Genomic DNA, 43,844 nt, shown 5'->3' on the forward strand with positions numbered 1-43,844 from the left:
GTTGAACCAATCGGGCTTTTAGGGACAGTTGATCTCCCACTTAGCTGTCTCATTTCTTTTGCCATCTGGAAGTGGGATTCTTACTGTCCCTTAATGCGGGATAAATAAGCCAGACAGTTAGAAGCATCCTGCAAAGGTAAGGAAAGTGCTAACCCCAACTAGTTTTGTCCACATTACAAAAAAGGCTGAAAGAAAACAATTCCTATCCCTAGAATATAAAAAAAGCATTAGGAGCTCCTAATGCTTTTAAGGGTTAGTTCTCTTTATGTTCTTCTTCACTTTTTAGCTTGTCTGTGTCTTTTTCTTTCTTATTGTCTGCATACCCGTTGTTGCCTTCTGTTTCAAAGTCATCTGGGTTTAGATGAGAATCACGTTGGAAAGATCTTTCGTCAATTTGCTCGGATTTCTTTTTATCTGTCATATTCCATTCTCTCCTTCACTATTTTGTTTGTTTATCAGTGCGATTATTTTTCTTATTAATAGCCGCACGGATATATTCTTTGAAAAATTGTTGCGATTTTTTATCACCGTCTAAAGCAAACTCCTCAGGATGCCATTGGAATCCCATCACAAATGTATGCTGCGTACTTTCAGCTGCCTCAACTATTCCATCGGGAGCAGTCGCCACTACCCTTAACCCTTCCCCAACTCTGTTTACTCCTTGATGATGAAAGGAGTTAACCTTGAAATGTTCCTCTTGAAAAATTTCAAATAGCTTACTCTCCCTGGAGAGTGTAATTGGATGGGACCGGTGTGTTCTGATTGAATTTTGCCTATGCTGCATAGCTGGTTCATCCCTTTGAGAATGAATGGATTGAAATAGTGAGCCTCCCATTACAATGTTAAGCATATGTAATCCTCTGCACATGCCTACGAATGGTTTGTCTAGCTCTAACATTTTTTTTACTAAATCATATTCCATCTTATCAAGTCTCGGGGTTGTCCTTTGCAAATCAAGATGAGGATACTCATTATAATAAGCAGGATCTATATCCTCTCCACCGGTAATAATCAAACCATCAATTTGCTCACAGAGCTCCTCTATATTTCCTTCTGATACTAGAGGAATTAATAGTGGTATTCCTCCCGCCTGAATAATGACATCCGAATACACTGGTGATAAATAATAATTCTTTTCTTCATCTACCTCTGCTGTTATGCCTATAATTGGCTTCATTAGTTTTCACCTTCTCCACCATTTTTATACCCACCATTCGTTCATTAAAAACTTGTTTGTTTTTAGTCACCAAGGGAATAAAAAAGGTAGATATCAAACAGAGGAGGTATTATCTCATGAGTGATAAATATGAAAAACTAGACGAACAAATTTCTGGACAAACACAAGATCGTCAGCCAGGTATTGAGCAAAAAATGCATCCACAGCCTATTTTTGATGATGAGAATTATAAAGGCTCGGAGAAATTAAAAGGGAAAACGGCTCTTATAACTGGAGGAGATAGTGGAATAGGCCGAGCGGTTGCCATCGCTTTTGCTAAAGAGGGAGCAGACGTTGCTATTGCCTATTATGATGAACATGAAGATGCGAAAGAGACTGTTCAGCTTATAGAAAAGTATGGTGTAAAAGCTCATCGGATTGCCACTGATTTAAGTGACGATGAAAATTGTGAGAAGGTAATTGCAGAGGTTATGGAAAATTTTGGAAAGCTAAATATTTTAGTTAACAATGCCGGAAAGCAATTTCCTCAAGAAAATTTCTTAGATATCTCGAAGGACCAACTATTCGAGACATTCGAAACGAATATTTTTTCCATGTTCTATCTAACACAAGCTGCACTTCCGCATATGACTAAAGGAGATACAATCGTAAATACTTCTTCCGTCACTGCCTATCGTGGCTCTAAAAGCCTGATAGATTATTCATCTACAAAAGGAGCAATTACCTCCTTTACTCGATCGTTGGCTTTAAATTTAGTGGATAAAGGAATTCGAGTAAACGCTGTGGCACCAGGTCCAATATGGACACCACTGATCCCAGCTACCTTTGATGAAGAAAAAGTGGAAACACATGGGGATAACAACCCTACTGGACGTCGAGGTCAGCCAGCAGAAAATGCTCCTGCATATGTTTTTTTAGCTTCGAATGATTCTACCTATATAACTGGTCAAACCATCCACGTGGATGGCGGAGATTTTGTAAACTCGTAGAAAGTAAAAATACTCATATGTAAATAGCACTTACGATTCTAATCAATCGTAAGTGCTTCTTACTTTTTAAGAGTAATTATCTGCTACTTTAGACGAGCTATCCATACGCACCAAACCCTTTGTTACTAGTTTTTTATCCTACGGTTTTATTTGTTTTTATTCCATCAAATGTATAGAGCACATATTTATTTTCGATTACCGTATCCACATGAACCGTTCTTCCCCAAAGTTGATAGATATAGGGCATTACATTCTCTAAATAACGAGTATCTAACTCTTTTCCTTCGTAGCAATGCTTAATATAAAGCTCGCCATTGCGACCATAATCCCCATTCTCTACAACTAAGTAGGGAAATCCACCATTCGTTCGCATTGCAACTAGTTCATTTCGAATTTGTTCATAATTTTTATCTGTGATTTCATAATTCCCATTTTTCTTCTCAAATAAATATAAATCTTCTCGCTTAACTAGTTCCTTTGTAAGATAGTTTCTTATAAAGGAGGTATCGGATTCTATTTCTCTTACTTCAAATATTTTTTCTCTTCCACCACCAGGAGAAATTCCCATCCGTTTCATCTCTTCTGATGGATGGTCATAGCGATGTTCAATATCTTCAAATATCTTTAATCCTAAATAATAGGGATTGATAGACGTCTTGGATGGCTGCACAACGTTCGCATTCAATTTAGCGAATTCAATGGTTTCTTCTGTGGAAAGATCCATTTCTCTTAAGATTCGTTGGTGCCAGTAAGATGCCCAGCCCTCGTTCATAATTTTGGTTTCTAGCTGTGGCCAAAAGTAAAGCATTTCTTCTCTCATCATAGTTAGTATATCTCTTTGCCATTCCTCTAATTCCTTGCTAAATTGCTCAATAAACAATAACAAATCCTTCTCAGGAGCAGGCGGAAACTTATTCCTATACGGAACAAATAGCCGGCTGGTCTTTTTCGTTTCGTCTAGGCTCCATAAATCATCAAATTCGCTTTTTCTCCTTACCTCTTCTTCCTCTTCTTCATACTCAGGAAGCTTTGGCCTAATGATGGATGGATCAATATGCTCCTGAATGGCGAGGACCGCATCCAAAAATCTTTCTACCTCCTCCTTTCCATAAAGCATTTCGTATTGTGCTATGCGCTCAGCAGTAGCTGTCATACTTTCCACCATATCTCTTCTAGTATTCGAGAACCTTACATTATTTTTGAAGAAATCACAGTGAGCAAGCACATGTGCGATAATCAGCTTATTTTGAATTAAGCTATTCGTATCTAGCAGAAATGCATAGCAAGGGTTGGAATTGATCACTAGCTCATAAATTTGGCTAAGGCCCAGGTCATACTGGAGCTTCATTTTTTGAAATTGCTTTCCAAAGCTCCAATGTGAAAATCTTGTCGGCATTCCGTATGCCCCTATTGTATAAATGATATCTGCTGGACATATCTCATATCTCATCGGATACGTATCTAAACCAAAGCCGGTTGCGATTTCCGTAATTTCGTTAATAGCACGCTCAAGTGTCCCGCTCATACACTGGAAGCTCCTTTAGCAAAGATACTTTTTAATGCTTTATAAATATCCTTATTCTCTTTTAAAATAAAATACCGAAATTTCGGATTATCTATTTCTTTGTAGGCGTTCATTAGAGTGGAATACCTGCTCCTCTCATTTACTTCAGCATAACCAAACATACGAGAGACCTTCATTAAATCATTTACTAGTTCCACACATTTAACATTGTCACTGGATATATTTTCACCATCTGAGAAGTGCACTGGATAGATGTTGTACTGGGAAGGAGGATATTTTTCTGCTATCAGCTCTAATGCTTTTTTATAGGCAGAAGAGCAAATAGTGCCCCCACTTTCTCCTTTCGTAAAAAATGCTTCCTCCTCCACTACTTTTGCCTCCGTGTGATGAGCAATAAATTCTATGTCCACCGACTCATACCTCGAACGCAGAAATCGTAGCATCCAAAAGAAAAAGCTTCTAGCACAATACTTTTCAAATACCCCCATAGAGCCACTTGTATCCATCATGGCAAGGACAACTGCCTTGGATTCTCTTTTTTTTACTTCATCCCACGTTTTAAAACGTAAATCATCTTGATGAATGGGAGCGATTTCTGCCTTCCCCTTTAAAGCATTCCGCTTAATAGCGGAAATAATAGTTCTCTTCTTATCAATGTTTCCCATAAGGCCTTTCTTTCTTATATCATGAAACTCAATATGTTCCGTTATAATCTCTGCGTATTGCTTATTTTCGAGGTGAGGGAGTTCCATATCTTGAAATAAGGCATCTTGTATTTCTTCCATTGAAATCTCTGCCTCGTAATAATCCTGCCCGGCACCGGTACTAGCTTTCTTACCTTTTCCAGCTTCATTTCCTTGCCCTGGCCCTCTCGCTACAATATCTCCAACCTCACTAGATCCATTTCCTTGCCCAACACGCTTGCCTGTATCATAGTTGTATCTGATTTTATATTCATCTAACGACCGGATGGGTATTTTAACCACATCTCGTCCGTTTGACATGATGATACTTTCTTCACTTATTAAATCAGGTAAATTATCGCGTATAGCCTCTTTGACTTTATCCATATGTCTTTGCTGATCCTGATGTCCTTTTCGATGTAGTGTCCAATTTTCCTGAGATATTAGAAATTTCCCTTTCTCTTCTTCCATCCTTAACACCTACCTATCTTGTTACCCGATTGGGTAAGAGTGTAAAAAAACAAGACTAATAAATATATCAGTCTTGTTTTCTTTCTCATTGGCTGTATGTTACCTATTAAGCAAACTTCCCACATACCTTAACAATTCATTTGCAGAGGTAGAATTATATCCATGTTCGTCTATCAATCTTGCGATTACTTCATTAACTTTCTTTAATTGTGTCTCGTCTGGAGTTGATGCAGAAGTAGTTATTTTCACTACATCCTTTAAGTCTGCAAATAGTTTTTTCTGAATGGCCTCTCTCAGCCTTTCGTGAGAGCTATAGTCAAATTTCTTTCCTTTTCTTGCATACGCAGATAGTCGGATTAATATTTCTTCTCTAAAGCCTCTTTTTGCATTTTCTGAGATGCCAATTTGCTCTTCTATGGAGCGCATTAGCTTTTCATCAGGACTCATCTCTTCTCCTGTCAAAGGATCCCTTAATTTATTTTTATTACAAAAAGCCTCCACATTATCGAGATAATTGTTCATTAAGGTAATAGCAGATTCTTCATAGGAATAAACAAAGGCCTTCTGCACTTCTTTTTTCGCAATTTCATCAAATTCCTTACGAGCAATGGAAATAAAATTCATGTATCTCTCTTTGTCTTCTTTGGAAATAGAAGCATGCTGGTCGAGACCTTCCTTTAGAGAACGCAATACATCTAATGCATTGATAGAAGGGATTTCTTTACGAATGATTGCAGAGGAGATTCTGTTAATTACATAACGAGGGTCAATCCCATGCATTCCTTCCGTGGTAGATTCTTTTTTTAGCTCCTCTATATCGATGTCATTATAACCCTCGATTGTCTCCCCGTCGTATAGCCGCATTTTCTTAACGAGATCCATTCCTTGCTTTTTAGAATCCTCTAGTCTAGTTAGAATGGAGAAAATAGCTGCTACTCTCAGCGCATGGGGAGCGATATGAACATTTCTCATATCACTTTCCCGTATCATCTTCTCATAAATCTTTTCTTCCTGACTGACCTGCAGATTATACGGGATCGGCATTACGATGATTCGAGAATGTAGCGCTTCATTCTTTTTATTAGCAATAAAAGAACGGTATTCTGTTTCGTTTGTGTGTGCAATAATCAATTCATCTGCACTAATTAAAGCAAATCGGCCAGCCTTGAAATTGCCTTCCTGTGTAAGGGAAAGCAAGTGCCATAGAAATTTCTCATCCAGCTTCAGCATCTCTTGAAATTCCATCATTCCTCGATTTGCTTTGTTAAGCTCTCCATCAAATCGATAGGCCCTTGGATCTGATTCCGATCCATACTCTGCAATGGTAGAAAAGTCTATACTGCCAGTTAAGTCGGCTATGTCCTGAGATTTGGGATCAGAAGGAGTAAATGTTCCAATACCTACACGTTTATCCTCCGAAAAGAAGATTCTTTCAATCATGACATCTTCAATATCGCCGCCGTACTCCTTCTCAAGCCTTAACGTATTAAGAGGAGAAAGTGCCCCCTCAATTCTTATTCCAAACTCTTTATAAAAGTCATCACGCAAATGAGACGGTATTAAATGTAATGGTTCTTCATGCATCGGGCAGCCCTTAATGGCATAAACGGCTCCTTTGTCTGTCTTCGAATATTCTTCAAAGCCTCGCTTCAAGAGAGTTACGATAGTTGACTTCCCTCCACTTACTGGACCCATAAGTAATAAAATTCTCTTTCGAACATCCAGTCTCTTTGCGGCTGGATGGAAATATTCTTCTACTAGCCGTTCGATTGCCTCTTCTAGACCGAATATGTCCTTCTCAAAAAAGTTGAATCTTTTTTTGCCATTCTCCTCCACAGCGCCTGCATCCTTAATCATGCTATATACACGCGCGTGCGCTGTTTGTGCCACTTCAGGCCTTTCCTTTACTATCTCTAGATACTCCCGGAAAGTACCTTCCCACTTCAGCTTATTTTCCAATTGGCGAGAATCTTTTATCTTCTCAAAGATGTCCATATTCCCCTCCATCCCTTTTCTAGAAATAATTTTGATGATTTTCAAATGACGTTTCCGTAGACATCTTGTTTAGAATATCTTCAATAGGCCTTCCTGATGAAATGCTAGCTCATCAACCGATTGCAAGTGAGTCCAGCTTCTCCTCTATTCTCCTTTTGTTTTTCCTATCATATGCAAATATTCCACGTTCGTTAAAAGAAACAGGAAAAAATATAAAGAAAAAGGATGAGCAAACGTTTAGAACCTTAACGAGCAACCTAGTGATTTGAACGAGAACAGCACGAACCAGACTTAAAAAGCCTCTATGATTCATCATAAGGGCTTCTTTATATTTGAACCTTAGGTTCTCCGCTGCGTCGGACGCTTTCCGCAGGAGTCGCCGACGCTGCTCCGAACCATTTGTTATTCCTATTAATACTAAGTTTTGACTAGTAAATCCTAATAAGAATAATACCTACTACGAAAAGAACCTGATTGTCCAAACTTTTTCTTTTTTTAACCTTTCATATACAGGTTCCCCGCTGCGCGTCTCATCTTTCGTTGCTGTTAGTTAGGGATTTTTATAAATAAATTCTGTTTTATCGTTCACTGAAATAGTTTTTATAATATCACCACATTCTTTTTTGATGGATATTATCCTTCTGGGGATATCTATTGAAGAAGGAAGTGTACCGGGAATATGGCAGCGACAGGCGGCGACTCCTGCGGGAGGAGGGAGTCAGGTGAGACACGCAGCGGCACGCGTTAGCGTCCGGCTGTGGCTCACCGCTCCCCCCGCGGAAAGCGTCCGCCGAAAGCACCCATTAGTCCTACTATGTAGCATTGCTCTTGTGACAGTCTTATTAAAACATCACACCTTTTTCAGATGTCCCATTTCATCTTTTTCTAATTCATTACACTGATATACTAACGCGACAACTAATTAGCGCGTGAGAAATTTTTCCTTTTTATACGAAAAATGCTTAAAGCGTGGAGAAAATTCGTTAAAATAAAAGGAAGTGGTTAATTCATAAAACAAAATTATTATTAAAAGGATAGTGATTGAATGATATATCTTAATGGAAAAGATTTGACACTTAAGGATATGAGATCGATTTTATACTTTAATGAAAAAATTGCTATAGACCCTCAATCGCTTGTAGCCGTACAAAATAGTAGGGACGCAGTAGAATCCATTGTCCAAACAGGAAAAACGGTATATGGTATTAACACTGGCTTTGGAAAATTCAGTGATGTTCCTATTGATTCAGCAGATACGCATACATTACAGCTACACCTCATCCGCTCCCATGCATGTGGGATAGGAGAACCTTTTGAAGAAATTGTTTCGAGAGCGATGATCGTACTTCGTCTAAATGCATTATTAAAGGGCTTCTCAGGAATTCGTATAGAGGTGTTAGAACGTCTTGTGTATATGGTAAACAACCACATACATCCAGTTATTCCTTCTCAAGGGTCATTAGGCGCATCTGGGGATTTAGCTCCTCTGTCTCACTTAGCCCTTGTATTAATTGGAGAAGGTGAAGTATGGGAAGGCGATTCTCGAATTTCCTCCAAGGAAATTTGGAAGCGTTATCATGTGAATCCTATTACCCTTGAAGCAAAAGAAGGCTTAGCCTTGATTAATGGTACGCAGGCGATGACTGCCCAAGGAGTGATAAATTGGCTGGAGGCAGAAGTACTTGCTTACCAAAGTGAATGGATTAGCGCAATGACATGTGAGGCATTAAGAGCAATCACTGATGCATTCCACCCAGCGATTCATACTGCAAGGGGATATCCTGAGCAAGTAGCGGTTGCTGAAAGAATGCGAGGCTGGTTGGCTGGAAGCAAACTCGTGACAAAGCAAGGAGAAATTCGTGTCCAAGATGCCTATTCATTGAGATGCATCCCCCAAATTCACGGTGCAAGCTGGCAGGTATTAGGTTATGTGAAAGAAAAACTAGAAATTGAGATGAATGCAGCCACAGATAATCCTTTAATTTTTGAAGATGAAGGGCTTGTAATATCGGGTGGGAACTTTCATGGACAGCCGATTGCTTTTGCCATGGACTTTTTAAAGCTAGGGATAGCGGAGCTAGCAAATGTATCCGAGAGACGAATAGAACGTCTTGTTAATCCACAGCTTAATGAAGGACTACCACCTTTTTTAAGCTCCCTTCCAGGCCTACAATCAGGGGCAATGATCATGCAATATGCAGCAGCAAGTCTTGTATCGGAAAATAAGACGCTTGCCCATCCGGCCTCTGTGGATTCTATTCCATCCTCTGCAAACCAAGAGGACCATGTAAGCATGGGAACTATAGGAGCAAGACATGCTCAACAGATTCTCCAAAACACTAGACATGTTTTGGCCATTGAAGCCATCTGTGCAGCCCAAGGACTTGAATATCGTGGAGCAGAGCTTGCTTCCCCCCTACTGTATAATAAATGGCAAGAAATTAGAAAAACCATCCCTCCTATCTTAGAGGATAGAGCATTCTATGTAGATATTGAAAATATGAAAAATCAGCTGAAAAACGAAATTTCTCTTAAAGAGAAGGAACCTCAAATATAACAAAAAAGCGCAAATGTCTATGCCTCCCCCGCCAAGCTAAGAATTGGGGGGAGGTGACTTTTTCAATTAATACGTGATACAGCTAATAAAAGGCACTCATTCCTATTGAAGGAAAAGCGCCATTATTAGTCTAGCTTATAGTTTTAGGAGACGATGAATTTCTTCTTCTACTTTTTCTGATCTTTGTTGATTTTCTAGAAGCAATACTTCAAGTTGTTTTGCAATTTCCTCTAGCTTATTAATAATATCTTCTACACGATTTATTGCTGTATCTATCTCTGAATGAATCGTCCATGCAGAGAAAATATCATCAAAAAAGTAATCGGCAAAAGTTAAGAACCCCTCTTTTTCTATCACTATGCTGTCTACCTCTATTTCATTTAGATCCATCAACTCTGTTTGAAAGCGCTGAAGAGATAGCTGTGCACGGTGAATGGCTTCCTCTGAGGCATCTAACTCACTATGCTTCAGTGCAGTAGCCATTAAGCCTCCCCCAAAGAAAGTATCCCAACTAGAATAACCATGTGCGTCATTTAGCGATTTCAACGCTTCTTCCAGTGCTTGCATAGCATCTTTATTTGCCGAGATAGCCTCCTCAATTTCTCTAATATAGGCATTTAAAGCAGTCTTTTCTTCATAACTTTCTTCTATCTTTTTTGCTGTGATGAAATCATTCTTCCTAATCCATTGCTGTTTTTCTTCTTTTAGTCTTGCCATTTCCTCGTCCAGAATCTGCCATTCTACCTTTTTAAGCTCCACATGAATCTGAAACTTATCATTTTCTAAATCAATGATCATTTTCTCCACTTCACGATATTTCGCTTCAATAGCTGCAAGCTCAAGCAGTTCCTTTTCTCTCTTTTCATCTATTTTCCCTGTTAATCCAAGCAACAAGTTCATGATAGAAAACCGGTCTAAACGATCTACATCCCTTTGTTCCTTTTTAAGCTCTTTCTGATAAAGCCCCTTCCGTTCCAAAGCTTGGCCAATCTGGTGCTCTATTATTTCTTGCTTTCGCAATAACTTATCTCTTTTCAACATTTCATCTTGTAGCCAATTCTGTTTAGTTTGTAATGAATCCCACATAAAATTCCCCTCCCTGATAGTTATACGGGCATTCTCAAGAAGAGTTTCAACGAGCGAAATGTTTAGAGTAATGATAGCTGGGTAATTTACTAATAATGAATTTAGGAGGAAATATAGATGTTTGACAATAAATCTCGTTCAAAAATCGGAGCAGCCTCCCTTATCTCTTTAGGCTATTTAGGATTAGAAGAGACAGACACGGAAGAAACTTGTGAAGAGCTAGTGGACGGTGTGAATGAAATAGAGACGGACAATTAAAGTAAAAAAAAATCTGTGGATATATTTATTCACAGGTTTAAATATTGATTTTCCAGGGTATTAGTAAAAAAATCTGATAAGTTATCCACTTATACCTGTGCATAACTAGGATAACTTACAAAAAAATCAAGAAAATGTAGGTATTATATGTATAAGTTACCCTGATTATTCGATTTTAATCAACAATCCTCAAAAAACATTTCGACAAAATTTGCACTTTTCTCTCTTGTGGATAAAGTTACTCACAATATACACATTAGATATATAAGACTTCTTAAATTATATAAACAAGTTATTAACAATTTATCCCCTTCTAGCTGTGGATAAAAGAACGATTGTTCTATATAAAGAAATTTGTTAAATTGGATATACACAAATATATGGTAGCTATGTCATTTGTTCTTAAAGATATTCATTTATTTTTAACATAATAATTGGAGGTATAATTTATGAGTAAAATGTCTGATGATCTTTTAATTGAGTCATATCTAAAAGCAAAAGAATTAAAATTGTGCCCTGATTTTTTAGCATTATTAGAAAATGAGATATTACGAAGATCTCTTCATGTAAATTTATAGTTCTAAAAGTGAAACTTTTTTACATTTAATACGTAATACAAATAGACAAGAAAACATTCGTCTATTAAAAATCGTGGAGGGTTTAGATTGAAGAAATTAATGGTTTTACTGCTTACAGCTACGCTTGTTTTTAGTTCTGTTGGAAGCTTTGTTTTTCAAGATACAATGATTGCAGAAGCGAAAAAATATAAATCTGGAAAAAAAAGCTTTAACACGAACAACAATAACAATAATACGAACTCTAATATACAAAAGGATAAGGAAGACTCAACTCCTGCAGCAAGCAAAACGAATAACACTACTAATACAAAAGGTGGTTTCTTTTCAGGTGGTCTAATGAAAGGACTTTTCGTTGGTGGATTAGCTGGCCTGTTATTTGGTAGCTTGTTTGCTGATATGGGTATGTTAGGTTCATTACTTGGTTTATTAATTAACGCTGGTGCTATTATCTTAATCGTTGTACTAATTAAGAAAATTTTCGATATGATGAAGAGAAAGCAAAAAGAGGATAAGCAAGTATGGAAAAACTAATCATCCCCGAGCAAAATATTATTAACGCACTCTGTGTATATCTAGGAAGAAAATATAGCATAAGTCCAGAAGAGGTAGAAATTGAACTTATGTTTAATGATGACACAGGTTTTACTGCTGAGGCTTTCATAAATCAGCAAACATATGAGTTATCAACACTAAATATTATTGAAGCACTTAGACAGTCTATGCGCGAGTTTCTTAACCTTGATCCTAATTCCTCAGCAATTGAGTTAATATTGGATGATGAAGAAGGAATTATTGCAGCTGTTAGTTAAAAGGAAAGGGTCGGATATTACTCCGACCCTTTTGTAATTCTATAGAACCCAGACTATATTTAGTCATCAGTTCATTTTTATTTTATTAACGTTGTTGACCGCTCATTTGACTTTGGGCTTGAGCAACTAAACGCTTCGTAATTTCTCCGCCAACGGAACCGTTAGCACGCGCTGTTGCTTCTCCTCCAAGTTGAACACCAAATTCTTGAGCGATTTCATATTTCATTTGATCAAGAGCTTGTTTAACACCAGGTACAAGTAGTTGGTTGCTGTTATTGTTTTTTGACATTTCTCTCACCTCCTTGTGAGATTAGATTGTGCGCTTTTAATTTGTTTATACAAGGAGGTATTAAAAATTTTTAAAGTCACGTGAGAAAAGCTCAAGCAAGTATAGAAACAGCATAAATTTCTTCCTACTTGGAAAGCTAATTTTGAATAACTAAATCTGCTTTATGTAATGGATTTATTGTATCTAGATAGAAGTCCTCCGCTTTCCAATAGCGGTTCTCGAATTTTTCTATCTGCTTTTTCGTTGTATTCTCTTCTCGGCTAAATCGTTGATCTTTTGTAGCCTCCATATATACGACAAAATCAAAGTAATTTCTCCAATCTTCTCTTTGAAGGAATACACCTTCTATTAGAATGACACAAGTCGGCGGGAGAATAACCTTCTTTATATGCTGATGGTCTATTTCATTTTCGTAAAATGACAGCTTTAAAAAAGGAGCAGTCTTACATTTTTCAAAAAAGCTTTCTTTTAATTCATCCACATCCCACTGTAAATAATAATATTCTTCCCATTGTTCACGTCCGGTATTATATCGCTTTTCTCTCGTTTCAATTAAATCATCGAGATGAATGATGACATGAGGAATATTCTTCTCCAACAAAAGATGTTTTAGTTGCCTGGTAATTGTCGTCTTCCCTGCTCGACTAAGACCGTCTATTCCTAGGAGGAACCTTTCCCCATCTTTTAAATTGGGTATGGACCTTTCTATTTGTTTTAACCCATTCCTCATCATAAACACCTTCCAAACAACAGAATTTAATTTTTCTAATTTTACATCTTGAACGAAGAAAGAATTGCTAACTCTATTCTAATGTATCATTTACATACAGCTATATCCAATTGGTTTTACTGATTAGTCTATAGCCACGTCATTAGCTCGTTTCGGTAAGTTTTCCTCTTCCTATTCATCAAACGCCGGCTTTTTTCACGTTATCCCGATTATTTACATAAGTTGATAAAAGAAAAGGAGAGTGACGTATTTTATGATTCATATGGAGCCCATTATATTGGAAGGAACGACGTTTCTAGCGGTGACTGTTAAATTACCTAAAACCACATTATTAACAGTCTCAAATGATAAAGGCTATATAATGTGCGGAGCTTTAGATGTTGGATTACTCAACGATAAGCTAAAGGACAGACAAATAATAGCTGGTAGAGCTGTTGGTGTAAAAACGATTGAAGAATTATTGAATGCACCACTTGAATCTGTAACAGTGGAAGCAGAGCGTTATGGCATAAATAAGGGGACAATCGGTAGAGAAGCCTTGCTCAAAATGGTATAACTACATGAATTTATTTCACACAGAATGAGAAGCCAAGGACAATCCCTGGCTTCTCTGATTTTGCATGTTATTTCATAACAGCTGGGGCATTTGTGTTTGTCACATTGACAAACAGCTTACCAGCAGCTCGTTGACGAGTTTCATTACCAAATTGGTCTTTTGCGATAACTTCGATTACTGCTCCGTTTGCTACAGTATCTGCAGGTACTGTCCAATATCCAACATAGTGCCCGCTAGACATCTCCATAAATGGAAGCTCCGTTGCGTTACTTACTTCACCACCTACATTTGTAAGAGGCATATGAATAACAAATGTTGGTTTTAATCCTGACTCACTGTCAAATTCGATTTTCACAGTTCTACCAGTCGTTATATGAACGTCTGTAGCAGGCGTTAAGTTAGAAATCTCTGGAGCATAATAATCTGCAGTAATTGTTACAGATTTTGTTTCCATGTTTCCAGCCTGATCACTTGCTTCCACGGTAATTACATTTACCCCTTCATCTAGTAGAAGACGTTTTGAATACCTACCATTTGAAACAGTAGCTCGCTCTCCATTTACAAGAACAGTTTCAAGATTATCATCTGAAATAGTTCCTTCTACAGTTACTGTTTCACGGTTTGTTTTCTCTCCATCAGCCGGCTTGTCGATTGTAAGCTCTGGCTTCTGACTATCTTGAATTACAGTAATTGCTTCTGATTCACCAGTCTCTCTTCCATCTAGAATAGAAGTTACGGTAAATTCATTTACTCCCTCAGTTAATGTCGCTTCAAACGTGAATTTGCCATCGTTTCCTACCGTTGTAGAATCTACTACTTCACCATTTTGGTTCAATTCAATAGTAGTAGTAGGAGAAGCAGCACCTTCAATCGTAACCGTTTCTTCATTTGTAACCAATCCGCTTTTTGGAGTAGTGATAACTGGACCATCCACTTCATAGCTAACGCGTGCACGGATCATATAGTTACCCTCTGCAGTAGGTGCTGGTGACCATGCTCCAGAAACGCTTTGATAGCTTCTTGCCGCATTGGTTCCATTTTCATCTGTTGCAAGTCCTGGTGTGTTAGGATTCGCAGCTGTTTGACGGTATACCATAAAGAAGTCTCCGTTTACAACGATATTATGCTCTGATAGATCTACTACTGTCCATTCTCCATTACGTAGCGCAGTTCCGTCGATTGGTCCTGCAATCTTTTTACCTGGAGTACCCTCTGCACCAGTAGCATCCCAAACCTCTACTGCGAATGAGGTACCACCTGGAACAGGCCATTCAGTATCCCAGAAACGGAATACTCCGTCTGTAACGATTCCACTTTCTTTTCCTTCAGGTAGGGACATTTTTACTGCCCAAGCATTTCCTGCAGCATTCCATGCACGTGCATTTTCTGCTGTTCCATCATCATAGCCAATTTCTCCACCTGGATATGTGTAGTAAGGCTCTAATGTAATGTTTTGTACAGTTGCTTCCTCACCAACAGTGACAGTAACCTCTGTACCATGGTAACCACGAGCTAGTACCTTTAACGTGTATTCACCTTCATATGCAGTAATAGAATATTGACCATTCTCATCTGTTGTCACCGGAGAAATATTTGCATCCTCTACTAATAGTAATGTAGCGTTTGGAATTCCTTCTCCTGTGGATTGATCAGTTACAGTTCCACTTACTGTATTTTGAGTGATTTCTTCCAGTGTAAAGTTCGCAGTAGTTGTTTCATCCGCTGCGATGACAACTGCTTGCTCCTCAGAAGCAAATCCATAAGCCTCTGCCTTTACTGTAAATTCTCCAGCAGCATGAGTCAGAGAGTAAGATCCATTTGCAGGGTTAGAATATACAGAGCGCCCTGATTCTAATACACTTACCTGTGCACCAAGTGGTAACAATGTTGGACTTGGTGTAGCATCAATTACTGGTGGCTCTTCTTTAGCAATAGGCATTTCAGGTTTGATGGTTTTAGGATCAATTGCTTCTTTGAAAGAATCTTTATCGTTTCCTTTGCCATTGTTTCCATTGTTGCCATTTACCGCATTTTTCCCGTTACCATTATTACCGTTATTTTTCCCTTTTGAAACTTTTCCAGTCTGTGACTCATTCGCAAGTGTTACATCATCGATATACCAGCCATCTTTTTGAACACTGCTATCAGAGAAAGCATTAAATCCAATATAAACTCGTTGTCCAGCATAGCTAGAAAGGTCTACTTCACCATCAACCCAGCCGTTAGACTGACCTTGAACCATTAATAACTGCTCCCAGTTTTCACGATCTGTAGAGATGAACACATGGCCATAATCCCATGCTCTTCCAGAAGTCGACATTTCAAAGTTATGCCATTGTTTGAATTGTAAATAAGCGCTGCCCTCAGGAAGATCAACCGGAGGCATTACTAGAGTAGCGTTCATGCTATTTGCATATAGCGCATCTAGATCTGTTGCATATACTTTTTCACCAGAAGCTGCAGCACCAGGTCCGGTTGTTGGTACTCCCCACTCCCAGCTATCGTTTGTTCCAAAGGATGTCCAACCAGTTGGTGTAGACTCAAAATCCTCTGAATATCCAACTGTAATTCCCGGTTTCACTTCCACTGTATATTCGTCACTTGAAACTTCATTATTGCCAAAATCATTGATAGTCCAAGAGTAAGTGAAAGATTCTCCAGTTATTAAAGCTCCAGGTACTACTACGTTATATTCCCCAGCTTTATAGTCACCAGACTTGCGCCCAGCTTCAATTGTTTGCCATGCACCATCAGCATCTTGGTAGTTTAATACTACAGAAGCAATGCTGATGTTATCTGTAACATTCACAGATAATGGTAGATCCATTCCTGCATATGTTTCTGCAGGAGCAGCGTGTTCAAATACAGGAGCTTCTGTGTCCTCTCCTTGCTTTGTTACTTGACCTTTTAAAGATCCTAGACCAGAAATAATAGAAGAAACTGCATCATAAGCATTAACTAAGCCATAACCATATCCATGGTTTGGAGATTCTGGATACTGAGCATCTGTTAATGGAATAGCAGTATTTAGTAAAATCTCTTCTATCTCATCTACTGTTAAATTTGCATTTACTTGCTTAAGAAGAGCTACTACACCAACTACAGCAGGACCTGCCATTGATGTACCATCCCAGCCTCCTTCATATCCACTACCTGGGACAGAAGAACGGATATTAACACCTGGTGCAGAGATATCCGGTTTAATTTCATCATACGGTGATGGTCCTCTTAAAGAGAAACCAGCTACCTGGTTATTAATATCTATAGCACCAGTTGCAAAGGATTCAGGATAGTTAGATGGAGCAGCTACAGACCCAGGACCACCAGGGTTTGTAAAAGTAGTGTTACCAGCAGAGAATTCAGGGAAAATTTCCGCTGCACGCCAGTTAATAACTACGTCTCTGTACCATTCATCTAATCCAGCTCCGCCACCCCATGAGTTATTTACAACATCTGGAGCTAAATCTACTCGTGCGTTGCCGTTTGCATCTCTTGGAGCTAAAATCCATTCAGCAGCCTCTAATAAATCTGTGTCAGATCCACCTGAAGCTGTAAAAGCTTTAACTGCAATGAATTTTGCACCCGGTGCAACTCCGATTTGGTTGGAGCCATTCGGTTCGCTACCTACCATCGTTCCAGTTACATGAGTACCATGACCTTGATCGTCATATGGCGTAGCTCCTGCACCAGAGGTAGAGTCAAACCAGTTAAAGTCATGGGAAACTTCTCCTGTTGCTTTGTTATAGCCTCGATATTTCTCTTTTAAAGCTGGGTGATCCCATTGAACACCAGTATCAATACTTGCCACTACTGTCCCGGCTCCATCAATTCCCATATCCCAAACTTCTGGAGCTTTTACACGTTCTATATTCCATTCAACGTTCGCAATATCTGCCTTAGGCGTTTCTTGTGTTTCTACCTTAGTTGTAAAAAGCTGACGTGTTTCATTTGGTAGAACCTTTTCCACCTCAGGGAAGCTAGCAACCTTTTCAGCTATTTCCTTGGTTGCGGTTACCGCTAGTCCATTGACAATATAATAAGATTCAATGTCCTTAGCGTTTCCATTTGCTTCTTCCTGTTCAAGAAACTCTAGTACAGATTCCTGAGATTCTAAGGATGTAGATTTTAATTCAGAAACTACTGCAGAACGTTTCATTAACTTAGTATTATGGGAGGATAAGCTCTTAGATTCTGCCAATTCTTCTGCTTTTTTAGAAACCTTGACAGTATCAGCCTTATCTTTGAATTTGATAAGAAAGGTAACTTTGTCATCCTCTTTAAAGCTTTCTAGTAGACTACTACTAAGCTTGTCCTTTACAGAGATACTATTAGGATTAGAATCTCTAAAAGATTGATGAAGGTTTTTGACTGATGCTTCGGCATTTACTACATTTGGAGCAACTAGCGAGAACGTCATTAGTAAAGATGCTGCAAGGCTAAGTGCCTTAGTGGATCCTTTTCTTCTTCTCAATTTCCTTCCTCCTTTTTATATAGGTACTTCTGTAAAACGTTATGTCCCTCCTTTGCAATTTACTCGCAACTATCTCATGGAGTTTAGTAAATCTCTCGCTGTACCACTCACTATATAGGAAAAAAGCATTCTTTTTTGTCGAATTAAGTCGCATTTTTCTTTAGTTTTCAGAATTGAATGAATATTACCAAGTTAGCTAGTTAGCTAGTTAGGTACTTAGAAAGGAATACGCTGGTCATAAAGGCTCAAAACAAAGAAAAAAATTTAGGAACCCTAAATAATTATGGAAATTAGGATTCTATTTTCCTAATCAATTTTAAAAATGATTACTTTTCCCTATTCTCTATATGTTAGGACTTCTTGCTAGTGTACTTATTCACTTTTTGTAGGCATTAATATACAAGACTTTTTGCTGATGACTGACCAATCCCTTGGCGTCCATGCAAAACTTGTGGATATGAGTTACTTATATTGGTAAAATGATACTTAATAGAATGTTAAATTGATCGGGATAAATAGGGATGAAAGAGAGGAGGGCGTTAAATGAAACAAGAGATAGCTATCGAGAAAATTAGTGAAAGTTTAATAGCAGATCCCTTAGTGAGGGCAATATTTTTAAAGGGTTCCATGGGAAGAAATGAGCACGATGAATTCTCTGACATCGATTTATATTGCTTAGTCGATAAAGAAGACCGAGATTTATTTTTACTTAATAGAATAAAACATTTAGAAGCGTATAAGCCAATTATATTCCAAGATAGCGTCTATATTATCGCTCCTCAGATTATCGCTGTCTACGAAGACTTGCTTCATATTGATTTGTTCACTGTAACATCAGAAGATTTTCCAGCAAAAGATTATTTTAAGGTCCTTTATGACCCTGAAAATTTATTAAAATCATATATCCATACGCAAGGCTTAGCTATCTCTTTGGAACAATATCGAGATGATGTGATAGATACTGCATGGTTTTTATTTCAATACAAAAAATCAGAGGACAGAGGCAACCATATATGGTCAGTACGAATGCTTTCCAATGTTATGGAGCATCTTTCAAGAGTATTATTATATAAATACAAGCCATCTAGAGCTCAGCTAGGCCTGAAGACCTTACATACCTCTTTACCTGCATCTGTAAGATTGCAAGTGGAGGAGATATTTAATCACATAACTGTCCATCACCACTCCATGGCTGCCCTTTTAATAAGCAAACTAATCGCCGAAGAATATGATTGGATGATGGACGAACTACCAGATTCAGATAGAAGCCAAATTGAACCGCTAATGAATCGTATGCTTACTTACCACTTAAAGAAAAAAAAGCTGCATCCCAACTAACCAGGGAGTGCAGCTTTTTGTTAATAAAATAGTAAAAGTAATGCTCCTACGATAAAACAATAATACGTAAAATAAATGAGTTTACCCTTCATCATGACTCCCATAAACCATCTCATTGCATAATAAGTCATGATGAAAGTAGAAACAAAAGCTACTAAATAAGGGATAGCAAGTTCTCCCTTATTGGGCTCATCAAAAAAATCCGTGAAGCCCAGCACTACTCCACCCAGGCTGATCGGAATATAGAGCATGAAAGAAAAGCGTAGTGCAGTTTCTCTTTTCATCCCTACAGCCATTGATGTAATGATTGTAGCCCCAGATCTGCTGATGCCAGGCAGTAATGCCACCGCTTGCCCTAACCCAACAAGAAAAGCGTCACCTGCCGATAGGTCGGCCTCCCCTTTTGAGCCCTTTGAATTACGAATAGCCCAAAGCGCTATCCCTGTCACAAAAAGCATGATAGCAATGGTAGTCATACTGACGCTCTCCGCAATGACATCGCTAAAGAGCACGCCTAGAAGTCCTGCTGGAATTGTCCCAATAATAATATAAAGCACAAAGTTAAATTCACTACGATAGCGTGAGTCTTTTGTTTTCATAAAGGATAATGAATTAGTTAAAAGTCTTATAATATCCTTTCTATAAATAATTACAATCGCTAGTAAGGATGCTGTATTCGTAAGAATGGCAAACGTAAAGCCCTGCTCCCCCATCCCTAGTATCTCACTGACGATCATGACATGACCACTTGATGATACTGGGATAGGCTCTGTAAAGCCTTGGACAAGTCCAATAATTAAATACTTCAGAATGGTTAGAAGCTCTTCCATATGTACCTCTTTTCCTAAAAAAATAAGGAGGAGATATTATTCTCCTCCCTAATCTTTTACTACTGTAACCTCTGTCTCAGAATTCTCAGGAGCTTCTGATTTTTTTATCTCAATATAGCGTATTTGGTGCCCTTCTTTTTCCTTAATAGAAAAAGCATATCCCTGATAGTAAATTGTTTTATCTAAATCTAAATCCATATCTTGTGTGTAATACCAACCACCTATTGTATCCACTGACTCTTCCTCTAAATCAATAAATAACAGCTTGGCGATATCCTCTAATAAAACACTTGAATATACAAGATAATGATCTTCGTTTATTTTTCGTACCTCTGGAATTTCATCGTCATCAAATTCATCTCGGATTTCACCAACAAGTTCCTCCAGAATATCCTCTACCGTAACCAATCCAGACGTTCCACCATACTCATCAAGCAATATAGCCATATGAATACGCTCTTTTTGCATTTTTTGGAGAAGGTCTTGGATTCTGGTTGTTTCTATTGTATGAATTACTGGGTTAATAAATTCTTGTAACTGAAAAGTTTCTGGAACAATTCTGTTTTTCATACCTAATGTTAGGAAGTCTTTAATATTTAGAAACCCTAATATATTATCACGATCACCCTCGTAAATTGGATATCTAGTATAGCGTTCTTCTGAGACAAGCGTTAGCACTTCCTCAAAAGTAGCATTAATATCAAAGCCAATGATATCTGTACGTGGCACCATAATTTCACGAGCAATTTTATCGTCAAATTCAAAGACGTTATTTACAAATTTAAGCTCATTTTTATTGATTTCTCCGGATTTAAAGCTTTCGGAAAGTAATAAACGCAGCTCTTCCTCTGTATGCGAAAGCTCATGCTCACTTGCAGGCTTCATACCAAAAAGACCTACTAATAGTCTAGCCGAACCGTTAAGGAACCAGATAAACGGGTAAAGAATTTTATAGAACACCATAATTGGCTTAGCAAACATTAATGTAACTTTTTCTGCCTTTTGAATGGCAATTGTCTTTGGAGCAAGTTCACCAACTACTACATGCAAGAAAGTAGCAATAAGGAAGGCTGCTCCTACAGTAAAGAAGTGAATATAATCTGTGGGGATGCCTATTGTTTCAAATAGAGGATGAAGAATAAATTCAAAGGTAGATTCTCCAACCATACCGATCCCTAAAGCTGTAACAGTAATACCTAATTGGCAGGCTGAAAGATATTCATCCAAATGAGTCGTTACTTGTTTGGCAGAAAGCGCCCCTTTGGACCCTTCAGCAACAAGCTGATCTATTCGTGATTGTCTGACTTTAACAATAGCAAACTCCGTAGCTACGAAGAAAGCTGTTAATGCTATCAAAATGGTAAATATCGTTAGATTCAATGCGGTCAATAAGTTGTTCTACTCGCGAAGTAGAACGTCACCTCCTAAGGTAATAATAGAATTAATGATTGGATGAGTGCCACGCTATCTGGAGAAACCTTTTTCTTAACAGCTTGCTTTTGGTTCTCATCCATATTCGCCATGAGCTTAACTACATCCTTCTCAAGCTTACGCATTTGTAACCTTATTTCTTGTATATCAATTTCTTCTTCTCTAGTTGCAGTTTGAGTGAGTTGCTTTCGAATCTCGTCTAAACATTTTCCATTAGCCTTTTGCTCTTCTATCCAGCGCAATTGTTCCACCATAGCGGAATCGTAATACCGATAATTAGATGCCGAGCGCTCTACTTGAAGGAGCCCGAGATTTGTATAATAATCAATGGTTCTTTTTGTCACATTAGTCATTGCAGCAAGCTCACCAATTTTTAATTTCTCGTTCCCATCAAATCACCCCAAACCATCACGTTATAGTTCTAAGTATAACGTGATGGTTCGAAAAAATCCATAGTTTTATATGTAAATAAAAATACGCCTCGTTATTGTTTAAACGAGACGTATTGTAAAATATTATTTAGTTTTACTAGTTTTAAGTTTGATTAATCTAGGATTTTCACCTTAACAGTTTTTATTCCCCAGTTCATCGCATCCTCATAAGAAGGGATGAAAACATCTACTTTATTTCCTTTAATAGCTCCACCAACATCGCCTGCAATCGCTTCTCCATATCCTTCTACCCAAACTTTTGAGCCCAATGGAATAACGGAAGGATCAACAGCGACTACCTTTTGATTTGGATTTGCGATTAAATCAATTCCAGTAGCTGTTACACCTGAGCAGCCATCACAGGAAGCCGTATAGGCTGTCGCCGTTACAGTTAGCTCTTTTGAAGCGTCAGCTGGTTTACTCTCCGCTTCTTTTTTTGAGATGGCTGCTGCCTTTACCGCTCCTCCACTTACATTTAATCGATCACCCGGATGAATTAAATCACTTGTCAGCTGATTAGACGACATCAAATTGTTGATAGAAATGCCCTGCTCTTGTGCAATACTGTAAAGTGTATCACCTACTTCTACGACATATACCTTACTTGATTCCTGAAAATTAAGTTGTTGTTCTGGATATATAATTGTGGAGTCCAAGTCGTTCCATTCTTGGATAGCTTGGACATTAACATTATTCTCTTGTGAAATAGACCAAAGGGTATCACCCTTCTCTACCGTGTGGATGCTTGAAGCAGATGCTTGACCTGCAATTCCGAAAGAAAGCCCTGCTAAAGCAGTTAGTGCTACAATTTGTTTCTTCATAAAATGAAATTCCTCCTTTTCACTAACGACCCTAGCTTAACATGTCCACATGACAAAGCCATTGCAAATAAATTATAGGAATATAATAAATGTGTAACACACTATTTCAATGTAATTTTTATTAGGAGGGGATAGCAAGTCTCCATTTCCTTGTATTAACCACCTTTTACAAGCAACAAAAAAAGCACCCTCCATTGGAGAATGCATATTAGACACTATAATATACGATTAGGTAAGCCGCCTTTGCCGTACTTGAAAATATAGAAGTTTTAAACCACCACTCCTCAAAGTGGGTGTTCGCAGAAACTCTCCTGCTTGTCTTCATTGTCCGAAGAGAATGAAGCCTGTCATTCCAGTTTCTATATAAAACTCCCTGTTACAGCTTAAAGGTTAAAACTTTATATTGATACGTACAACGCAGCCTATGTACATATAATATACCCACACCTCCAGAATATCAAGGGAAATGTTTGTATGCTTTTCCATTTTGACTTTATGTATAATAGAACTAACAACTGGACCAAGGAGGATGCGAAACCATGGATCCAAACGATAGAACGAAAAGCGAATGGGAAGAGGATATCGATGATGAGGAGCTACGCCTTCTCGTTTTAGAAGCTCAAAGAGAAGCAGTAGAAAAAGCTGCCGAAGAAAGAAGAAATCCACCCAAACCGAAAGCACCCTTTCCCAGATGGATCTTTTATCTGATTGCTCTTGTCCTTGTATTCAACACAGCAGGATTGTTATTTCAAACGTTTTCCATACCTGCCGTAGAATTCGCCAAAACATCTGCTAGACTTTCCACACAAGAAGATATCGCCGCCTACAAGGAGGCAGTAGTGACCGTGATAAATGATAATAGCAGAGGAACTGGCTTTGCCATATCTGAGGATGGAACCCTCCTCACTAATTACCATGTCATTGAAGGAAGTAACCAAGTGACAGTCAACTTTCCCGAGGCAGGAAGATTCCGTGCAGAAGTGGTGGATACATATCCTGACATAGACTTAGCTGTTTTACAAGTAGAAGAAGATGGCCTTCCCTATCTTGAGCTAGCTGATCAACTTACTGCAGATCAGGGAGAACTTATTACCTTTATCGGAAATCCTTTAGGCTTCTTGGATATCGCAAATGAAGGAACCATCTTAGAATATTACCAGCTGAAGGATTGGGAGCAACCAGTCATGATGATCCAAGCCCCAGTTTACCGAGGAAATAGCGGGAGCCCTGTTCTAAATGAAGATGGAAAAGTAATTGGTGTAGTCTTTGCCACCATGAAACACGAGGAACATGGAAAAGTAGGCTTATTTATTCCTATCGAATACTTTCACCAACAAATAGAATAAGAAAAGTAGCCGGACCCCACCCTATTAGCCACTGGGAAAGCGTCCGATGCAGCGGAGAACCGAAGGTATAAAATTAAAGAAGCGCTTATGATTCATATCATTTTATAGAATCATAAGCACTTCTTTTTTCCTTAAGCGAGCTTTATTCAAATTTAACAGCGACCACTTTTCCGTTCATTCTCCTACCAATTATCCAAGGTACTTCTCTCTCCAGGTCGTCTTCTCTTTCTCCTGTATCTGTTGCTCTAATACACTATCCCACTCATCCGTCAACGTATTCCATACTCTCGTATAAAACAAATCTTCCTTTTCGTTAAATAAAAGAAACTCAAAGCAAGGAACATCATCTACATATAATTCTTCGGTGGATACAATATCACCAATCACTATTTGCAGTTCACTATGCTCCTCTACCCCTTTCTTAATTAAGGCCTCGACCACAGTCTCTTCCTCCCAGCGAAAGCGTGCGAGTCTCTTCTCTGGAGTATACCTGAATACCTGAAGATGCTCTTCTCCTTCCAACGCTGGCTTTATCTCCCCAGGTAAAAATAGATCGTGCGTTTGACTATATAGCAGCCCCTCTGTTTCAGGCTCCTGCTCTTCCTCAAAGATACCTTTACTTAACTGCTCCTCGCCTTTGGAGGTAAGGAAGATCCTTTCATTTGTCACAGTAATCAAGCCTGACTTTTTCATCAATCCTATCAAGTCGTCTATAAACAGCTGCTCTACCAATAGAATCTCGCTAAGCTGTTTGCTACCTTCAATCTCCGCTTGCTGAAACGAGAGGAGCATCATTTTCATCAGCACATCCATCTTTATTCGCTTAATGGGACGGTATGTCACCTCAATGGTATAAACAGGGACACACCATTCTGCAGTTTCCATGATTTGAACATTTTTATCTTGCTCGAGCTCTCTTCTTAAGCGTTTCTGTAATTCTTGCATGATTCGACACCTCTAGTTGACTGTTCTTAAGCCGTTTTGGGATTTGACCACCTTTAATAGACGACCGTACATTTCTCGTGAACTCCTTTGTTTCGCACGCTTTGTGAACATCTCTGTACTACCCACAAGCATCAGCAATTCTCTTGCGCGAGACAGCGCCACATTTAATCTTCGGTAGTCGTTGGCAAACCCGATATCTCCACTCTTCTCTTGGTTGTTTCGAACCATACTTAGAATAATGACATCCATCTCCATCCCTTGGAACTTATCCACGGTCCCTGTACGAAGGTGGAGATGCTTCAAGCTAATTTCCTGTTGAATAAGTCGATCGATTCTCTTTACCTGTTCTCCGTAGAAGCTAATAACCCCGACACTTTTCTTTTCACCTGGAGCCATCCTACCCTCTTTAATAGCAGCCTCTGTTGCTCTATCCAGATCAAAAAGCACTTCTCGGATTTTATCCAGCTCTGCCTGGTTAAATCTACTTTTCCCATCCTTCATTCTTTCTTCAAAGTATTTGCTTTCGTTTGGCATATCAAGCCATAACAAATGATCCTGCCTCTTCACATAACGTGATTCTAATAAGTGATCACGCATACTATCCGAGTCTGTAAGACCACATTGAAGGCGATAGTTTTCTTCCTCGTAGAACGGTGTGATCGTATTCATAATGTTTTCGTGCATACGATATTGAATAGCTAGCATCGTCTTATGGCTACTCGGCAGATTTTTGAACAATCTTTCGAATAAAGACTCCTTTAATAGCTTTTTCAGCTCTTCTTTTTCCTCAAAGTTATCACTTTCTTCTAAAATGGCTTGTAACGTTTCCTCTAATGTATCCTCTCCAACAAGTGGAGGAAGCTGATGATGATCTCCAACCAAGATGATTTTCTTTCCTTTTAGCATTGGCAACAGCAATTCTGGAGGTGTTGCCTTTGAAACCTCATCGATGATTACTACATCAAATGTCGGATAGTTTTCCATAAACTCCTTGCGAGCAGAGGCTACACAGGTTGTCCCAATCAAGTTGGCATGTCTTACATAAAGCTTGCGGATCTCATCCAAGTCATGATCGTTGGCATCCTGTAGAAATTCTGCCCATTGCTTTTGAAGAGCTTGGGTTATTGGTAGACTTGCTAGCTGCTGCTCACATTCCTTTTTCTCCTGCTCTAGCACTTTTTTATCTATCTTTGTACTCTCTAGCTCTGCTTCTGGATTTGACTTTATTAGTTCCTCCAAACTCGTGAAAGCTTTTTCTAACGCTACACCAGCCACATTGATTTTCTTTACTTCTTGCTCACAGCTTTCTATTTTCGTTCGAAGCTCTTCCATTCGTTCGCTCATTTTAGCTAATTTTTCCGAATGATGGCTTAAGCGCTTTGCATAGTTTATAACGGTATCTTCTACCTTTTTTAATTCCTCTTGCTTCTTTTGATGGCTCTGGAGAGAGTGTTTTAGTTCAGCAAGACCAGGCATTGTCTCTGAATCAGCTATATTCATACTCTCAAGCTGAGCCTTTAACTGTCCCAATTGCTGAGAGTATGCCAAGTTTTTATTTGCTAAGTCTCTTTTTTTAGGCTCATAATGTAACGCCTCTGAACGGATTTGCTTAGCCAACTCCTGCTTAATCGATTGATATTTAGTAGTAGTGCTCTGTTTTGCGTGCTGAAGCATTTCTCCTTGCTTCCAAACATACTTCCTTCTTACATAACAGCCTTCAAGAAGTATACTAAGCTTTTCCGCGTTCACATCGTCTTCCGAAGCAAGGATAGACTTCATACGGTCCATAAATTGATGGATTTCCTTTACGGTATAGCTAGAATCGTAAACGATCCCACTTCTTCCTGCATTTTGGAGGATGTTTTCGACCGCTACATTTTTCTTTTTCAATAGTCTTTCCAGATAGTCTATTGCAGCTGCAAGTCTTGCATTTACTTCTTGCCAATCTGCAAAGCTTTTAATTTTTTCAATGATGGCATCCAATTCTTCCATTTGCTGATTAAGCAAGAAAGAAGGAGTCAATCCGATATCGTCTATCTTTTTCTTCAATTCGTCAAATTTTTTAATGGCATTTACTTGTTCAACGAGCTGCTCAGATTGTCCGGATTTCAGCTGAATAAGACGATATTCTTCTTTCGTCTTTTCTAATTCCTCTTCTATCTGTTTATATGTGAAAGACTTTTCTTGGAAGGCAATCTCTCGATTTGTCCTATCTATCTCTACCGCCAATACACTTAGCTCATCTGTTATCTGCTGAATGGACGAATGAGAAGCTATAAACCCCTCGAGTTTATTTGTCTCTTCTATCAGTTTGGCTCTCTCGGTCTGAAGTTTTGCAAGCTCGTTCTCTTGCTCCTCCTGCTCCTTCTTCCAGCGGATTAATGTCTTCTTAAGTGCCCTTATTTCTTGTAGCGTTTCCTCTTGTTTCTTTTGAGCCTTCTCTTTTTCAACAATCTTTTCTTCCAGTGTCTTTATTTGCACACCTATATCCGTTATCTCTTTTTCTAAGTCTGATAACCTCTCCTTAAGCTGTCCTTCCTTTAAAGGATGCTCTTCTATTTCTTTGCTTAAGGCAGCATAGGTCTGTTCTTTCCAGTAGAGGCCTACATTCTCCTCTATAAATTTTTTCCCTTCCTCTTCGATACTTTCTGTTCTACCAAAACGAAGAATCCGAATATCTTTATTAGAAAGGAGTCGGCCTAATGCATTGTCTACTGCAAGGTTAGATTGAGAGGCTACCAAGGTTCGGAGACCTGCTTTTGCATTCTGTTGACAGATTTCTGAAATAACAGTTGTTTTCCCTGTTCCAGGGGGTCCTTGAATGACATAAAGATCTTCAGAAGAAACTGCACCAATAACAGCTTCACGCTGATATTCGTTCAGCCGGTTATGAAATTCAAGCTCTTTGTTCTTCTGGTGTATACGTACGGTCGGTCTATCCTCAAATAATATCTTCTCTAAATTTGGGTTTGCCGCCAATCCATTTTGTAAGTCTTCAAAGCCCTTTCGAAGACGTCTAATTTGACTGAGAGTGGCAAAATTACTAAAGACCATTTCCTTTGAGCTTGTATTTACTTGATTTTTTCTAGCAACTTCTCGAAATCGAGGTCTAACCTCCACCTCAATGAGTTTTTTTGCTTTGTCTGCTCTTAGTACGTCGCCGACTTCTCCAGTCATCCCTTTAATACTTGCACTAAGGCCCTTTAACTTTCCCCAAGCCTTTGCTTCTAGCTGAGTTCCATGTACAGTCATGCGACTGAAGTCTTCGTTAAAATGAAGATGGGTAAAGCTTATCGTTATATCTTCTACATCTGCATTTTTTTCTTGTATTTTTAAGTAACCTTCCCAGCTTGAAATCCGTTTTTTTACATACTCAGACCTTTCCTCCGCAACTGGAAGATCCCGAATCAATGTATGTAAAGACAACGGAAGTCCAGCACCATTGTTTTTAGCTGTCACAAAACTTAAAGATACCGCTAATCTTCTATTTGTTACGACAGGTGTATTGGCTCCTCTAATAATAAGTGCTGTAGCTAGAAAACCATCATTCTGAAGCACGCATTCTAAAACAGCTACTTTTCCTCCAAGGATCTCAGAAAGCTTTTTATTGGAATCATTATCAAAATAGATGGATACAGTTACATTTCCATGTGCATTTAGTGGCTTTTTTTCAATATAAACATGGTAAGACTCTTGCATTCGAAAAAAGTCATGTTCATCAGTTGACCATTCCTGTATCCCTTTACGTGCGTTATTTGTTATTTTCAAGTTGCATCGTATCGTTTTTTCTAGGGTTTTAGCTAAACTCATGAACAGGACCTCCTTTATTATTCTCCAACCTTTATATCCTAGCACTTTTTCTCTCAATCTTAAATTGGCTTACAGATAAAAAATTTTGTTAGGTTTTAGGAAATTTCTTATATACACCCCTTTTTACTAATCTATTTTTCTATTCGTTTACCAAAATTTATTTTTTTGTCCATTTTATGAACTTTTTTATTGATATTTTCCTTCTGTTTAAATTAGAATAGTAATACAGTTTAAGGCTGAATATTCCGAAAACTGAAATATTTAGTAGGAGGTATGGAGATGACGAAGAATTTAGAAAGCGTTTTCAAATCAGATAGTCCTAGCCCCGATCAAAAAAATTCCAAGAAAGAGGTGGAATCAAATAAGCGAAAGGATGAACATATCCACAACTATGTTGCTATTTCAGAAAGCAAGGAATTTAAAGCCTTAAAAAAACGAAAAGTAAAATTTATCCTTCCTATTACTATATTTTTCTTGTTGTTTTATATTAGTTTGCCTATCTTAACCTCTTATACCACTATTCTAAACGAACCAGCAATTGGTGATATTACATGGGTTTGGATACTTGCGCTTGCACAGTTTATTATGACTTGGACTCTTTGTATGATTTATGTAAGTAAAGCAAACGGTTTTGATAAAGATGCAGATGAAATTATAGAAAAAGAAAAGGCCGGTGATTACGCTTGAATATAAGTGCGATAGGTTTAGTATTTTTTGTAGGAATTGTTCTTCTAACACTATTTGTTACGTATATAGCTTCAAAACGAACAAATTCTGCGAGTGAATTTTATACTGCCGGCGGAGGGTTAACCGGCTGGCAAAACGGAATAGCAATTGCTGGAGATTATCTTTCAGCGGCATCCTTCTTAGGGATTGCTGGTGCTATTGCACTTTTCGGATTTGATGGATTTTTCTATAGCGTCGGCTATTTAGTTGCATACTTAGTGGTGCTATACATTGTAGCCGAGCCATTAAGAAATTTAGGGAAATACACATTAGCGGATATGATTACTGCAAGGTTTAATCAGAAAAAGGTTCGTGGAGCAGCAGCGATCAGCACAATTACCATCGTATTATTTTATATGATTGCACAGCTAGTAGGGGCAGGAGCACTTATTAAACTTCTTCTTGGTATTGAATATTGGGTTGCTGTGTTAATCGTTGGTGTTATGATGACCGTCTATGTACTATGGGGTGGAATGGCGGCCACAAGCTGGGTTCAAATTATCAAGGCCGTTCTATTGATGCTAGGAACAGTAATTATTTCTTTCCTTGTGCTCCTTCACTTTAACTTTAATATTTTCTCCATGTTTACAGAGATGAAAAGTGCTACCCCACATGGCGAAGCTTATTTAAACGCTGGGGTAAAGTATACAAACGGGCTAGATACCATCTCAATGATGATTGCACTAGTTTTAGGGACAGCTGGTTTACCTCACATTCTGATGCGCTTCTTTACAGTAAAGGATGCTAAAACGGCTCGCAGCTCTGTTATTTATGCTACTTGGATTGTTGGTATATTCTATGTATTAACTATCTTCCTTGGCTTTGGTGCAGCTGCCTTAGTAAAATCAGAGGTAATTATTGCAGCGAACCCTGCTGGTAATATGGCTGCTCCTTTGTTAGCCCAAGCTCTAGGTGGAGACGCCTTAATGTCCTTTGTAGCAGCGGTTGCATTTGCAACTATCCTTGCTGTTGTGGCAGGGCTAGTATTATCAGGTGCTTCTGCTTTCGCTCATGATATTTATGGGCAAATTATTAAAAAAGGGAAAATAACAGAAAAAGAGCAAATGAAAGCCGCACGCTTTGCAGCAGTTGGAGTTTCCTTAATCTCGATTGTTTTAGCACTCGGCGCACAGACAATGAACGTAGCATTTTTAGTATCTATTGCTTTCTGTATTGCAGCTAGCGCGAACCTTCCAGTTATTATCTATACAATCTACTGGAAGAAATTCAATACTACTGGTGCTATGACTGCCATTCTATCGGGTCTAATTTCTGCGATTGTACTCGTTGCCCTGAGTCCTAATATTTGGGGAACAGATGGAACACACCTATTAAACGGCGAAGCTTTATTCCCATTAACAAACCCTGCCGTATTCTCTGTTCCTATTGGATTCATAGGAGGTATAGTTGGAACTTTAATTGGTTCACGTGCAGATGCTAAAAAGTATGCAGAGGTGGATGTTAAAGCGAATATAGGCCTTAAGTAAAATGACAGGTAATAAAATAAAAAAGCATGGAAATTTACTGATTGGTAATTTCCATGCTTTTATATATTCTCCGCACATTTATTTAATTTGCGTCTGGGAATACATCCTTTAAGGTAGTCTTAAATTCGTCATAGAACCCTTCGATAGGCTCCCCTGCTTTAATTTTCTCTCCATAACCTTTTATTCGCTCAAAGAAATCTGGATCAAGAGATACGTATACATTATTAAAATCTTTTCCAGCCTCTCTAGCTTTGTCACCAATTTTTTGCTCGAGGTCCTTGCCGCCTTCATTTCCGTTTTTCGTTTTCACAGCCACGTATGCGTTATTTTCCGTCACTAGCACGTGTGCTGTTTCTACTTCTTCTAGTTCAGCAATTTTAGCTGCAGCTTCGTCTGCAACATCTACCTTTTGATTGTCGTTTGAAGATACAGTATTATTTCCAGTACCTTCTGTACCCCCATTGTTAGTATTTGTTTCTGCATTGTCGTTTGTGGAAGTACCATTACTATTATTGTTATTGTCATTTGCATTATCATCATTATTTCCACATGCAACTAAAAAGCCCACCAACAATAGCAGAGATAATAATTTAGTTATTTTTGACATATTAATTCCTCCTTCTATGTTTATGTGAATAGGATGTGTAGGAGATTTGGAAATATGCATAAGAATATAGTTAGAAACGATAAATTATAGACGGAATTTTCTGTTATAATGTAACTATAACTTAAGATCGATGTACGATTAAGAAAATTTCTCCCTGAATAGCAACTTGTTTTAAGAGTCGAATGAAAGATAACTTCTACTTTTACTGCATACATAATTTTGAGGATGTTAATAAGGAGGTATTTTATGAGTAGCACATTATTTAAACTGTTAGAGGAATCATACGGAGAAATGGTTGATATTAGAAGATATTTACATATGCACCCGGAGGTTTCTTTTAAGGAATATAATACTTCCCGGTATATTCAAGCATACTATGAGAAATTAGGGATCTCTTATAAGGGGCATGTTGGAGGGAATGGTGTAGTTGCTAAAATTAAAGGTGCTAAACCAGGTAAAACGGTAGCATTACGTGCAGACTTTGATGCATTACCTATTCAAGACGAGAAGGAAGTTCCGTATAAATCTACCGTACCAGGTGTGATGCATGCTTGTGGTCATGATGGTCATACTGCAGCCTTGCTGACCTTAGCAAAAGCAATTAATGAAATTCGAGAAGAACTAGCAGGAGAGTATGTATTTATACACCAGCATGCAGAGGAGTATGCTCCCGGAGGTGCTAAGCCGATGATTGAGGCTGGTTGTTTAGAAGGTGTCGAAGTTATTTTCGGCACACACTTATGGTCCCAAACACCTCTCGGTACAATCACTTATAGGAAGGGACCGATTATGGCTTCAGCCGATCGTTTTATCCTAACTATTCAAGGAAAAGGTGGTCACGGGGCAACACCACACGATACAAAAGATGCTATAGCCATTGCTTCCCAATTAGTTGTAAACTTACAGCAAATCGTATCGAGACGTGTTAATCCAACAGAGGCCGCAGTTCTTTCTGTGGGATCTTTTGTGGCTGAAAACGCATTTAATATAATAGCAGATACTGCAAAGCTAAGTGGCACGATCCGTACATTTACTCCTGAGATGCGAGATTTAATGGAGAGAGAGCTAAAGAGAGTGGTAGAAGGCACCTGTATTGCAGCAGATTGTACTTATTCTCTTACTTACGAGCGAGGTTATCCACCAGTCATCAACCATGAAAAAGAAACACACTATCTCACAAGGATAGCAACCTCGATTCCGGACATACAGCATGTAAAGGAATCAGAGCTACTAATGATTGGAGAAGACTTTGCTTACTATTTAGAAAAGGTTCCCGGTACTTTCTTTTTTACAGGAGCAAGACCAGCTGGAGAAGCTTATCCACACCATAGCCCTCGGTTTGATTTCGATGAAAAGGCAATGCTAATTGCTGCCAAAACGTTAGGGAAGGCTGCGCTGGACTACCAGCTGATATAGCTAGTCAAAATCGACGGCAGACTTAAACCGTCGATTTTTTTAGAAATTCACATCTAGATTTTTACTATTATCGCTACACCCAATGCTACAAATAAAGGAAGGGAGTTGGAGGCTTATCTACTTCTAACCAATAGATTTACTGCCTCCTGAATAGCAGCGTCCATCCTTTCTCCTTTTCCTTCTGCCTGTCGTACACATTCTACCAAGTTTTCGCTTACAATGACGCCAATTGTTCGGTCCACGGCTGATCTCACGGCGCTAAGTTGTGTAATTACTTCCTTACAATCTTTCCCTTCCTCCATCATACGTAAAACACCACGTAATTGACCTTCCATACGTCTAACACGGTTGAGTGTTTTCGCATCAAACTCCATTCCTCTCGCCTCCCTCTTGGCAGTATATCGATAATAGCTCTATTCACCCTATCTAAGAAATACAGCTGATGCAGATATCAGCTGTGTTTTTTACTTCCTTCTTACATTCCTTAATCTAATTTTACTTTTTGGAATGCTAGGAATCTCGACAAAGCTAAAGCTTAAATCTTGTTGCGGAACATCAAAATCTATTCGGTTAACGAAGAAGTCTAAGCTTATTTTCATGATTTCAATTGTCACCCATTCTCCAGCACACCTATGCCCCAAGTCAAACTCTCCCCCTCCTTGAGGGATAAAGCTAAAAGTAGAGTCTTGCCATTCTAAAAACCTCTCTGGTCTGAACAACTCAGGGTTTTCCCAAAGGTTCGGGTCATGGTTTGTTCCATATAAATCAAGAAGCGTAAGTGTTCCTTCCTCAAATTGATATCCTTTCCAAGTAAAGTCCTTTTTCACCTTTGCTACCGCTGTTGGAAAGAAAGGATAAAACCTTCGAACCTCTTGAATAAACGTCTTTTTATATTTTTCTTCCTTCAAATCTAGCTTTTCTCTCTCTTGAGGATACTGAATAACAGCAAGTGCAGTAAAACTTAGATACACAGAGATTGCAATAATAGGACGTAGCACATTTATTACTTCCACTGCCACTATTTTGGCATCTAATAGCTCACCACGCAGGTCCTTATGGAATGAAAAAATTTGTAATGCTGAACCCTTAGGGGGATTCAATTGACCTAACCGAACCTCTTTTACTAACCTTTCAATCCATTCCTCTGCTTCTCTCCTTGCCCTTCTACCCGCCCAATGTTCCGGACCCATTGCTGCGGGAGATTCAAAAAGCTTTCCTAGCAGTACACTCTTTTGTTTTTCTTCTCCCTCCACTAAAGGAACACCTGCCCATTTGCAGGCAATTTTACAAAGAAGCTTTTTTGCTTCCTCATATACAATTATTTCTTCTTGTTTTTCCCATTCTAGTATTTCAGCTTGCCAGCATTTTTGAGTTATATCTTTTAATCTTTCCATACATTCTGGAGCCATCGCTGCTAGAAGCATTGCTTTACGATTACGATGCTCTGGGCCATCTAAAGTTTGAACAGCTCCTTCTCCAAATAGTGTCTTCTTTACTCGGTTGGGAGCCGCACCGTTTCGAATAAACTTTTCATTATCATAAAAAAGCTCTGCTGCTTCCTTGCCTCCCAAACAAATTGCTTTCTTTCCTAGCAGGCGCGTTTCGAATATATCGGAAGCAAAGGCCTTCCTTCTATTTGGTACAAACAAATACCCTTCCCTTAAAAGCGTCAGACTATGGTCTATTCCTTCTTCTTTTGGTATTTCCCTTGGATCCTTCATGATAGCTCACTCCCTTATATATCTATTCTTACTAATTGCTTCCCTTTTTATGCTTAATAAAACTATTGCAAGGTGCAACTAACAGAAAAACAATAAAGTGAAACTTTGATTGGTGGGGGTTTTCCTTCATCCCCCACCAATCATTAGTTGAACCAATCGGGTTTTTAGGGACAGTTGATCTCCCACTTAGCTGTCTCATTTCTTTTGCCATCTTGAAGTGGGAGTCTAACTGTCCCTTAATGCGGGATAAAGAGTATGGTAAAATAGGTAATACTATTGCAAGAGAGGAAGGTTTTAGATGAAATCACCTTTTACATATAAACATTTGGAACCAAAGGAATTAGTAGATAATATGCCAGCCATCTTTTTATTACATGGTATGGGAAGCAACGAGGAAGACTTACCACAGCTTGTCCAAGAATTTAAAGATACCCACCATCTCTTTAGCCTAAGAGGACCAATTGTACATAATCCTGGTTATGCTTTTTTTACAATTGAAGAGGAAGGAAAACCTGAACGTCACGTCTTTGACCAAATAATCGTACATATTCAAGCGTTTATAAGAGAGGCAATCAATGAATATAAACTGGATCCATCCAAAATTGTTATCCTAGGCTTTAGTCAAGGTGCAGTACTGGCCCAAACTTTAGGTATTACAATGGGTAAAGAAATTCAAGCGGTGGTAGCGTTAAGCGGATACTTACCGGACTTTGTCAGGGATGAATACAGAAAATCTACAATTGATCATTTAAAAATCTTTATCTCTCATGGAGAGTATGATTATATAATCCCGACTATACGTGGAGTCGAGAGCATGGAATATTTTGAAGATGCCGGAGCAGAAGTAACCTTTAAAACTTATGGTGAAGGTCACGGGGTTGTTCCTGAAAATCATAGGGATTTAGTAGAATTTTTAAAGCATATATAAAACATCTAAAAACCGGCTCTTAGGGCCGGTTTTTTTATTGTTAGTTGGAAGGTGAAAACGATGAAAGATAGCAAAGATACACTGGAAATCTAGCGGCCACTTGTCATGCCATTCCACCATTCTAAATGAGAGTAAATCTACACTGAATGAGAGTATCTACCTCTCGAACGAGAGTAAAGGACCTGAACGAGAGTATTTCTGCTCTATCCGAGAGTAACTCCTTCATGAGCGAGATTAACCTCTAGTTGAACGAGAGTAAACTACCCCCAAACGAGAGTTAGGCTGCACAGAAAATTTAACGGACACTTTAATCAACAGCCCATAGCTATTTCACACAAGAAAAGGCCAATACTAACGGAATTCTTTGTCTCCGCTGATATTCTTCTTCCTCCAGAAAATTTTCCCTTTCCGGTTTTCCTTCCCGCATATCCACAATGTTAAAGCCTGCATTCCGGAGCGCCTGAAAATACGTTTCCAATGTCCGATGATATTTTACGACTGACTGATTAATCCAAGGTTCCTTCCTTTCACCCTCATGAAAATAATCATCCACAATCCAATCCTCCCGTTTCTCTCCAGCTTGCTTGCTTTTAAAGGATGAGGTGGTCAGTGGGTGCTGGACACTAAAAACAAACCGTCCATCCCGCTTCAATGTCTTATAAATTTGTTCAAAAAGCTTCTGAATATCCTCTACGTAATGGATAGCAAAACGAGAGGTTACAAGGTCGAAGCTCTCTTCTGGATATTCAAATGTCTCCATCGTTCCGGCTACAATCTCTCCATTTAACCCTTTTACATTTTCTAATGCAGCAGCTCTCATTTGGAAAGATCCCTCAAGACCCGTATAAGATAGGATTCCCTTCTCTAAAAGGAGTTCCCTACCAAAGGATGCATCTCCACATCCTAGATCTAGAACAGTGTATCCTTCGGAACTTCCTATTAGCTCGAATATAATAGGACCTTCAATTGCAATATTTGGACTTTGTTTTCTATTTCTTCTCTCCATATAGCTAGCAAAAAACGCCTCTTGGTCATAAACACTAGATCCCTTATAATCCATCTTGATCCCCCTTTTCTTTCTGGATAATTTTACATGAATAATTACCCAATAGATATACTGTCACCAAAAATGTACAAGTGACTATCTCTGCCCCGACAAGCAATCGGGGAACGGCCAGGAAGAACTTGGTACCCATTTGACCTTGGGGGCAAGGCTTAATCTTTTTACGATGCTTCAAGCTAAATGCTATATTTCGTAAACTGTAAGATGTGGATATAGGATTAACTCTGTCATACATCCTTCTCCTCCCCAAATCTATCTTCCACAAATAATTTCTACATTCGGATGCTCCTTTAGACGACTAGCTGGAATACTCTCTGTTACCGGTCCTTCTCGAAATTGTTGCATGGTATTCATTTTATTTTCTCCAAATGCTAGCAACACTATTTTCTTTGCCCCCATGATTGTCTTGATTCCCATTGTAATCGCTTGTTCAGGTACCTCCTGCCCCTCAGGAAAGTACTTGGCATTTTCTAATCTTGTTTGCTCTGCCAGTGTCACTACATGTGTAGTTGACGAAAAAGGTGTTCCAGGCTCATTAAATCCTATATGTCCATTGACCCCTATTCCTAATAGTTGCAAATCAATTCCTTCACATGCTGCGATAGATGCCTCATATCTCTTACACTCTGCATCTAAATCTTCTGCCAAGCCATTTGGAAGATGAATATTCTCACTTGGAGTATCAATGTGCCGGAATAAATGCTCTTGCATATAAGTATGATAGCTTGTTACATCTTGCGGAGAAATTCCAACATACTCATCTAAATTAAAGGTTTTCACCTTCGAAAAAGAAAGTCCTTGCTGATATAGCTTTATAAGCTCTTGATAAAAACCGATAGGAGTACCACCAGTTGCAAGGCCTAGCACACTATCGGGTTTTTCCTCTATCTGTTTCTTAAAAATCAATGCAGCCTGCTTACTCATTTCATCGTAGTTATTAACGTGTATCCATTTCATATTATTTTGCTTCATTGGAATAGCTCAGTCCACCTTTACAAAAAGTGTAGCAAACCTTAAAGACATCATTGACCAGAACAATATCTGCATCCTTTCCAACGGTAATACTACCTTTTCTATCATACACTCCTAATCGTTTTGCAGCGTTTTTAGATGAAATCCTTATTATCTCCTCCATCGACCAAGCGGATATTCGCTGCATCCTCGCTACTCCCTCATTCATCCTAAGAACACTACCCGCTAATGTTCCGTCCTCTAAAACAGCTTTTTGTTCATACACCTGCACTTGTTGATTTGCTAGTGTATAGCTTCCATCAGACAGTCCTTTTGCTCTCATAGAATCTGTGATAAGAACCATCCTTTCAGATCCAATTATTTTAACTAGCAGCCGAAGCATATCCTCGGACAGGTGGACCCCATCGGCGATTACCTCACAATATAGCTCATCTAATAATAATCCTGCGCCAACCATCCCGACCTCTCGATGATGGAGACCTGTCATCGCATTAGCATAATGCGTAAGATGAGATAGACCAACTTCCATTGCATCACTGATTTCTTGAAAGCTAGCCTTAGAATGACCTGCAGAGCTAATAATACCCTTTTCAGAGAGCATTCTGATTAGGTCAAACTGCTTATCTAACTCTGGAGCAAGTGTTACAATCTTTAAGTTCTCTAGCTTATCACCAAACCATTCCTTCAAAAGCTCACTTGAAGGAGCCTGAATAAATTGTTTTGGCTGTGCTCCTGCTTGCTCCGAATGAATAAAGGGACCTTCCAGATGAAATCCGAGCATTTCTGCCCCAAAGGGGTGTTGTTTTTCAAGCATTTGCCGATTAGCCGCTATTGCGTTCTTTATCGCTTCAGAAGATTGTGTCAAGGTTGTAGCCAAGTAGGAGGTTGTTCCCTCAGAAGGCAAATAAGTAGCTATTTTACATGCAGCTTCTACTGTACCATCCATGAAATCCGCACCCACCGCTCCATGAATATGAATATCAATAAAACCTGGAATCGCTATTAGTCCTGTTGCATCTATTGTCTCTTCAGCAGCAACCAATATACGGCGCTCCGAAATCTCATGAATTTTTCCATCCTTTATCAGAATTTCTCCATCTACCATTCGACCATCCTCTAAACAAATCCGGACATTTTGGATAAGTGTATTTCTCATTGGATAGTTTCTCCTCACTTTTCTTTCTTGTGTAGGTCTGTTTTTGTATATCTCCATAGCTTCCCTTGTTTCGTCTAAGTAAGTGATTGTCGTATAAAATTGCCTAGAAGCTATTGTCATGAACAATATATCGGTTTCCACCAAAATCTATCCTTAAAGCCTATAAAGCAACTTCTCCGTTCCTGTCTACTAACCATATGAATTAATGATGAAATAGTTGAAATATTATTTACAACCCAGTTTCAAATATTTTAATATTATACGAAATTGTTATGTGTGCTGTCGAAAAGAAATACAAAAAAGACATCTCCTTTGCCAGGGAGATGTCTACGTTAACTAATTGTTTGTTGTTGACTATATTTGCTTTAATAACTAAGAATTCGTTGACTAATTCTATACTTATTAAAAATTAAACTAAACTTCCACCGTTTTTCAAGTATTTTTCAATACCTTCAGCAGCACGGTAAGCTAAAGCTCCAACTGTGTTTGTTGGGTTGTAACCAGAGTTATGTGTAAATGCGCTTGCACCTGGAACGAATACATTTTCAAAATCCCACATTTGTAGATAGCTGTTCAATGCACTAGTTTCTGGGTCAGCACCCATAATAACTCCACCTGTATTGTGCGTAGATTGGTAGTTACGGATATCGTAGTCAGCAATATTTGCTCCCCCCATACTAACCTCTTTTGCACCCATTTGTTTCATAATTTCTGCAGATTTCTCACCCATGAATTTCATTAGGTTACGGTCTTGATCTTTCCAGTTGAATGTCATTCGAAGTAATGGATCTCCAAATGCATCTTTATAAGTAGGATCTAAGTCAATATAGTTGTCTTGCCATGGAAGAGATGCACCTTGCGCTTTAATAAGTAATGCACGGTTTGCATTGTTTACAGATGCATCTTTAAATTCTTTACCCCAGCTTGGTGTGCCATCAGGAACATTATTGTTTGCAATCGGACGATCACCTAATTGCGTAATATGGATAGTTGCCCCATGCAAGAAGTCTAAGTTAGAGTGATCGAAGAAGTCACCATTGAAGTCATCAATTTGTGCACCAAGAGCTCCTGCTCCACCATAAATATTGTACTCTTTATCAAAGAATCCTACTGCTCTTCCTAGGTAAGTTTGATAAGCGTAGTTTCTTCCGATTACACCTGTACCCGTTGTCGGATCATAAGGGCGGCCCATCTTAGAATTTAAAAGAATTTTAATGTTGTTTAGTTGGTACGCTGAAACAACCACCACTTCTGCCTCTTGAATAAATTCTTCACCTGTACGAGTATCTACATAAAGAACTCCCGTTGCTTTTCCATCCGTGTGTAATACACGACGAACAACACTGTGAGGACGCACTTCGAAGTTACCAGTTTCTTGAGCAACCGGTAATACAGTTACGATTGGAGACGCTTTTGCTCCATATTCACAGCCGAAGCGCTCACAGAACCCACAATATTGACAAGCAGCACGAGCTACTCCATCAGGATTTGTGTAAGCCTGAGATAAGTTATTAGACGGCATATGGTAAGGATGATAGCCTAGTTCATTTGATGCTTTTTTAAATAAAGCAGTAACAGGCGTTTCAATCATTGGTGGATTTGGGTACTTAACTTGAGGAGACCCTGGTAATGGGTTTGGCTCTCCGGAAATACCTGTCATTAAATCGAATTGATCGAAATATGGTTCAAGCTCTTTATAGGTAATCCCCCAGTCCTGAAGCATCATGCCTTTAGGAATTTTACCTTTACCATAACGTTTAACTGTTTCGGAATAAATCTCAAAGTCGTACGGTAAGAAACGGAATGTTTGGCCATTCCAGTGCTCACCTGAACCACCAGTTCCTTCACCAATTAAGAAGCTTCCCCACTCTCGATAAGGAAGTGCACGTTGTCTTGTATTATGTCTAAATGTTAGTGTTTCTTTCGATAAGTCTTGCATCATTTCTTTACGCTCCGCATAACGAAGCTCATCATGCGCCATCATATAATCAGCAGTTGTACGTTCTTTCCCACGTTCAATCCCTACAACCTTATATCCTTTTTTAGTAAGCTCTGCTGCGATAATACCGCCTGTCCAACCAACACCTACTAAAACTATATCTGTTTTTGGTAATTTTGTTGCCACAGTCTCTCACCTTTTCTCTTAATGTTGATGCTGTGAATTTAAGCTTTGTGGAGCAATCTTCACGAATTCATCTTTTTCCAATGTGCCTATATAGTTACCTTGGTGACCTGGGAAGTTTTTCATTTTCCAACCAGCCATATCTTTGTTTCCACCATACATCGGGTCAGCGTATGCTCCCTCAATCGTCATTTTTCTAAGTAAGCTAAAGAAGTAAGAAGAACTTACTGCCCCCTGAATTTTTACTTTGTTTGCTTCAAAATCCTTCAGTATTTCGATTTGCTCCTCTTCGGATAAAGCAGCAAAGCTTTTTTTAGCTTTTGATCTAGCAATTGCTTCTTTATTTAACGCAATAATCCCTAGATTAAAGATTTGCTGACGGTTCAAATGTGTTTGGTAACCTTGTTCCGGAACAGCTTCCCCTGGATAAAATGGTCCAGTCATATATTCTTTTGAGTTCAAACCAAACGGGCCAGCAAGCTGGTGATCAATGTAGTAAGTTACAAGCAATTCTTTCGCCCCGGGCCCTATATCTGTTTTCGGGAAGATTTGTTCAGCTGCAGCTTCCACTGTATCAAATTGTGTTTTATCAAAGAACATAAGAGCTTGGTTGTAATTAACGGATGCTGTTACTGGGCTATGTTTTTCTGTAGCTGTAGAACTGTCTTTTCCTAGAAGACTTCCTAGAGCTCCCCCTAATACAACTCCACCAACTGTCAAACCAGAGTTTTTGATAAATGTACGTCTTGAAGAACGTTTATCTAAAATAGGAACTTTCGTATCCTTTTCTGACATATAGAGAACCTCCTCAAAAAAATGAATTGTCTAACTATTTACCTAAGTAAATAAAGAACCAAAAAAAAGCGGTCTATTTACCCATTTAAGATTCTAATACTTTATAATGAGTTTTAGAAAATATTGGCACTAAAGAACTTTTCTATAATACTCCTATTTTGCTAAAATGTACACATTATTTTTTACATTTTTTATAATTTATTTCTATAAAATACCTTATCCCTAGGATATAATTGTGAATTATACCCTTTTAATTATAAGGAGGATGGATGGATGGTTAATGTCGGAATTCTAGAAGAACTAAAAAGATCATATTCTGAGCAAGGAGTTACTCTAACAGAAGCAGAACTAGAGGATAAAACGAAATTACAATTGATGGATGAATACTTTTCGCTGAATATTAAAATCTCTGCTGAAACAGTATTTGATTTTGTCCAAAAGGTCTTTGCAATTGATTTACAAAAGGCGGCTGTTTTAAACAGCGAACTACTAGAATCTTTGAAAAATCCGTCCCCAAAAGAAGCTTTAAACTATCTACTTAGAACTCAAGACAAGGATATTTCAGGCGAGGAAGTTCGCTACATGGTAAATAATATTTTTGGAGTTAACTTAAATGGAATTGTTTCATTAGAAGGTAAAAGAATCTCCCTCTACTCGAAGGACCAGTGGATCGTGCAGGGAGAAAATGATTTATTTATCGTTTCTACCGGTAAAAACGATCTAGATGTAAAGGTAGCAATCAGTGACTATTTTAAAGAAACAACTGGTTTAAAGGATATTCCTCTCCTATTAAAGGAATCGTTAGAGGAGCTAGGTTATACATGTCAAGACGGCTCGTATTGCTATTATGCTACCCCTGATCAGAAACCAGTACCCGATGCTTTTAAAGGTCGTACATTAGGACTTTTAATGAAAATTATTGAAGAGAATTACTTAAATTTATAATGAAGGACAAAATAATAGAAGTATTCAATCAGCTATCCACCGTTTATGCAACTACAGTCGATACAAAAAGTTTCTTTAATGCGGAATACGAAAGGCCAGCAATGCTTTCAGAGCTAGCACAAGATTTACAAGGGAATGATGTCCTTGACGCAGGCTGTGCTGCTGGATGGTACGCTGATATCCTTCTGCAAAGAGGGGCAAATGTAACTGCGGTAGATGTAAGTGAAGATATGGTTGTAGCTACTAAGCAACGTCTAGGAGACAAGGCAAAGATTTTCTGTTTGGATATAGAGGAAGAACTGCCTTTTCAAGATAGCTCCTTCGATATCATTTTAAGCTCTTTAACCCTTCATTATCTTAAAGATTGGAATTTGACGTTTCAAGAGTTCAAGAGAGTATTAAAGCCAGACGGATACTTACTATACTCAGTACACCATCCTTTTTCTGATACAACTCTCTTAAGCAAAGAAGCGAATTACTATTCTACAGAGCTACTTTTAGATACATGGGACAAAGAAGGAAAAAAATATGAAGTCCCCTTTTACCATAGACCACTTCAATCAATTATAAATGTTACAAGCAAGTATTTCACAATTAAAAAACTTGTGGAGCCATTACCAACACAGGAATTTAAAGCACTATACCCTGAGAGATTTAAACATCTACTAAATAATCCCCAATTTCTTATTGTTAAATCTATAAATAATAAAGTGAAACTTTGATTGGTGGGGGTTTTCTTTCATCCCCCACCAATCATTAGTTGAACCAATCGGGCTTTTA

Annotated in this window: 38 protein-coding genes and 1 other RNA gene; 15 read left to right on the forward strand and 24 right to left on the reverse strand. The window is 38.5% G+C overall.

The window, feature by feature from the left end:
- Positions 1-253 precede the first annotated feature (253 nt).
- The gene (locus tag AC1VU3_RS15145; RefSeq protein WP_480389970.1) at positions 254-421 is read right to left on the reverse strand and encodes a hypothetical protein; all 168 of its coding nucleotides are present in this window, start codon (positions 419-421) and stop codon (positions 254-256) included.
- Between the two features lie 18 nt (positions 422-439).
- Positions 440-1,177 (reverse strand): gamma-glutamyl-gamma-aminobutyrate hydrolase family protein, encoded by a 738-nt coding sequence (locus AC1VU3_RS15150; protein WP_482983909.1) that lies wholly within the window; start codon positions 1,175-1,177, stop codon positions 440-442.
- A 116-nt stretch (positions 1,178-1,293) separates the two neighbouring features.
- Here AC1VU3_RS15150 and AC1VU3_RS15155 point away from each other — a divergent pair, with 116 nt between their 5' ends.
- Positions 1,294-2,166, forward strand: coding sequence for an SDR family oxidoreductase (locus AC1VU3_RS15155; protein WP_482983910.1), 873 nt, complete (start codon positions 1,294-1,296; stop codon positions 2,164-2,166).
- 133 nt (positions 2,167-2,299) lie between these two features.
- On the opposite strand, the gene AC1VU3_RS15160 is transcribed toward AC1VU3_RS15155, so the two are convergent.
- The 3 genes from AC1VU3_RS15160 to AC1VU3_RS15170 all read right to left on the reverse strand — a co-directional run bounded on the left by AC1VU3_RS15160 (position 2,300) and on the right by AC1VU3_RS15170 (position 6,840).
- Complete coding sequence (locus AC1VU3_RS15160) at positions 2,300-3,691, reverse strand: SpoVR family protein (protein WP_480389967.1); 1,392 nt, start codon at positions 3,689-3,691, stop codon at positions 2,300-2,302.
- Positions 3,688-4,845, reverse strand: coding sequence for a sporulation protein YhbH (yhbH, locus tag AC1VU3_RS15165; RefSeq protein ID WP_480389966.1), 1,158 nt, complete (start codon positions 4,843-4,845; stop codon positions 3,688-3,690). Before yhbH ends, AC1VU3_RS15160 begins: the two co-directional genes overlap by 4 nt.
- A gap of 99 nt (positions 4,846-4,944) precedes the next feature.
- A complete protein-coding gene (locus AC1VU3_RS15170; protein ID WP_480389965.1) occupies positions 4,945-6,840 on the reverse strand; it encodes a PrkA family serine protein kinase in 1,896 nt (631 codons plus the stop codon).
- 1,045 nt (positions 6,841-7,885) lie between these two features.
- Between AC1VU3_RS15170 and hutH the strand changes: the two genes are divergently transcribed.
- Positions 7,886-9,397 carry a histidine ammonia-lyase gene (gene hutH / locus AC1VU3_RS15175; RefSeq protein WP_480389964.1) on the forward strand — a complete coding sequence of 504 codons (1,512 nt, stop codon included), beginning with the start codon at positions 7,886-7,888 and terminating at the stop codon, positions 9,395-9,397.
- Between the two features lie 135 nt (positions 9,398-9,532).
- Here hutH and AC1VU3_RS15180 read toward each other — a convergent pair whose 3' ends face one another.
- Complete coding sequence (locus tag AC1VU3_RS15180) at positions 9,533-10,483, reverse strand: hypothetical protein (protein WP_480389963.1); 951 nt, start codon at positions 10,481-10,483, stop codon at positions 9,533-9,535.
- 117 nt (positions 10,484-10,600) lie between these two features.
- On the opposite strand from AC1VU3_RS15180, the gene AC1VU3_RS15185 reads away from it, so the two are divergent.
- From AC1VU3_RS15185 to AC1VU3_RS15200, 4 genes are all read left to right on the forward strand, one after another.
- The gene (locus AC1VU3_RS15185) at positions 10,601-10,741 is read left to right on the forward strand and encodes a hypothetical protein (protein WP_480389962.1); all 141 of its coding nucleotides are present in this window, start codon (positions 10,601-10,603) and stop codon (positions 10,739-10,741) included.
- A gap of 449 nt (positions 10,742-11,190) precedes the next feature.
- Positions 11,191-11,319 carry a sporulation histidine kinase inhibitor Sda gene (gene sda, locus AC1VU3_RS15190; protein ID WP_480389961.1) on the forward strand — a complete coding sequence of 43 codons (129 nt, stop codon included), beginning with the start codon at positions 11,191-11,193 and terminating at the stop codon, positions 11,317-11,319.
- 87 nt (positions 11,320-11,406) lie between these two features.
- Positions 11,407-11,850 carry a hypothetical protein gene (locus AC1VU3_RS15195; RefSeq protein ID WP_480389960.1) on the forward strand — a complete coding sequence of 148 codons (444 nt, stop codon included), beginning with the start codon at positions 11,407-11,409 and terminating at the stop codon, positions 11,848-11,850.
- Positions 11,838-12,128 carry a DUF2653 family protein gene (locus AC1VU3_RS15200; RefSeq protein ID WP_482983911.1) on the forward strand — a complete coding sequence of 97 codons (291 nt, stop codon included), beginning with the start codon at positions 11,838-11,840 and terminating at the stop codon, positions 12,126-12,128. The genes AC1VU3_RS15195 and AC1VU3_RS15200 overlap by 13 nt, the downstream gene beginning before the upstream one ends.
- An 85-nt stretch (positions 12,129-12,213) precedes the next feature.
- Here AC1VU3_RS15200 and AC1VU3_RS15205 read toward each other — a convergent pair whose 3' ends face one another.
- Positions 12,214-12,417 (reverse strand): alpha/beta-type small acid-soluble spore protein, encoded by a 204-nt coding sequence (locus AC1VU3_RS15205; protein ID WP_480389958.1) that lies wholly within the window; start codon positions 12,415-12,417, stop codon positions 12,214-12,216.
- A gap of 136 nt (positions 12,418-12,553) precedes the next feature.
- A complete protein-coding gene (locus AC1VU3_RS15210; RefSeq protein WP_480389957.1) occupies positions 12,554-13,147 on the reverse strand; it encodes a kinase in 594 nt (197 codons plus the stop codon).
- A 253-nt stretch (positions 13,148-13,400) separates the two neighbouring features.
- On the opposite strand from AC1VU3_RS15210, the gene AC1VU3_RS15215 reads away from it, so the two are divergent.
- A complete protein-coding gene (locus tag AC1VU3_RS15215) occupies positions 13,401-13,703 on the forward strand; it encodes a YunC family protein (protein ID WP_480389956.1) in 303 nt (100 codons plus the stop codon).
- Between the two features lie 67 nt (positions 13,704-13,770).
- Here the strand turns inward: AC1VU3_RS15215 and AC1VU3_RS15220 are convergent, their stop codons facing one another.
- The gene (locus tag AC1VU3_RS15220) at positions 13,771-18,174 is read right to left on the reverse strand and encodes a S8 family serine peptidase (RefSeq protein ID WP_482983912.1); all 4,404 of its coding nucleotides are present in this window, start codon (positions 18,172-18,174) and stop codon (positions 13,771-13,773) included.
- 543 nt (positions 18,175-18,717) lie between these two features.
- Between AC1VU3_RS15220 and AC1VU3_RS15225 the strand changes: the two genes are divergently transcribed.
- Positions 18,718-19,512: a nucleotidyltransferase domain-containing protein gene (locus tag AC1VU3_RS15225; protein ID WP_480389954.1), complete on the forward strand. Its 795-nt coding sequence runs from the start codon at positions 18,718-18,720 to the stop codon at positions 19,510-19,512.
- Positions 19,513-19,532: 20 nt separating this feature from the next.
- On the opposite strand, the gene AC1VU3_RS15230 is transcribed toward AC1VU3_RS15225, so the two are convergent.
- The 5 genes from AC1VU3_RS15230 to ssrS all read right to left on the reverse strand — a co-directional run bounded on the left by AC1VU3_RS15230 (position 19,533) and on the right by ssrS (position 23,452).
- Positions 19,533-20,342 (reverse strand): undecaprenyl-diphosphate phosphatase, encoded by an 810-nt coding sequence (locus tag AC1VU3_RS15230; RefSeq protein ID WP_482983913.1) that lies wholly within the window; start codon positions 20,340-20,342, stop codon positions 19,533-19,535.
- A 48-nt stretch (positions 20,343-20,390) separates the two neighbouring features.
- The gene (locus AC1VU3_RS15235) at positions 20,391-21,731 is read right to left on the reverse strand and encodes a hemolysin family protein (RefSeq protein ID WP_480389952.1); all 1,341 of its coding nucleotides are present in this window, start codon (positions 21,729-21,731) and stop codon (positions 20,391-20,393) included.
- Between the two features lie 35 nt (positions 21,732-21,766).
- Complete coding sequence (locus tag AC1VU3_RS15240) at positions 21,767-22,126, reverse strand: MerR family transcriptional regulator (protein WP_480389951.1); 360 nt, start codon at positions 22,124-22,126, stop codon at positions 21,767-21,769.
- Between the two features lie 191 nt (positions 22,127-22,317).
- Positions 22,318-23,025 carry a 3D domain-containing protein gene (locus tag AC1VU3_RS15245; protein ID WP_480389950.1) on the reverse strand — a complete coding sequence of 236 codons (708 nt, stop codon included), beginning with the start codon at positions 23,023-23,025 and terminating at the stop codon, positions 22,318-22,320.
- Between the two features lie 230 nt (positions 23,026-23,255).
- Positions 23,256-23,452, reverse strand: a non-coding RNA gene (ssrS, locus tag AC1VU3_RS15250) — 6S RNA.
- A gap of 112 nt (positions 23,453-23,564) precedes the next feature.
- On the opposite strand from ssrS, the gene AC1VU3_RS15255 reads away from it, so the two are divergent.
- Entirely contained in the window at positions 23,565-24,371 is an 807-nt protein-coding gene (locus AC1VU3_RS15255; protein WP_480389949.1) for a S1C family serine protease, read from the forward strand.
- 189 nt (positions 24,372-24,560) lie between these two features.
- Here AC1VU3_RS15255 and AC1VU3_RS15260 read toward each other — a convergent pair whose 3' ends face one another.
- A complete protein-coding gene (locus AC1VU3_RS15260; protein ID WP_480389948.1) occupies positions 24,561-25,316 on the reverse strand; it encodes a hypothetical protein in 756 nt (251 codons plus the stop codon).
- A gap of 12 nt (positions 25,317-25,328) precedes the next feature.
- Complete coding sequence (locus AC1VU3_RS15265) at positions 25,329-29,126, reverse strand: DEAD/DEAH box helicase (RefSeq protein ID WP_480389947.1); 3,798 nt, start codon at positions 29,124-29,126, stop codon at positions 25,329-25,331.
- 279 nt (positions 29,127-29,405) lie between these two features.
- Here AC1VU3_RS15265 and AC1VU3_RS15270 point away from each other — a divergent pair, with 279 nt between their 5' ends.
- The gene (locus AC1VU3_RS15270) at positions 29,406-29,813 is read left to right on the forward strand and encodes a DUF485 domain-containing protein (protein ID WP_480389946.1); all 408 of its coding nucleotides are present in this window, start codon (positions 29,406-29,408) and stop codon (positions 29,811-29,813) included.
- Positions 29,814-29,815: 2 nt separating this feature from the next.
- Positions 29,816-31,339, forward strand: coding sequence for a solute symporter family protein (locus AC1VU3_RS15275; protein WP_480389974.1), 1,524 nt, complete (start codon positions 29,816-29,818; stop codon positions 31,337-31,339).
- A gap of 82 nt (positions 31,340-31,421) precedes the next feature.
- On the opposite strand, the gene AC1VU3_RS15280 is transcribed toward AC1VU3_RS15275, so the two are convergent.
- The gene (locus AC1VU3_RS15280) at positions 31,422-31,946 is read right to left on the reverse strand and encodes a YhcN/YlaJ family sporulation lipoprotein (protein WP_480389945.1); all 525 of its coding nucleotides are present in this window, start codon (positions 31,944-31,946) and stop codon (positions 31,422-31,424) included.
- A gap of 246 nt (positions 31,947-32,192) precedes the next feature.
- On the opposite strand from AC1VU3_RS15280, the gene AC1VU3_RS15285 reads away from it, so the two are divergent.
- Positions 32,193-33,362 carry a M20 metallopeptidase family protein gene (locus AC1VU3_RS15285; RefSeq protein WP_480389944.1) on the forward strand — a complete coding sequence of 390 codons (1,170 nt, stop codon included), beginning with the start codon at positions 32,193-32,195 and terminating at the stop codon, positions 33,360-33,362.
- A 113-nt stretch (positions 33,363-33,475) separates the two neighbouring features.
- Here the strand turns inward: AC1VU3_RS15285 and AC1VU3_RS15290 are convergent, their stop codons facing one another.
- Positions 33,476-33,736 (reverse strand): metal-sensitive transcriptional regulator, encoded by a 261-nt coding sequence (locus AC1VU3_RS15290; protein WP_482983914.1) that lies wholly within the window; start codon positions 33,734-33,736, stop codon positions 33,476-33,478.
- A 90-nt stretch (positions 33,737-33,826) separates the two neighbouring features.
- The gene (gene cypC, locus AC1VU3_RS15295) at positions 33,827-35,083 is read right to left on the reverse strand and encodes a CYP152 family fatty-acid peroxygenase CypC (protein ID WP_482983915.1); all 1,257 of its coding nucleotides are present in this window, start codon (positions 35,081-35,083) and stop codon (positions 33,827-33,829) included.
- Between the two features lie 298 nt (positions 35,084-35,381).
- On the opposite strand from cypC, the gene AC1VU3_RS15300 reads away from it, so the two are divergent.
- On the forward strand, positions 35,382-36,011 hold the full coding sequence (locus AC1VU3_RS15300) for an alpha/beta hydrolase (RefSeq protein ID WP_480389941.1): 630 nt from the start codon (positions 35,382-35,384) through the stop codon (positions 36,009-36,011).
- Between the two features lie 325 nt (positions 36,012-36,336).
- Here AC1VU3_RS15300 and AC1VU3_RS15305 read toward each other — a convergent pair whose 3' ends face one another.
- The 5 genes from AC1VU3_RS15305 to AC1VU3_RS15325 all read right to left on the reverse strand — a co-directional run bounded on the left by AC1VU3_RS15305 (position 36,337) and on the right by AC1VU3_RS15325 (position 42,119).
- Positions 36,337-37,071 carry a class I SAM-dependent methyltransferase gene (locus AC1VU3_RS15305; protein ID WP_480389940.1) on the reverse strand — a complete coding sequence of 245 codons (735 nt, stop codon included), beginning with the start codon at positions 37,069-37,071 and terminating at the stop codon, positions 36,337-36,339.
- 255 nt (positions 37,072-37,326) lie between these two features.
- Positions 37,327-38,031 (reverse strand): glucosamine-6-phosphate deaminase, encoded by a 705-nt coding sequence (nagB, locus tag AC1VU3_RS15310; RefSeq protein WP_480389973.1) that lies wholly within the window; start codon positions 38,029-38,031, stop codon positions 37,327-37,329.
- A 1-nt stretch (position 38,032) separates the two neighbouring features.
- Positions 38,033-39,202, reverse strand: coding sequence for an N-acetylglucosamine-6-phosphate deacetylase (gene nagA / locus AC1VU3_RS15315; RefSeq protein ID WP_480389939.1), 1,170 nt, complete (start codon positions 39,200-39,202; stop codon positions 38,033-38,035).
- Between the two features lie 409 nt (positions 39,203-39,611).
- The gene (locus AC1VU3_RS15320; protein WP_482983916.1) at positions 39,612-41,327 is read right to left on the reverse strand and encodes a GMC family oxidoreductase; all 1,716 of its coding nucleotides are present in this window, start codon (positions 41,325-41,327) and stop codon (positions 39,612-39,614) included.
- A gap of 18 nt (positions 41,328-41,345) precedes the next feature.
- Entirely contained in the window at positions 41,346-42,119 is a 774-nt protein-coding gene (locus AC1VU3_RS15325; protein WP_480389937.1) for a gluconate 2-dehydrogenase subunit 3 family protein, read from the reverse strand.
- A gap of 273 nt (positions 42,120-42,392) precedes the next feature.
- Here AC1VU3_RS15325 and AC1VU3_RS15330 point away from each other — a divergent pair, with 273 nt between their 5' ends.
- Both AC1VU3_RS15330 and AC1VU3_RS15335 read left to right on the forward strand, forming a co-directional pair.
- Positions 42,393-43,064 carry a hypothetical protein gene (locus tag AC1VU3_RS15330; RefSeq protein ID WP_480389936.1) on the forward strand — a complete coding sequence of 224 codons (672 nt, stop codon included), beginning with the start codon at positions 42,393-42,395 and terminating at the stop codon, positions 43,062-43,064.
- Complete coding sequence (locus AC1VU3_RS15335) at positions 43,064-43,786, forward strand: class I SAM-dependent methyltransferase (protein ID WP_480389935.1); 723 nt, start codon at positions 43,064-43,066, stop codon at positions 43,784-43,786. The genes AC1VU3_RS15330 and AC1VU3_RS15335 overlap by 1 nt, the downstream gene beginning before the upstream one ends.
- The last annotated feature ends 58 nt before the right edge of the window (positions 43,787-43,844 follow it).

The sequence above is a fragment of the Psychrobacillus sp. Z16_25 genome (assembly GCF_056856695.1).

Excerpts from the sequence above, each read along its gene's own strand:
- AC1VU3_RS15185 (WP_480389962.1), top strand. The coding sequence starts at position 10,601 with ATGTTTGACAATAAATCTCGTTCAAAAATCGGAGCAGCCTCCCTTATC.
- AC1VU3_RS15255 (WP_480389949.1), top strand. The coding sequence starts at position 23,565 with ATGGATCCAAACGATAGAACGAAAAGCGAATGGGAAGAGGATATCGAT.
- AC1VU3_RS15300 (WP_480389941.1), top strand. The coding sequence starts at position 35,382 with ATGAAATCACCTTTTACATATAAACATTTGGAACCAAAGGAATTAGTA.
- AC1VU3_RS15245 (WP_480389950.1), bottom strand. The coding sequence starts at position 23,025 with ATGAAGAAACAAATTGTAGCACTAACTGCTTTAGCAGGGCTTTCTTTC.
- AC1VU3_RS15145 (WP_480389970.1), bottom strand. The coding sequence starts at position 421 with ATGACAGATAAAAAGAAATCCGAGCAAATTGACGAAAGATCTTTCCAA.
- AC1VU3_RS15160 (WP_480389967.1), bottom strand. The coding sequence starts at position 3,691 with ATGAGCGGGACACTTGAGCGTGCTATTAACGAAATTACGGAAATCGCA.
- AC1VU3_RS15210 (WP_480389957.1), bottom strand. The coding sequence starts at position 13,147 with ATGAGGAATGGGTTAAAACAAATAGAAAGGTCCATACCCAATTTAAAA.
- AC1VU3_RS15230 (WP_482983913.1), bottom strand. The coding sequence starts at position 20,342 with ATGGAAGAGCTTCTAACCATTCTGAAGTATTTAATTATTGGACTTGTC.
- AC1VU3_RS15290 (WP_482983914.1), bottom strand. The coding sequence starts at position 33,736 with ATGGAGTTTGATGCGAAAACACTCAACCGTGTTAGACGTATGGAAGGT.
- AC1VU3_RS15180 (WP_480389963.1), bottom strand. The coding sequence starts at position 10,483 with ATGTGGGATTCATTACAAACTAAACAGAATTGGCTACAAGATGAAATG.
- AC1VU3_RS15280 (WP_480389945.1), bottom strand. The coding sequence starts at position 31,946 with ATGTCAAAAATAACTAAATTATTATCTCTGCTATTGTTGGTGGGCTTT.
- AC1VU3_RS15270 (WP_480389946.1), top strand. The coding sequence starts at position 29,406 with ATGACGAAGAATTTAGAAAGCGTTTTCAAATCAGATAGTCCTAGCCCC.
- AC1VU3_RS15150 (WP_482983909.1), bottom strand. The coding sequence starts at position 1,177 with ATGAAGCCAATTATAGGCATAACAGCAGAGGTAGATGAAGAAAAGAAT.
- AC1VU3_RS15215 (WP_480389956.1), top strand. The coding sequence starts at position 13,401 with ATGATTCATATGGAGCCCATTATATTGGAAGGAACGACGTTTCTAGCG.
- AC1VU3_RS15170 (WP_480389965.1), bottom strand. The coding sequence starts at position 6,840 with ATGGACATCTTTGAGAAGATAAAAGATTCTCGCCAATTGGAAAATAAG.
- nagA (WP_480389939.1), bottom strand. The coding sequence starts at position 39,202 with ATGAGAAATACACTTATCCAAAATGTCCGGATTTGTTTAGAGGATGGT.
- AC1VU3_RS15225 (WP_480389954.1), top strand. The coding sequence starts at position 18,718 with ATGAAACAAGAGATAGCTATCGAGAAAATTAGTGAAAGTTTAATAGCA.
- nagB (WP_480389973.1), bottom strand. The coding sequence starts at position 38,031 with ATGAAATGGATACACGTTAATAACTACGATGAAATGAGTAAGCAGGCT.
- AC1VU3_RS15155 (WP_482983910.1), top strand. The coding sequence starts at position 1,294 with ATGAGTGATAAATATGAAAAACTAGACGAACAAATTTCTGGACAAACA.
- AC1VU3_RS15240 (WP_480389951.1), bottom strand. The coding sequence starts at position 22,126 with ATGACTAATGTGACAAAAAGAACCATTGATTATTATACAAATCTCGGG.
- AC1VU3_RS15200 (WP_482983911.1), top strand. The coding sequence starts at position 11,838 with ATGGAAAAACTAATCATCCCCGAGCAAAATATTATTAACGCACTCTGT.
- AC1VU3_RS15335 (WP_480389935.1), top strand. The coding sequence starts at position 43,064 with ATGAAGGACAAAATAATAGAAGTATTCAATCAGCTATCCACCGTTTAT.
- hutH (WP_480389964.1), top strand. The coding sequence starts at position 7,886 with ATGATATATCTTAATGGAAAAGATTTGACACTTAAGGATATGAGATCG.
- sda (WP_480389961.1), top strand. The coding sequence starts at position 11,191 with ATGAGTAAAATGTCTGATGATCTTTTAATTGAGTCATATCTAAAAGCA.
- AC1VU3_RS15260 (WP_480389948.1), bottom strand. The coding sequence starts at position 25,316 with ATGCAAGAATTACAGAAACGCTTAAGAAGAGAGCTCGAGCAAGATAAA.
- AC1VU3_RS15305 (WP_480389940.1), bottom strand. The coding sequence starts at position 37,071 with ATGGATTATAAGGGATCTAGTGTTTATGACCAAGAGGCGTTTTTTGCT.
- AC1VU3_RS15285 (WP_480389944.1), top strand. The coding sequence starts at position 32,193 with ATGAGTAGCACATTATTTAAACTGTTAGAGGAATCATACGGAGAAATG.
- yhbH (WP_480389966.1), bottom strand. The coding sequence starts at position 4,845 with ATGGAAGAAGAGAAAGGGAAATTTCTAATATCTCAGGAAAATTGGACA.
- AC1VU3_RS15330 (WP_480389936.1), top strand. The coding sequence starts at position 42,393 with ATGGTTAATGTCGGAATTCTAGAAGAACTAAAAAGATCATATTCTGAG.
- AC1VU3_RS15265 (WP_480389947.1), bottom strand. The coding sequence starts at position 29,126 with ATGAGTTTAGCTAAAACCCTAGAAAAAACGATACGATGCAACTTGAAA.
- AC1VU3_RS15325 (WP_480389937.1), bottom strand. The coding sequence starts at position 42,119 with ATGTCAGAAAAGGATACGAAAGTTCCTATTTTAGATAAACGTTCTTCA.
- cypC (WP_482983915.1), bottom strand. The coding sequence starts at position 35,083 with ATGAAGGATCCAAGGGAAATACCAAAAGAAGAAGGAATAGACCATAGT.
- AC1VU3_RS15205 (WP_480389958.1), bottom strand. The coding sequence starts at position 12,417 with ATGTCAAAAAACAATAACAGCAACCAACTACTTGTACCTGGTGTTAAA.